Source organism: Kribbella sp. CA-294648 (assembly GCF_050943845.1).
In the GTDB taxonomy this organism is placed as follows: Bacteria; Actinomycetota; Actinomycetes; order Propionibacteriales; family Kribbellaceae; genus Kribbella.
The window spans coordinates 5,493,303-5,549,038 of the sequence record NZ_CP191981.1 but is presented as its reverse complement, the minus strand read 5'-3'; the positions used below and the strand labels follow the sequence as shown (position 1 = coordinate 5,549,038).

The following is a 55,736-nucleotide window of genomic DNA, read 5'->3' as shown; positions in this document are numbered from 1 at the left end:
AGCGGTGGCCGAGGCCGTCATCTTCCTGGAGGCCTACGGGGTGGACACCAAGGCCGCGCTGGAGGTGCTCGGTGGGGGCCTAGCCGGTTCGGCGGTGCTCAACCAGAAGAAGGAGAACATGCTGTCCCGCTCCTTCCAGCCCGGCTTCCGGATCGATCTGCACCACAAGGACATGGGCATCGTGACCGCGGCCGCTCGCGAAGCGGGTGTCGCAGTACCGCTGGGTGCTCTGGTTGCGCAACTGGTGGCTTCGGCTCGCGCGAACGGCGACGGTGGTCTCGACCACTCCGCGTTGCTGCGGGGCGTGGAGCGTCTGTCCGGGAAGGCGACGGCCTGATGGCCCGCATGCGCGCGGTCGACGCCGCGGTCCTGATCCTGGAGAAGGAAGGTGCCACCCAGGCGTTCGGCCTGCCCGGTGCCGCGATCAACCCCTTCTACAGTGCGATGAAGAAGCACGGCGGGATCAAGCACGTCCTGGCCCGCCACGTCGAGGCCGCCTCCCACATGGCCGAGGGCTACACCCGGGCCACGGCGGGCAACATCGGCATCTGCGTCGGTACGTCGGGCCCCGCGGGCACCGACATGATCACCGGCCTGTACTCCGCTTCGGCCGACTCGATCCCCATCCTCTGCATCACCGGGCAGGCGCCGGTGGCCAAGTTGCAGAAGGAGGACTTCCAGGCAGTCGACATCGCCTCGATCGCCAAGCCGGTCTCGAAGTGGGCCGTCACGGTGATGGAAGCGGCTCAGGTACCGGGGACCTTCCAGAAGGCCTTCCACCTGATGCGCGAGGGACGGCCCGGACCGGTGCTCGTCGATCTGCCGATCGATGTGCAGCTGGCGGAGATCGAGTTCGACATCGACACCTACGAGCCGCTGCGGGTGACCAAGCCGGCCGCGACGCGCGCGCAGGCCGAGAAGGCGCTCGCGATGCTCAACGAGGCTGAGCGGCCGCTCATCGTTTCCGGAGGCGGCGTGATCAACGCCGATGGGGCCGAGTTGCTGGTCGAGTTCGCCGAATTGGTCGGCGTGCCCGTCGTACCGACGCTGATGGGGTGGGGGAGCATCCCGGACGACCATCCGCTGGCCGCCGGGATGGTGGGGTTGCAGACCTCGCACCGGTACGGCAACGCGACGTTGCTGGCGTCCGACTTCGTGCTCGGGATCGGGAACCGCTGGGCGAACCGGCACACCGGTTCGGTGGCGAAGTACACCGAGGGACGCAAGATCGTGCACGTCGACATCGAGCCGACGCAGCTCGGGCGGGTGCTGGCACCGGACTACGGGATCGTGTCCGATGCCCGGGCGGCGTTGGAGGTCTTCGTCGAGGTGGCGCGGGAGTGGGCTGCCTCGGGTCGGCTCGCTGATCGGTCCGCGTGGGCTGAGGAGTGCCGGCAGCGGAAGGCGACGTTGCTGCGGAAGACGGATTTCGCGAACGTGCCGATCAAGCCGCAGCGCGTCTACGCGGAGATGAACAAGGCTTTCGGGCCGGAGACGCGGTACGTCTCCACGATCGGGTTGTCGCAGATCCAGGCCGCGCAGATGCTGCATGTCTATCGGCCGCGGCACTGGATCAACGCTGGGCAGGCCGGGCCGCTCGGCTGGACGGTGCCGGCGACGCTCGGTGTTGCGGTGGCGGATCCGGACAGTACTGTCGTGGCGCTGTCGGGGGACTACGACTTCCAGTTCCTGATCGAGGAACTCGCGGTCGGTGCGCAGTTCAACATTCCGTACATCCACGTGGTGGTGAACAACTCCTACCTCGGGCTCATCCGGCAGGCGCAGCGCGGTCTGGAGATGGACTACTGCGTGCAGCTGTCGTTCGAGAACATCAACAGCCCGGAACTTCAGGGCTATGGTGTCGACCATCTGAAGGTCGCCGAAGGCCTCGGGTGCAAGGCGCTGCGGGTGACCGAGCCGGACGAGATTCTGCCGGCGCTGGAACAGGCGAAGAAGCTGATGATCGAGTTCCGCGTGCCGGTGGTCGTCGAGGTCATCCTGGAACGCGTCACGAACGTCTCCATGGGAACTGAGCTCGACGCGGTCACAGAGTTCGAGCCCGTCGCCTGATGGGGGATCGCTCTTCCGCGCGGCGGGTGGTCGTTGCCTCTGACAAGTTCAAGGGGACGTTGGGGAGTGCCCAGGTGGCTGCTTTGGTGGGGGAGGGCGTGCGGCGGGTGCTGCCTGATGCTGAGGTCGGTTGTGTGCCGGTGGCCGACGGGGGTGACGGGACGCTCGCCGCGGTTGCGGCTGCTGGTTTCGAGTTGGTCCCGGTGGTGGCCAGCGGGCCTACGGGTGAGCCGGTTTCTAGTGGGTTTGCTCGGCATGGCCGGACTGCTGTGGTGGAGTTGGCTGATGTTTGTGGGCTGGTTCGGTTGGCTGGGGGTGAGCCGGCTCCGATGGTTGCTTCCTCGCGCGGTGTGGGTGAGGTGATGGCCGCGGCGATCGACAGTGGTTGCCGGCGGGTGATCCTCGGGATCGGGGGGAGTGCTTCTACCGACGGTGGCGCCGGTTTGGTCCGGGCGCTCGGAGCCAGGGTGCTCGATGCTCAGGGCAAGGAAGTTGCCGAGGGTGGCGCGGGTTTGGCGGCAGCGGCGGTTCTCGAGCTGACTGCGCTCCACGCCAGGTTGCAGGAGGTCGAGGTCGTGGTCGCCTGCGACGTGGACAATCCGCTGACCGGGCCGGCCGGCGCCGCAGCGACGTACGGGCCTCAGAAGGGCGCCGGCGACGCCGAGGTCGAGCAGCTTGACGCCGCGCTTGGGCACTGGGCCGACCTGGTTGCCCGGACGACCGGTCGCGACCTTCGGGAGGTGCCGGGGGCTGGGGCTGCCGGGGGAGTGGGGTTTGCGGCGGTTGCGCTGCTCGGGGCTGAGTTGCGGTCGGGTATCGAGCTGGTGCTGGAACTGGTGGGGTTCGACCAGCGGGTGCTGGGTGCGGACCTCGTGGTGACCGGCGAAGGCGCGCTCGACGAGCAGACGCTGCACGGGAAGGCCGTGGCGGGTGTGGCTGCCGCCGCGCGAGCGGCCGGAGTACCGGTGGTTGCTGTTTGTGGCACCAATCGGCTCGAGCCTGAGCAGCTGCGGTCGGCAGGGATCGGCGCGGCGTACGCGCTCACCGATGTGGAGCCCGACGTACGGCGTTGTATCGCCGATCCCGCGCCGTTGCTGCGAGAGCTCGGTGAGCGGATCGCGGCGGATCTACGATGAGGACAACTGAGAGGGGGACCGCATGACCGTGCTGGACCTCGTCATCCGGGCCCGCCGGATGGTCAGTACTACGGGTACCGGGGCTACGGATATCGGGCCGGGCGTGATCGGAGTCGCGGACGGCCGGTTCGTTGCCGTCGAGCCTGGTGACACCGGTCGCGAGGAGCTCGAACTGGCCGATGACGAAGTGCTGATGCCCGGGCTCGTCGACTCGCACGTGCACGTCAACGATCCCGGCCGGACCGACTGGGAGGGCTTCACCAGCGCGACCAGGGCAGCCGCGGCGGGCGGTGTCACCACGATCATCGACATGCCGCTGAACAGCATACCGCCGACCTGCGACGTACCGGCGCTGGACGTGAAGCGGAAGACCGCGGAGAGCCAGGCGTACGTCGATGTCGGGTTCTGGGGCGGTGCGATCCCGGGCAATTCAGGTTGGTTGCGGCCGCTGCACGAGGCGGGGGTTTTCGGGTTCAAGTGTTTCCTGCTGCACTCGGGCGTCGACGAGTTTCCGCCGCTCGACCTTGGTGCGGTCGAGCAGGCGATGCGTGAGCTGGCCTCCTTCGACGGGTTGCTGATCGTGCACGCCGAGGACGCTCACGGGATCGACAGCGCGCCCGCTCCGGAGGGTGCGAGTTATCAGCGCTTCCTGGGCTCCCGGCCGCGCGAGGCGGAGAACGTCGCGGTGGCTCAGGTGATCGAGCTTGCCCGGCGAACTGGTTGCCGAGTGCACATACTTCATGTGTCGAGCGCTGAGGTTCTGCCGTTGCTGGCCGCCGCTCGGAGCGAGGGTGTGCGGATCACGGCTGAGACTTGTCCGCACTACTTGACCTTCGCCGCCGAGGAGATCCCGGACGGCGCCACGCAGTACAAGTGCTGTCCGCCGATCCGGGAGGCCGCGAACCGCTCGTTGCTGTGGGAGGGGTTGCGTGAGGGGCTGATCGATCTGGTCGTCTCCGATCACTCACCGTCGACCGTTGAGCTCAAGCGGCTGGACACTGGTGACTTCGGCGCTGCTTGGGGTGGCATCGCGTCACTTCAGGTCGGCCTTTCGGTGGTGTGGACCGGGGCACGGGAGCGCGGCTTCACTTTGAGCGATGTCGCTCGTTGGATGTGTGAGGCGCCGGCTCGGCAGGCGGGTCTGGCGCGCAAGGGTCGGCTTGAGCCCGGGTACGACGCCGACTTCTGCGTTTTCGCGCCCGACGCGACCTTTGTTGTCGACGTCGACACACTTCACCACAAGAACGCCATCACGCCGTACGCCGGACGCTCGCTCGCCGGCGTGGTTCGCAGTACCTGGCTGCGCGGCCGGCCCATCGACATCTACGCCGAGCCCAGAGGCCGGCTACTTTCCCGAGGAGACGACGCATGACCTACTACTCGCCAAAGGGCGGGCTGCCCGCGCAGACCGAGCTGACGACCGACCGGGCCGTCTTCACGGAGTCGTACGCCGTACTGCCGCGCGGCACGATGCGGGACATCGTCACGAGCCAGCTGCCGTTCTGGGAGTCGACGAGACTTTGGGTGCTGGCCAGGCCGTTGTCTGGGTTTGCGGAGACGTTCTCGCAGTACCTGGTGGAGGTTTCGCCGGGTGGTGGGAGTGATCGGCCGGAGACGGACCCTGGGGCGGAGGCGGTGCTGTTTGTTGTCGACGGCAACTTGGTGCTGACTGTTGCCGGGGACAAGCATGAGCTGGCGCCGGGCGGGTACGCGTTCCTGCCGCCGGGGGTTGACTGGGCGCTTCGGAACACCAGCGACCGGGTCGCGTCGTTCCACTTCTTCCGGAAGGCGTACGAGCGGGTGGAGGGGGTCTCCATACCCGAGGCTTTCGTGACGAACGAGGTCGAGGTTGAGGCTGTTGAGATGCCGGACACGGAGGGACGGTGGCGGACGCAGCGGTTCGTGGATCCGCTCGACGTGCGGCACGACATGCACGTCAACATCGTCACCTTCGAACCCGGCGGCGTGATCCCGTTCCCGGAGACACACGTGATGGAACACGGCATCTACATCCTCGAAGGCAAGGCTGTGTACTTGCTCAACAAGGACTGGGTTGAAGTCCAAGAAGGCGACTTCCTCTGGCTCCGAGCCTTCTGCCCCCAAGCTTGCTACGCCGGCGGCCCGGGGCGCTTCCGCTACCTCCTCTACAAAGACGTAAACCGCCACGCCAAGCTGTAACCCACGTACTACGCCCACGCACCCGCCGCCGCTCGCTCCTACGTCGCTCCCCGCTCTGGGTGCTCCCACCCACCCGGCTTTGCCGCGCCTGCGTCGCGGTGACCCCGATGCGAGCCGGTGTCTTGCCTTCGGTCGGCCGGGGTGGGTGGTTCCTGCGCACTAGCCGCCGGTCGCTCCTACCTCTCTCCGAGTTCTGGGTGCTCGCACTCGCCCACGCTTGCCGCTCCGGCGTCGCGGTGACACCGATGTGTGGCGGGCGTTCTGCCGAGTGGCGTGGCTGGTCGGGCGATTGCCCGCGCCTCCGGCTCCGCTCGCCAGTTGGCCAGTTGGCCGGTCGTCGGTGCCGGGTAGTCCGCTGGTCGCATGGGGGACCGCGGCCCGTTGAGGACTCCCGGCATGACAAGGCGGCCAGTCGATGCCTGGGCGACCTCTCCTGAGGTGCTTGCTAGAGCGGTAGGCGGACTCGTCTGGTGTCCCGAGCGACAGGACATAGTCGGTGGGCAAGCGCCTACGCCCGCTCAGCGAGTGAGCCACTGGCCAGGAATCCGGGACTACCTCCTGTCGGTCGGGACGAAGCCCGGGCCACTGCTGAGCCAGCGCGCCCGCTGTGTCGCGTGAGACTGACGCAGGTCCGTTGCTTGCCTTCTGTGGGGCGGGTAGCTCCGGCCCGCTTGTTGCTCCCACGTCGCGGTGACCCCGATGCGGGCGTGCGGCCCGGTGAATCTTCTGGCAAGGTGTCGGATCCGGGTTGCAGCGTTCGTGGTGTAGGTGAATGGCGGCCGCTGGGGACGCCAGGACAAGGAGTCAGGTCATGACGGGTTCACGGTTGGTCGTCCGCGCGAATTCGACTCGGGAGGCGTTGTGAAGCTCCTTCTCACTTCCGGGGGTATCACCAACGAGAGCATCCGCGGCGCGCTGGTTGAGCTGCTGGGTAAGCCGATCTCCGAGTGCCGGGCGCTCTGCGTCCCCACGGCTCAGTGGGGTCACCCGATGTTGGGGCCTGCCTCGGTGCGGCGCTTCGTTGCCGGCGAGCCTCCGTGGCACGGGATGACCAGCCTGGGTTGGGCTTCCTTGGGCGTCCTCGAGCTCACCGCACTGCCCAGCATCGGCGAGGAGCGTTGGGTGCCGTGGGTTCGAGAGGCCGACGTGCTGCTGGTGGACGGCGGCGACGCGACGTACCTGTACCACTGGATGCGGGAATCAGGGCTGTCCGACCTCATCTCGTCGCTACCCGAGATGGTCTGGGTAGGGCTGAGTGCCGGCAGCATGGTGATGACCCCGCGGATCGGCGCCGACTTCGTCTCGTGGGCTTCCGCGCCGGATGACCGCACGCTCGGGGTCGTCGACTTCTCGATCTTCCCGCACCTGGACCACGAGCAGATGCCGGAGAACACCCTGGTCGAGGCGGAGAAATGGGCTGCCGGCATCGCAGGTCCGTCGTACGCCATCGACGACCAGACCGCCATCAAGGTGACCGACGGCACCGTCGAGGTCATCTCCGAAGGCCACTGGAAGGCTTTCCCCGGATAGCTGCCCGGACTCGGCTGGAACAAACTCCTCGGTCCGGGCGTCTATCACGCACAGGAACAACAACTCTTCCCCAGGAGTACGCGATGACGGATGCCACGCCGGCCACCCCGGAAGAGATCGAACCCGCCGACACTGAGCATCGCCTCGCGGTCGGAGACTTCAAGCACCTGCCACCACCGGTCAAGCTCGAAGACACCATCGCCACCCACGACCCGAACGCCCCGGCCGACCCCACCTTCGGCCGAGACCCTCAAACCGACTTCCTCCTCCGCAATGCGGGCTGAGGTTCCCCGCTCCAGGCACCGGCCGCTTGCGGTCGACGTCGGGGTTCTCGGCACCACCGGCTGACTGTCGGTCCCTGACTCTAGTGTCTTGGGGATGGCGAGACTGGCGGTGAAGTTGTTGTTGGTGGATGAAGGTGACTGCCTGCTTCTCATTCGGGCCGCGGATCCTCGGACACGGGCCGAGTGCTGGTATCCGGTGGGTGGGGGTGTCGAGGTTGGGGAGACCTTGCAGGAGGCTGCGGCGCGGGAGGCCTACGAAGAGACTGGCCTGGTCGATCTGTCGCCGGGGCGTCTGGTGTGGCAGCGCGATCACACCTACGAGTTCGGTGGTCGTGTCGTCGACGTCCACGAGGAGTGGCTGCTGCACGCAGTCGAGCGGTTCGATCCCAGGCCGACGAGTCTGTCCGAGGACGAAGCCAGGAGCATCTTGGGCTTCCGGTGGTGGAGTGTGGGGGAGTTGATCGAAGCGCCCGACACGATCTTTCCGCCGCAGCTCGGTCATTTACTCCAGAGAGTCCTCGCTGACGGCTGACCCGGTCCTCGCGACTCTGGTGTTTTGTCGGGGTGGGGCGGGTTGTGCGCAGTACGCTGCGCGGGTGGTGGTCAATCGGAGCCGTCGGGCCAGGGCGGCCCGGAAGCGTAAGCGGCGGATGGACAGTGTTGAGCATGATCTGACCGACGAGCAGTGGGTGGCGCTCAAGGCGGCTTGGGTTGGTTGTGCGTACTGCGGTGCGGTGGACCGGCCGTTGCAGCGGGATTGCGTCCTGCCGTTGTCCCGTGGTGGTCGGTACACGTTGGCCAATATTGCGCCGGCCTGCGATTCCTGCAATGCCAGTAAATGTAATGACGAGGTCACCGGGTGGCTCAGGCGTAAGCGCCTGGACGAGCGTGCCTTTCTTGAGCAGCACTACAAGGTGCAAAGCTCCCTCGCCCTGCAGTTTCCCGCTGAAGAAGCCCGTTGACACTTGCTGAATTCGGCGGTTTTGTTTAGGGATTTGCGTTGCGGGCACTGATGGTGGCCGTTCTGTTGAGCTGTCTCATCGATCGTCTCGGTCCGTGGATGGGTTTCGCGCCTGAGTGGTGACAAACAAACGCTTCGTACCTAGCCAAGATCCTCGGATCGATGATCCGGTGAAGTAGCGGTTCGATCACTCAGGGGAACCGCGATTCGCTATCGAGAGGAAATCGTGAGGCTAGCGAAACGCTTTGCTGCCATTGGCGCCGTCGGAGTACTGACTGCCGTCGCGCTCACCACCAGCAGTAACGCCCAGCCAGCAGAACCGGTCGCGGCTCCCGCCGCCGCGGCGACGGACTCCGATCACGACACGGTCTACGTCACCGGCAAAGACCGGGCGGGCAATCTGACGGTGACCATCTACGACCCCGCCAAAGGGGTGACGCCGGATCAGTTGCGCGACAAGCTTCGCCGCAGCGGAGTGACCGGAGTACTGGACAAAGGACAGGCGCCGCCGTCCAGTCAGCCCAATCAATCCACGCAGCCGAAAGCCCTGGCCTGCTTGAGCTCGGGGACGGCTCGGCAATGGTGTGATCATCAGTGGGACTACGGCAGCTATAACGACCCGCAGATCTATTTCCTGGATTCCTCGTCCTCCGCCTGGCCCGTCGTGGCTTCGGTGACCGAATGGAATCGGTCCACCGGCATCGATTCCTACTGGAAGTCCGGATCCTCAGCCTGCCCGACCGGCGTCCATTGCGTGACGGTCAACAACGGCGCGTACGGCGCCACCGGCTGGCTCGGCCTGACCTCGTGGACCCCGAACACCCAGGGCCCGGTCTCGGTCAAACTCAACGACAGCTATTCGCTGACCGCCGCCGAGCGCCGCACCATCGCCTGCCACGAACTCGGCCACGCGCTGTCGCTCAACCACAACACCTCAACGTCCAGCTGCCTGTACTCCGGTACGTACATCTCGCTGGTCCCGAACGCCGACGACTACAAGCTCCTCCCGCTGATCTACCCCCGCGCCGGCACCTGAGCGGGCGGAAGCATCGAGGCGCCATCCACGTCGTGGGTGGCGCCTCGGCCTGATCGTGAGCGGCGTCGGGGGTCAGCTCACCGGGGCGTTGGGAGCTGCGGATTCCGCGAGGAGGTGGACGATGCCGGCTGGGTTTTTGATCCAGTGGGTTCTGGAGTCGAGGTTCTGCAGGGGTTCGACCTCGTCGCAGGGGTGGATGCCGGTGGCGGCGAGCTTGCTGGTTGCGGCGTCCAGGTCGTCGGTGTGGAGTTGTAGCCAGAGGTCGGGCCGGCTGTAGTTGTCGACGCGGTCGAGCCACAGGGTGTTGGGGCCGAACTGCACCGAGTGGGTTTTCGAGACGGTCGGCGCGTAGGAGACGTCTTCTTCCTTGACGTCGAAGCCCAGGGTGTCGCGGTAGAAGGCGACGGTTTCGTCGTACTGGGCCTTGGGGATCTTCATGGCGAGGTTGAGGCCGGCGGTGAACTCAGGCTTGCTCATCGTGGAGTGACTCCTTGTCTGTGTCGGCGTCGAGTGCGCGTTCGAGCGCGGACAGCCGGTCGTCCCATCTGTTGGCGAGCCTGGCCAGCCACACTTGGGCCGGGCGGATCGCGGCTGGTTCCAACCGGTAGGGGTGGCGGCGGCCAGTTGGCTCGCCGGCGGTGATGAGGCCGGCTTCGGCGAGGTGGCCGAGGTGTTTGGCGACTGCTTGGCGGCTGATCGGTAGCCGGCGCGCCAGATCGGTGACGGTGGCGGGGCCTGCGCGGGCGAGTTCCTCCAGCAGCGCGCGGCGAGTTGGATCGGTGAGCGCTACGAAGACCGCAACGGCCTGCTCTTCTGGGTCAGGCGGCATCGAGGTAGTTCTCCAGGTCGGCGAGCTCGACGGTCCATCCGAGGCTGTTGGCCTTGTGAGCAGCCTCCGCCACGTCGTCGGCAGCCTGGGCGAACCCGCTCTCCACGAGACGCAGACGAGTGCCCTCCGGTACCGGCTCGAGGGTGAACTCCACCAGCGTCTGAGGAGCGTCATCCGCCGGTACGCCGTACATCCCCCACCGGAAGGAGAACCGGTGTGGTGGGTCAACCATCACGACCGTGGCGACGGATTCGTCGTCGAGCTCGTCCCACCGGAAGAACGCGCGCCCACCGGGCCGCAGCTCAACCTCCGCGACCGACCCGAACCACCGCGAGAGCCCTTCCGCAGTAGTCAAAGCCGCCCACACCCGCTCGACCGGATGCCGCAGCACCACAACCCGCTCGATCACATCCGAAACCATCTCCGCCTCCTTCGCAACCCTTCGGTTGCTATGCATAGCAACTTATCGGTTGCCATAGCCGTCCGCAAGCCCGACTTGGTGTGCGTTCGGAGTCGAGAGCGACGAGGGGCGAGCGGCGGAGGGGGCGTGGGGCGTAGTACAGGGGTGTCTTGACGCATGGGGGTGGACATCGTGGGTAACCTGGCGGGCGCCGCCTGACAGGTGGTGGAGCTGATAGGAGACGATGGCCATCGTGACGCCACCACGTGCCCAAGGCAAAGGCCAGGGCGAGGCCCAGGGTGAGGCCCAGGACTCGCAGCCTCGGCTGCCTGAGGTCGAACCGGCCGTTGCGGGGTTGACGGTGGGGTTGGGCGGTCCGGCGGGGCGGTTTGCCCGGCTCAGTTCGTCCTGGTGGACTCCGTTGCGGATCGCGCTCGCGGTGTGTACGTTCACGTTCGCGCTCGGGGTGCTGCAGAAGGCGCCGTGTATGGATGCCGGCTGGGATCGGCAGAACTGGCGGCCGTTCAAGGCGCTGTGCTACTCCGATATCGGGTATCTGTACCAGGAGCGCGGCTTCGCCGAGGGTAACCGGCCGTTCCTCGACACCGGGAACTATCCGGTGCTGGAGTACCCGGTGCTGACCGGCGCCTTCATGGAGGCCGCGGCGCAGATCACCTGGGTGTTCACCGGCGACCCGAAGCAGGATCTGACCGAGGCGCAGAAGCGCGACACGGCTGGTGTCTTCTTCGTCGTCAACGTCGCGATGCTGTTCCTCTGCGCGCTACTCCTCGTCGGGCTGACCATGGCCACCGCGCGAGGCGTCGCCAGACGGCCCGGCGGAGCGCGTGGGCAGCCGATGGTTGCCCTGTACGTCGCTGCCGCGCCGGTGCTGGCCTTCACTTCCACCATCAACTGGGACCTGTTCGCCGTCGTGCTGACCGCGGGGGCGATGTACGCCTGGTCGCGAGGCAAACCGATCTGGTTCGGTCTGCTGCTCGGGCTCGGCACGGCCGCGAAGTTCTACCCGTTCCTGCTGCTCGGGCCTCTACTGATCGTCTGCTTGCGAGGCCGCAAGTTGTGGCAGTGGTTCTTGGCCGCGGTGGCAACGGCGTTCAGTTGGGGTTTGGTGAACGCGCCGATCTACCTGCTGGCCAAGAACGAGTGGATGTCGTTCTGGGTCTTCAACGACGAACGCGAGAGCGACTACGGCTCGATCTGGTACGTGCTCAAGCTCGCCAAGCGCGAGGTCGCCGACGTCAACCAGCTGAACATCGTGATCTTCGCCGGATTGTGTCTGTCGATCGCGATTCTCGGGCTGATGGCGCCGAGGCCGCCGCGCTTCGCTCAACTGGCGTTCCTGGTGGTCGCGGCGTTCCTGCTGGTCAACAAGGTGTACTCGCCGCAGTACGTGCTGTGGCTGCTGCCGCTGGTCGCGCTGGCCCGGCCGAAGCTGCGGGACTGGCTGATCTGGCAGGCCTGCGAATGCTTCTACTGGATGATGGTCTGGCTGCATCTGGCCCAGTTCCTGGTGCCGGGGGCGCCGGAGGAGCCGGACCGGATCTACTGGCTGTCCGTCGTCCTCCGGATGGCCGGGACGTTGTGGCTGATGCTGGTCGTCGCGCGGGACATCCTGCTGCCGGAGAAAGATCCGGTCCGGCAGGGCGACCTGGTGGACGACCCGAGTGACGGCGTCACCTCAGACCTGCCTCCACGAAAGCTGGATCCAGCACACGCCTAGCTCACAGGGCGAGCTTGGCGACGTCCAGGTTGCCGCCGCTGACCACAGCGGCAGTCAGGCCGTCGCCCAGCTCGAGCTTGTGTTCCAGGAGGGCGGCGAAGGTCGCTGCCGCGGCTGGTTCCAGGGCCAGCTTGGTGCGGGACATGACGAGCTTGGTGGCTTCGACCAGCGCGTTCTCGCTCACGGTCACCAGTTGATCGACGTACTCCGCGATGATCGCGTAGTTGTGGGTGCCGCAGACGGGCGCGGCCAGGCCGTCGGCGACGCTCTTGGCGGTGGGCAGTTTCTGCGGTGAGCCCGCGGCCAGGCTGCGGCTGACCACGTCGGCGTTCTCCGGCTCGATGCCGATCACGCGGATGCCGGGGCTGATGAGCTTGACCGCGAGCGCGACGCCCGAGATGAGCCCGCCGCCGCCGACCGGGACCAGCACGGTGCCGATGTCCGGGCGGTCCTCGAGCAGCTCCAGGCCGAGGCTGGCGTGCCCGGTGATCACCGCGAGGTCGTCGAACGGGTGTACGCCGGTCAGCTTCCGCTCGTCCCGGATCGACTCGTAGGCACCCATCAGGTCACCCTCGACCAACTCGACCCGAGCTCCATAAGCGCGAGCAGCCGCTATCTTGGCCGGTACTGCGGTAGTCGCCATCACCACGGTCGCCGGTACGCCGGCGTCGCGAGCAGCCCAGGCCAACGCGCCCGCCGCATTGCCGGCCGAAACGGTGATGACGCCGCGCTCGCGTTCTTCCGGCGACAACGCGACCACCCTGTTGAGCAAGCCCCGGACCTTGAAGCTCCCGGTCTTCTGGAACAGCTCCGCCTTGAGCGTGAGCCGGCCGCCGAAGAGTTCGTCCAACGCCGAGGACTCGACCATCGGCGTGCGGTGGATCCGTCCCCGCAGTCCGGCGGCGGCGCTGCGAACATCCTCGAGGCTCGGCATACCCCAGACATTAATGCCCTGCGTGACGAAACCGGACAGCCAGCGCGCTCGTCTCATGCGATAGCCCAGGGCGTGGCTTTCGAGGCCCGGCCTGACACAGTGGAGGTGTGGAGTTGGGGTTCGGAGGTGAGGTGGCCGGGTTCTACCAGCGTTATCGGCGCGGGTACCCGGCTGAGGTGATCGACGGCCTGGTGGAGGCCTTCGAGCTGACCCCGGACGATCTCGTGCTCGACCTGGGCTGCGGCACCGGTCAGCTGGCCCTGCCGCTCGCGGAGCGGGTGCGGGCCGTCATCGGCATGGACCCGGAGCCTGACATGCTCGCCGAGGCCCGCCGGGTCGCAGCCGACCGCACCACGACCAACCTCAGCTGGATCGTCGGCTCCGACGCGGACGTCCCGAGCCTCGCCACGCTGCTCGGCAAGAACTGCCTTGCAGCGGTCACGATCGGCCAGGCGCTGCACTGGATGGACCACGACACCCTGTTCCACGCGCTCCAGCCCCTGCTCCGCACCGGCGGCGGGGTCGCCGTGGTCACCAACGGCACACCGCTCTGGCTGCAGGACAGCGACTGGTCGCGGGCACTCCGCCGCCACCTCGAGCTCTGGCTGGACTCCGAAGTCACCGCGACCTGCGGCACGGACGAGGAGAGCCGCAGCCGGTACGCCGCAAGCCTCGCCGCAGCCGGCTTCACCGTGAGCGAGACCCGCTACCAGTACTCCGACGTGCTGGATCTCGACCGCATCATCGGCGGCGTCTACTCCGCCTTGCCGGTCAACCTGCTGCCCCCACTCGAGCAGCGCTCGTACTTCGCCAAGCAGGTCGGCCGCGCACTGGAGGGCCACGCCCCGTACGCCGAGCAGATCGACGTAACCCTCCTGATCGGCACCAGCCACCCCCGCTGAAGCGGCTCAGCTCAAGCGGTTGGCAACTGCAGTGGCGAAGCGGGTGTTGGCCTCCGGTGCCTCCGGGAGGAACAGGTACGGCTCGATCAGTTCCAGCTCCATGAGCAGGTAGCGGCCACCGGCCACGATGCCGTCGACGCGGGCGTAGACCGGCGGGCGGCGAGTGTTCGCGGCAGCCAGCGCCTCGGTCGATCCGGCCAGTACTGCGGCCGGCGGGTCGAGCAGTTCCGCAGTACCGCCGAAGTCGTCCTGGACCCGGTAGTCACCAGCTGCCGGGCGCTTCAGGACCGCGTGGCTGAACTCGCCGCCGAAGAAGATCAGCGACCACTCACCCTCGGTCTGGATCTCCGGCTGGAACGGCTGCACGAGGTAGACGTCCTCGGGCAGCTCCTCCATCGCGCGGCTGAGCTCCTCGGAGCCCGCAGTACCGCGGACGGTGTTGTGGGCCGTGGCGCTGACCGTCGGCTTGATGACGATCTCCTGGCCGTCCAGCCCGGCGACGACCTCGCGCAGGCACGCACCGGCCGCCACCTGCGACGGCACGATCGCGACACCCCGCTCGCGCAGCTCCAGCAGGTAGCGCTTGTCGGAGTTCCGGCGGACCAGGTCGCTGTCGTTGAGCAGCTTGACGCCGGCCTTGTCCAGTTGGTCCAGCCACGCGGTGAACTCGAGGTAGCGCCGGTGGTAGTCCCAGACGGAACGCAGCAGCACCGCGTCGTACGAGGACCAGTCGACCGACGGGTCGCTCCAGGTCTCGGCGACCGGGTCGAGCCCGGCGGCCTCCAGTGCGGCCTTGAGCGGCAGGTCGTGCGGGTGCAGCTCCGCGTACTCGGCGGAGTTGGCCAATGCGATTCTCACGCCGCTCAGTGTTGGCGGGCCCCAACCAGTTCGTCAAACCGGTTCCGCAGGACGGGTCGGTGACGGAGAGTGCTCACGCTGAGGACGACAGCAGCGGCGGCGAGGTAGATCAGGCCTTGGCGGTGGTCGTGCCCGAAGCTGCCGTAGGCGAGGTAAGCGGCGGCCGGTACGACGAGCCACTCGAAGCGGTTGGCCAAGACCGCGAGCGCGATCAAGGGCAATCCGTACCACGGGTAGGTGGGCGTGGTGAGCAGCAGCGCGGCGCCGTACAGCCAGCAGCACGTGACGGCGATCGGTTCGCGGTCGTGGCGGTGGAGGGCGAGGACGGCCAGCGTGAGTGCTAGTAGTCCGGCGGCGAGCTGGCGGGCCTCAGGAGGCAACACCAGCGCGAGAATCGCCGAGCGGGAGCTGCCGTCGGAGAAGCCTTCCTGGGTCAGGTAGCCGGGCAGGAAGCCGATCACCAGGGCCCCGGCCGCGAGGACGTGCGGCAGGTAGCTGGCGGCCAAGGTGCCGACGGCAACCAACGGCGTACGGACGTCGCGACGTCGTAAAGCGGTGAAGGCAGGGAGCAGCAGCAGAGGCAGGAGCTTGGTCGCGGCGGCGGCTCCCAGAAGGAGGCCGGCGAGGACTGGCCGGCGGCGGGTGGCGAGGTTGACAGCGGCGACGATGAAGACTGCGGCTAGGACATCCACATGGGCGGCGCTGCTGGCCTCCAAGGCCACTATCGGTGACCAACCCCACAGCACAGCCCAGCGTGGATCGCGGCCGCGGCGGCGCAGTTGAAGGGCTAATAACGCTGTCAGGGCCACGGCGAGTGCTGCGGCGGCTACCTGGAGTCCGAAGGTGCCTGCAGACCAAGGGGTGACCAGTGCGACCGCTGCGAAGTACGCCTGGGCGACAGGCGGGTAGATGGTGGGGACGGCAGGGCGGTTGATCTTGGTACGTGGGTCGTCGGCCGACAGAGCAGCGACGGCCGCAGGGTCATGCGGGACCGTCGGCGGCCCCGTCACTCCAGTGCGATCGGCAGGGGAGAGCCCCGGGAACAGCACAGGGTCGCGCAGCCGTGCCAGCTCATCAGCAAGCGGCACATGCGAGTACGGCGAACTACCCGAGAGCTGTACCCGCCCGTCCCAGACATACCGATAGGCATCGGTACTGGTGATAGGAGCACTCAGCAGCCCCGGCACCTGACACAGAGCAGCAACAGCCACCACACCTAGCACTACGTGCGCCCCGGCCGGCCGCCGCACGAGCAGCCAGCCGACACCGCCGACAATCAGACAGCCGACGACCAGCACCAGATTCGGCCACCACCCAACGGCCGCTGCGGCAATCACTCCCGCCGAGACAGCGACGGCGACGAGACCGCCCGCAAGGCCTCTCATCGGTACGCCGCCTGGCGACTCGCCGCGGCGGGGGAGCGGCGGAAGGCGAGGAAGGCCCGGTTGGCAGCGCGCCAGTCCTCGGTGGCCAACAGGTCGGCGGACAGCGCGTGCCGCAGTACAGCGCGGCTGCCAACCCTTGCCCAAGGCAACGGCATCGACCGGCGACCGCCGTCGCTGTGCAGGACGATCGGCGCGGTGTCGTCCAGGTCGTCATCAGGATCAACCTCGACCAGAACCATGCCGTCCGGGCGGACCAACTCGGCGCAGCGGCGGAGTAGTTGCTCGGGCGCGCCCCCAATGCCGATGTTGCCGTCCATCAACAGAACGCTGCCCCAGCGGCCCTCGCCCGGCAGCGGTTCCTGCACTGGCCGCCGCAGAGCGGGAGCGCCACGGTTGGTCGTGAGCAGGACAGCCTCGGCGGAGATGTCCACGCCCAGCGCCGGGATACCGCGCTCGGCCAGTGCCGTCACGATCCGTCCCGGTCCGCAGCCGATGTCGAGCACCGGACCCTCGCACCGGCTCAGCGCCAGCCGATCCACCTCGTCAGCCGGAGCCTGCCAGCGGTCCACCTCGCACAACGCCGGTACCGTGCGCCCATCGGTGCCGGTAGCAACGACCCGCGCCCCGGCCAGCGCCTTCTCGAACAACAGGGCCGGTGAGGCCGAGTGCTGCAACCGCCGATGCAACCGTGAGACCCGCAAGCCCGGGAAGCGCGCAGCGAGAGCCGCGGCGTCCGCTGGCGTGTCCATGTCTCGCAGCTTGGGCAGCAGCAGGACCCTATAGCCGAGCAACCGCAGCCGGGTCAGCTGGTCGGCGCCGGTGTGATCAGTGGACATCGGTACGCCGACCAGCGCGCGACGGTCCGGCTCACGCAACCCGAGACACCAGTAGCCGCCGTCCTCGGTCAGGCCCAGTACTGCGTCGTGCTCACCCCAGTCGACCGACAGGAGCTCGCTGGTCAGCTGCGGCGTGTCCATCCCGACCAGCAGCATGGGCGCACCGGCGTACGCGTCCTCGAACGCACTTGCGAGCCGCTCTGCCAGGCCCTCGCCGCGTTGCGCCACCACCTGGAAGCCGGTGGGCAACCAGGGTCCGGGCCGGCCGTCCAGCGCGAGGACGTGTCGGCGCACCGCAGTGGAGCGGACGGCTGCGAGGGTGTCAGAGAGGGAGGCACGGGCAAGGGCGGCAGCCTCCGCCGGGGTGAACTCGGTCTGGAGTCGCGTCTTCACCCGGCCGGCGACCGGCTCCTTCGCGATCACGATGATCGTGTCCGCGATCACGCCGACAGCACCTTCGACATGTCCAGCACGGCCCGCGCGGCGCCCAGCGGCGTACCGGTGACTTTGGAGCGGCCGGAGCGGGGCAGGTAGTCGACGTCGACCTCAGCGATCCGCCAGCCCGCGTCAGCAGCCTTCACCACCGTCTCCAGCGGGTAGCCGGACCGCCGGTCGCGCAGGTCCAAGCCCAGCAAGGCCTCTCGCCGCGCAGCCCGCATCGGACCCAGATCACGAAGCTGTACGCCGGTACGCCGCCGTATGCGCCGCGACAACTCGGCATTGGCCAGCCGCAGGTGCCAAGGCCACACACTGCGCGACACGGGCCGACGCCTGCCGAGCATGAGGTCGATCTGGCCGCCCAGGACCGGTGCAGTTACCCGTACGAGCTGCCGCGGGTCCAGAGAGGCATCCGCATCGAGGAAGGCGACCCCTGGCGCAGTACTGGCTTCGAGGCCCGCATGGCACGCGGCGCCGTACCCGCGAACAGCGCAAGGCACCACTAGTGCGCCCAGGCCGGCAGCGATCTCGGCAGAGCCGTCTGTGGAGCCGTTGTCCGCGACAACGCCCCGTACGCCGTCCGGGAGCCGGGCGAGCACCCAGGGCAGCGCGGCCGCCTCGTTGAGGCAGGGGAGGATCAGATCGACGTCAGCCACTCTTCGACGGTAGGGACGATCGGGACGGTTCCGGGGCCGCGGGCGAATACCGCTCGCTTACGTCCCACTCCAGACGGCGTCAGGTCGCGCAGTACGGCGGACGGAAGATCTACGCTCGACCCGTGGCTACTCGTGTGCTCGTGGTGGACGACGACCCGACCGTGTCGAACGTCGTCTCGGCGTACCTGACCAAGGCCGGGTACGACGCCCGCGTGGTTGCCGACGGCGTCCTGGCGGTCGAGGTGTGGCAGCAGTGGAAGCCGTCGGTCGTCGTACTGGACGTGATGCTGCCCGGCCTGTCCGGTCTGGACGTACTGCGCCGGATGCGCGCCGCCGATGACGGCGCGGCCGTGATCATGCTGTCGGCCCGGGGTGAGGAAGAGGATCGCCTGGTCGGGCTGGAGTTCGGCGCGGACGACTACGTGGTCAAGCCGTTCAGCCCGCGTGAGCTGACCCTGCGGGTGCAGGCGATGCTGCGGCGCGAGGAGCGCCTGGCCGGGCTCGACCTGACCCCGACCAAGCTGAGCGCCGGTCCGATCTTGGTCGACACGGCGGCCCGGATCGCCACCCTGGACGGTAGCGAGCTGGCGTTGACGCACCGCGAGTTCGACCTGCTGGCCTTCCTGGTGGCGCATCCCGGCAAGGCCTACACGAAGGCGGAGTTGCTCCGGCGGGTCTGGGGCTGGGACTTCGGGGACTCGTCGACCGTCACCGTGCACGTCCGCCGGCTGCGGGAGAAGATCGAGACCGATCCGTCCGATCCGCGGCTGGTGCTGACCGTGCCGCGGACCGGCTACCGCTTCGCGGGTGAGGCCGAATGAACCGCGACCAGCTCACGATCTTCGCGATCACGGCCGGCTGGACGCTCGTGGTCGGGTTGGTCGGTGGCGCGATCCTGTGGCGGTTCCGCCGCAAGTCGCTGCGGATCACGATGATCGTGGCCGGCCTGATCCCGATGCTCGCCGCGCTGGCAGCGGTGACCCAGAGCGTCCAGCTGATGTTCATCTCCGCCCACGACTCGCTCGTCGTGCTGTGGACGCTGGTGTTCTCCGGGCTGCTGGGCCTGGCCATGTCCGTGCTGCTCGGGCACTGGGTCAGCACTGGCTCCCGCGATGTCGGGCGACGCCTGCGGCAGCTCGGCACGTCGTACGAGCCGGTTGAAGGCCATACCGTCGTACCCGCGGAGCTGGCCGCGATCACCGACGAACTGGAGCTGACCCGCCAACGACTGGCCGCCTCCCGCGAACGCGAGCGAGCCCTCGAAGCAAGCAGACGCGAGCTCGTCGCCTTCATGTCCCACGACCTCCGTACTCCGCTCGCCGGGCTGCGGGCCGTCTCCGAAGGCCTGGAGGACGGTGTCGTCGACGACGTACCGGGCGCGCTGCGGCAGATGCGGACGACGGTCGACCGGATGACGGGACTGGTGGACGACCTGTTCGAGCTGTCGCGGCTGTCCACGGCGCCACCACCACGCCGACGGTCGGCCGTCAGCCTGCGCGAGCTGGCCGAGGACGTGGTGGGGGAGACCTGCGAGCACGCCCGCTCCGAAGGTGTGGCGCTGTCGGTGTCGACACCTGCCGACGACGATCGGCTGGCGGTGCACGGCGATGCGGACGAACTGACCCGCGCGGTCACGAACCTGGTCGGCAACGCGATCCGGCACACCGAGCGGGGCGGCGCGGTCAAACTCACGGTCGATCGAGCCGACGACGGCCGGGTGCGGCTTGCCGTGACGGACGGCTGCGGCGGCATCCCGGCCGACGACCTGGAACGAGTCTTCGACATCGGCTGGCGCGGTGACCAACAGCGCACCCCGTCGGCCGGCAGCACCGGAGGCGGCGGCCTGGGCCTGGCGATCGCCCGCGGCGTCGTCGAATCCCATGCCGGCAGCATCGCGGTGGCCAACGTCGAAGGCGGCTGCGCCTTCGAAATCGACCTCCCCGCAATCCCGACCTCTCCATGATCCACCTCTCCAGGCCGACCTTGTGCATGGCGTGAGCGGATCTGCACGACGAATCCGCTCAGCTGGTGCACAAAGTCGGCTGGGGACTGGTCAGTCGTGGTGCAGGAGGTCGGCGAGGCCGGAGCGGAGGTCGTAGTCGGGCTTCCAGCCGAGTTGGTCGCGAAGGCGGGTTGAGGACGCGGTGATGTGCCGGACGTCGCCGAGGCGGTAGGCGCCGGTGATGACGGGCTCCGGTCCGCCGTACAGACGGGCGAGCTCGGTGGCGAGGTCGCCGATGGTGTGGACGGTTCCGCTGCCGACGTTGTACGCCGTGAACTGCTGCGCGGGGTCGGCCGTCGTGGCGGCCGCGACGGCGGAGGCGATGTCGGTGACGTGGATGAAGTCGCGGCGCTGACCGCCGTCCTCGTAGACCTTCGGGGGTTCGCCGCGGTCGAGCATGGAGCGGAAGATCGCGGCCACACCGGCGTACGGGGTGTTGCGGGGCATTCCCGGGCCGTAGACATTGTGGAACCTGAGCGCCGCGACCTGGCCGCCGGTCTCGCGGGCCCAGGTGGCGGCGAGGTGCTCGCCGTGGAGCTTGGTGGCGGCGTACGTGTTGCGTGGGTCAGTGGCCGCGTCCTCGGAGACCAGGCCGGGGCGTAGAGGTGCGAAGCACAGAGGGCAAGGCGGCTCGAACTGGCCCGCTTCCAGGTCTTCCACCCGGCGAGGACCAGGTGTCACCACGCCGTGCCGGTCGCATTCGTAGTGGCCTTCGCCGTAGACGACCATCGAGCTGGCGTACACCAGCCGCCGGACCTTCCGTCGGCCGAGGGCTCTCAGGAGGACGGCCGTACCGAGGCTGTTGGTGCTGACGTAGTCGTCCATGTCGTCCAGATCGACGCCCAGCCCGACCTTCGCCGCCAGATGCACGACGGCGTCCACACCGTGCAGTGCCTGGTCCACAGCCTTGGCATCACGGATGTCGGCGACGATCAGGTTGTCGATGACCGGCTTCACCTGATGGACGTCCGGTCGCAGCGAGTCGAGCACGCGAACCTCATGGTCGTCCGCCACCAACGCGGCCTGCACGTGGCGCCCGATGAAGCCGGCACCGCCGGTGAGCAGGATCTTCACCAGAGGTCCTCTCCGGCGGTGCCGTCCAGCGCATGCCGGCAGGTGCAGTCCTGGTCCGCTTTGGGCAGCCGGCCGATCACCTCGGTGAGCAAGGACTTCAGCCGTTCGATACTGCGGCCGAACACCTCGAACACCTCCGCCTGGGTGACGCCGGCACCCGCCTCGACGCCGGCATCGTGATCGGTGACGACGGCGACCGACGTGTAGCAGAGCGCGAGTTCCCGGGCGATCGATGCCTCGGGGGCGCCGGTCATGCCGACCACCGACCAACCCTGTGCCGCGTGCCAGCGCGACTCCGCCCGAGTCGAGAACCGCGGTCCGTTGATCACCACCATGGTGCCCTCGGCAACCACTTCACCGTTGCCCGAGGCAATCACAGCGGCGCGGCCGGCGGCGCAGTACGGGTCGGCGACGGAGACGTGGACGACCGGCGTTTCGTCGTACACGGTGTGCGCCCGGCCCCAGGTGCGGTCGACGTACTGGTCGGGCACGACCATCGTCCCGGGGGTGAGCGAGGCGCGGAGTGAGCCGACCGCGCACGGGCCGAGCACCTGGCGGACGCCGAGGTGGCGCAGCGCCCAGAGATTGGCGCGATAGTTGACCCGATGCGGTGGGAAGCGATGGTCCGCGCCGTGCCGTGGGATGAAGGCGACCTCCCGTCCGTTCACCTCGCCGACGACCGGCGGCTCGCTCGGCGGCCCGAACGGCGTCTCGATCTCGACCGGCCGTGCGCCCGACAAGAACGAGTAGAAACCTGACCCGCCGATCACACCGATTTCCGCCATGCCATCGACCCTAGAAGCAGCCGAGCCGCCGGCTACCGGATCTGCCCGGTCCGTCAGCGCTTCGTAATCGATGGTCGAATGACCCTGTGACGGTCACAGGTGCGCTAATTCTGGTGGGAGCTCTGCTGCTCCTGCTCGGCGCGTACTGCAGCTGGACCGCGGGACGTCTCGACCGCCTCCATCACCGCGTCGCCACCGCGCGTGCGTCCCTCGAAACCGAGCTGGCTCGTCGTGCCGCCCTGGTCGTCGAGCTGGCCGGCAGCGGCGTACTGGACCCTGCTTCATCCCTCCTGCTGCTCGACGCGGCCCACCGAGCCCGTACTGCGGACTGCGACGAGCGCGAGCGAGCCGAGTCCGCATTGACCCGCGCGATCGGGGCGACCGTGACGGACGTCGAGCCGTGGGCAACAGAACTCGGTACTGCGACGCGACGGGTCCAGCTGGCCAGGCGCTTCCACAACGACATCGTCGGGTCGGCCCGCGACCTGCGCCGCCGCCGGATCGTCACCTGGTTCCACCTGGCCGGCCATGCCCCGATGCCCACCACCATCGAGCTGGAAGACGGAAGCTAGCGGGCGGGGGAGCGGCGGCGGGGCTCGGTCTGGGCTCGCAGCAGGGCGATGTCAGCGCCACGCAGCACCTCGTCCGCGTCCTGGAACCGCTTGATACTCGGCACCACCCCGACGGCCAAGCCAATGCCGGACCACGACTGCATCGACTCGACCAGCTCCTCGGTCCGTACTGCGCGGCCGCCCACGTCGTCGAGCAGGATCGCGAACTCGTCCTGCCGCAACCGCGCCGCGGAATCCCCTTCGGCCAGCACCATCCGCAGCCGGCGGACCACCTCCCGCCGTACGCCGGACTCGGCAGCGGCTGGGTCGTCACGGACAGACTGCTCCTCGGCGTCCGCGACGACGCGGAGCAGGACGACGGCGCAGTCGTAGTCCTCCGATCGCCGGGTCCGGGCGATAGCCGCGCCGAGCCGGTCGAGGAAAAGCATCCGGTTGACCAGGCCGGTCTCGGGATCGCGCAACGCGTTGCGGCGCAGGGCGAGCTCCTGCTCCTTCCGCTCGGTCATGTCGACCAGGGCACCGACGAGCCGGGCAGGACAGCTGGCGTCGTCCAGTACGGTCACGGCGCGACACAGCATCCAGCGGTAGTCGCCGGACGAGGTGCGCACCCGGTGCTCGAGCTCCAGTGGAGTACGGGCGCCGCCGAGCTGGGCAGCGATCGCTGCCGAGAGTTCGCGCCGGTCTTCCGGGTGCACGCGGTCGAGCCACTCGGTGGGCGACGAGCCGATCTCGTCCTCGGCGTAGCCGAGTGTCTGCTTCCACCGCGGCGAGTAGTAGACCGTGCCGGCCGAGACGTCCCAGTCCCAGGTGCCGTCCTGGGCTGCCATCGAGGCGAGGGCGTACCGCTCTTCGCTGGCCCGGATGGTGTCGGCGAGTGCCCGCTCCCGCGCTGCGGCCTCCTCCAGCGCCAGGCGCTGGTCGCGCAGGGACGACATCAGTTGCTCCTGGTCCAACGCCACCGCCAGCAGTGCCGCCCAGTGGTTGTACTTGTCCCGGCCGCTCGTCATCCGGGTGTCGACGGTGCCGTCGATCGCCAGCAGCCCCCAGTCGCTCCCGCGGAACGTCACGGGGAGAACCAAGGTGAGATCGCTGCTGCCGATGCTGCCCGGGCGGGTCAGCGCCGTGGGCGGGAACTGACTGGCCGGCGTCCGCGTGCCGACCAGGCGCGACAGCATCCCGGACGTGTCGTTGACGCCGACGATCTCGATCTCCCGATCGCCAGGTGAGCGGGTGCGCCACAACCCCAGGCAGGCAGCGCCGCGCCCAGTGCGTGGAAGCCAGGTGAGCGCGCGCGGGCTCACCTGGCTGCCACGCAGGAGATCCATGTCGACCTCGTACTGGTCGGCGATGGTCCGCTCCAGGTAGCCGCTGCGGGCGAGCAGCGGCCGGGTACAGCCCTGGGTCAGCGCGAGCAGGACGTCGGTGGTGACCCGGCGCAAGATCGGCAGCCGGTCGGAATCCGGTGGCAGCGTGCTCATCAGTTCGGTTTCCAGATCGCGCACTGCCGCGACGAACTGTTCGAGCGCCTCCGGGTACGGACGTCGTACGGAGGTCAGATCGGCGAGCCTGCCGAGGGACACCGCGGCGGGAACGGAGCCGCGCTCGGCGGCGGCGGTGATCGGGGCGACGACGGCATGCAGCCAACTCCTGCGCGCCTCCTGGTCGCCCGGGCGGAAGTCGCCGGTCGCGGCCGAGCGGCCGCTGAAGCCCGTGTCGGACAGCCGGCGCAGCCGCGACCGCGCCGGGGTCGAGCCGTAGGTCTCGAACAGCGGATCGTCGGTGTCGGGGTCAGGCTCGGCGGTCGATTCGCCACACCCACAGGACTCGCGGATCACCAGCGTCGACGGCGCCCGGTACTCCCCGGCCGCGACTTCCTCCCCGCGCAGCCGGGCCAGCAGCAACTTCAGCGCGAGCCCGCCGACCCGATCGTTGTGCGGATCCACAGTCGACAACCGCGGTACCAGCCGAGCGCCGGTCTCGGTCCGGTCGAAGCCGATGACGGCCTGATCGCGTGGCAGCACGAGCCCGGCCGCGCGGAGTGCCCGGATGAAGCCGACCGCGTTCCGGTCCGTCGCCGCGATCGTGGCGGTCGTGGGTACGCCGTCGGCCAGCAGCCGCGCCGCCGCCTCGGAGCCGCCTTGCTCGTGGTTGTCGGTGGTCTCGAAGAACCAGCGGGGGTCCGCCTTGATCCCGTGCTCGGCCAGCCCGGTCCGGTAGGCGTCGTACCGCTCGCGGATGTCGCGCTGCAACGGGCTGCCGATGAAGCCGATTCGGGTGTGCCCGTGATCGAGCAGATGCCGCAGTGCGGCGTACACCCCGCCGGCGTTGTCCGGAACCACCACGGGGGTGGGGACGCTGGTCTGGTCCTCGCTGATCATTACGACCGGGCGGCCCCACTCCTGCACGCTGGGGAGCCGGTCGTGCCGGACCGCCTTGACGATGACGATGATGCCGTCGACGGCATCGAGCGCGACCGGGACCTGGAGCAGCGGCTCATCCGGATACCGCTCCCGATCCAGCCCGGCCGGATAGGTCTGTACTGCGACCACGCTGTGCCCGGCCTGGCGTGCCGCGCGCGAGACCCCGGCGATCAGCGCACCGAAGTAGAACCCCCCGACCACCGGCGACAGTACGCCGATGGTCTTTCGTGCGGTTGCCCCACCGCGCCGGCTCCCACCCATGCACACCCCTCGATCAAGAGAGCGCGAGCCGATGCGCTAGCTCACATCGGCCGACACACTAGGTAATTGTGGTACCACTACCCGCAGACAGTCCTGGGCCGCCCGCGCGCCGTCCCACGATCACCGATGTCGCGAGGGCGGCCGGGGTGTCGATCGCGGTCGTCTCGTACGCGCTCAACGGCCGGCCCGGAGTGTCGGCGGCGACCCGGGAGCGGGTGCTGCGGATCGCCGACGAGTTCGGCTGGCGGCCCAACGCGGCGGCGCGTTCGCTGCGGACCGGTCCGCGCGCGGCGGGTCTGGTGCTCACCCGGGAGGCCGGTGTCGCGGCCCATGCGACCTCCTTCCTCGACTTCGTCTCCGCCGTCCAGGACGTGGTGGCCGAGCGCGACATCGCCCTGCTGCTGAAGATCGTGGACTCCACCGAGGCCGCGGTCGCGACGTACCGCAAGTGGTGGGCCGAGCGCCGCTTCGACGTGATGATCGTGACCGACGCGCTGACCCAGGATCCCCGGGTGGACGCCCTGCGGCAGATGCGCGCGCCCGCCGTCGTCCTGGCTCCGGAGGAGTTCTGCCAAGGGCTGGCGTCGGTCTGGCTCGACGAGGACGCGGCGTACTCCAGCGTCGGTACGTATCTGGTGGAGCTCGGTCATCGAGACGTCGCGGCCGTGACTGCTCCAGGCGGGCTGCACCGCACTCGCTTGCGGCTGGAAGTGCTGGCCCGGGTCCTCGATGCGGCCGGTGGCACGCTGATCCATGAAGCCACCGACGCGACTGCCGAGGAGGCCGCCGCGACCGCCCGGCGGCTGCTGACCGGGCCGACCCCGCCGTCGGTCCTCGTGCTCGACTCCGACCAGATGGCCGTGGCCGCACTCGACGTCGCCCGCCGGCTCGGGCTGCAGGTGCCGTGGGATCTGTCGATCGTGGCCGGCAGCGATTCGGCGCTCTGCCGGCTCGCGACCCCGTCGATCACCGCGCTGCCCCTGCCGTCCGGCCGGCTCGGAACCGCGGTCGGCCGGGCCGTGCTGGCGGTGCTCGACGGCGAACCGGAGTACCGGTGGGTGGAACCGATCGGCGGCGTCGCGGTGCGCGGCAGCACCGCGCCCCGGTCGCGCTGACGCCATCCGGCGGTCACGAAACGGTAACGCGCCGTTGGCCTAAACGTTTCACCCCATCCCGGACGCGGGCCGCCACATGTGACGTTCACGGGAGTCGCCGCGGATTGTGCGCGGCGGCTCGTGCCTGGACCTCCCTGGAGGACCGGCACGCCGACCACACCTGGAGGCAGTGTGCTCAAGATCCCCCAACGGCTGTTGGCCGCCACCACAGCCTTAGCAGTCGCCCTTCCCCTGACCCTGATGGGCGTGACCGGTACGGCGAACGCCGCCGAGCCGCACGTCGACAACCCGTACGCCGGTGCGACGCAGTACGTCAACCCGACCTGGGCGGCCGCCGTCGAGGGCGCCGCCACCCGGGTGTCCGATCCGGCCCTGGCCGCGAAGATGCGGCTGGTCAAGACCAACCCGACCGCCGTCTGGATGGACCGGATCAGCGCCATCACCGGTAACGCCGACGGCAAAGGCCTGCGCTTCCACCTCGACAACGCCCTGACCCAGAAGCAGTCCGGTACGCCGCTGGTCGTGAACCTGGTGATCTACGACCTGCCCGGCCGGGACTGCTACGCGCTCGCCTCGAACGGTGAACTGCCGGCCACCGCGGCCGGGCTGACCCGCTACAAGACCGAGTACATCGACCCGATCGCGGCCATCCTGGCCGACCCGAAGTACCAGGGGCTGCGGATCGCGGCGACGATCGAGCCGGACTCGCTGCCGAACCTGATCACGAACATCTCGCACCCCGAGTGCCAGACGGCCGCGCCTTTCTACCGCGAGGGCGTGAAATACGCGCTGGACAAGCTGCACGCGATCCCGAACGTCTACAACTACATCGACGCGGCTCACTCCGGCTGGCTCGGCTGGGACAACAACGCCACACCGGCGGCCAAGCTGTTCGCGGACGTGGCCCGGACCACCCAGGCCGGCCTGGCCTCGGTCGACGGCTTCGTCACCAACACCGCCAACACCACCCCGCTGGAGGAGCCGTACCTGCCGAACTCGTCGCTGACGGTGGGCGGCGCGCCGATTCGTTCGGCCTCGTACTACGAGTGGAACTTCGACTTCGACGAGCTCGACTGGACCGCGCACCTGCACAGCCTGCTCGTCGCCGAGGGATTCCCGGCCAGCACCGGCATGCTGATCGACACCTCCCGCAACGGCTGGGGCGGGGCCGCACGGCCGACCGCGACCTCGACCAGCACGGATCTCAACACCTACGTCAACCAGTCGAAGGTCGATCGCCGCAACCACCGCGGTGCCTGGTGCAACCCGCTCGGTGCCGGCATCGGTGAGCGGCCGCGGGCGACTCCGCCGGCCCCCGCGGCGTCCCACCTCGACGCGTTCGTCTGGATCAAGCCGCCGGGTGAGTCCGACGGCGCGTCCACCGACATCCCGAACGACGAGGGCAAGCGGTTCGACCGGATGTGCGACCCGACCTTCGTGTCGCCGAAACTGGGCAACCAGCTCACCGGTGCCTCACCCGACGCTCCGCTCGCTGGCCGCTGGTTCGAGTCGCAGTTCATCGAACTGGTCCGCAACGCCTACCCGGTGATCGGTGGCGGCAACCCGCCCACGGACATCGTCGCGCCGTCGGCACCGACCGGTCTGCAGGCCGGGTCGGTCACCAACACCTCGGTCGCGCTGACCTGGACTCCGTCGACGGACAACGTCGGAGTGACCGGCTACGACATCTACCGTGGTACGACGCTCGCCGGCACCTCCAGTACTGCGAGCTTCACGGCTACCGGGCTCACGGCCAGTACGGCGTACTCGTTCACCGTGCGGGCCAAGGACGCGGCGGGCAACGTGTCCGCGAGTTCTGCGGCCTTGGCGGTGACGACCAGCGGCACCCAGTCGCCGGGCGGCTGCAAGGTGGCCTACTCCGCGAACAGCTGGAACACCGGCTTCACGGCGTCGATCAAGCTGACCAACACGGGGACGACTCCATTGGCCGACTGGCGGCTGACCTTCGACTTCGCCAACGGGCAGACGGTCCAGCAGGGCTGGAACGCGGTGTGGAGCCAGGCTGGGGCCACGGTGACCGGCACCGGTACGCCGGGTTCGTGGAACGCGACGATCGCACCGGGAGCGACCGTCGACATCGGCTTCAACGGCTCCCACTCCGGCACCAACACCAACCCGACCGCGTTCGCGGTCAGCGGCAAGACCTGCACGATCGGCTGACCTTTCCCGTCACCGCCGCCGCCTTCCCCTGGGCGGCCTGAGACGCCGGTCGTGGCTCCGCCCCTGCCCCTCAGGGAAGAGCCACGGCCGGCTCCCGCCCCAAGTACCAGGAGGTTCTCGTGATCTTCCGACCACGGTCATCGGTCGTGCGCGTGGTGCTATCCGTTGTTGCGGCTGCAGCACTGTTCACCGGCGTACTCGCGCTTCATCCGTCCCCTTCGTCGGCCAAGCTGGGAGCTGCCGCGGCGGCGCCGGCGCAGGACTGGTTGCATGTGCAGGGCAACAAGATCGTCGACGAGGCCGGTAAGGAGGTCTGGCTGACCGGCACCAACTGGTTCGGGTTCAACACCAGCGAGCGGGTCTTCCACGGTCTGTGGTCGGGCAGCCTGCAGCAGATCACCAAGTCGATGGCCGACCGCGGGATCAACGTGGTCCGCATCCCCGTCTCGGCACAGCTGCTGCTCGAATGGTCCGCCGGCCAGACGATCACGCCGAACGTCAACCTGTTCGTCAACCCCGACCTGACCGGGATGAACAACCTGCAGGTGTTCGACCGCTTCCTCGCGCTCTGCGAGCAGTACGGGCTGAAGGTCTTCCTCGACCTGCACAGCGCCGAGGCCGACAACGCCGGGCACGTCTATCCCCTCTGGTACAAGGGATCCATCACCACCGAGCACGTCTACCAGGCCTGGTCGTGGGTCACCAACCGGTACAAGACCAACGACACGATCATCGGTGCCGACCTGAAGAACGAGCCGCACGGGCAGTGGTCCGAGACCGCCTTCGCCAAGTGGGACAACTCGACCGACCTGACCAACTTCAAGCACTTCGCCGAGACCGCGGCGCAGCGGATCCTCGCCATCAACCCGAACCTGCTGATCTTCGTCGAGGGCACCGAGGTCTATCCCAAGGACGGTGTCTCCTGGACCTCGAAGAACAAGGACGACTGGCACAGCACCTGGTGGGGCGGTCAGCTCCGCGGTGTCGCGCAACGTCCGATCAACCTCGGCCAGCACCAGGACCAGCTGGTCTACTCGCCCCATGACTACGGACCGCTCGTCTACGAGCAGCCCTGGTTCACCGGCGACTGGAACCGCGCGACTCTCGAGCGGGACGTCTGGGACCCGAACTGGCTCTACATCCACAAGCAGAACATCGCTCCGCTGCTGATCGGCGAGTGGGGCGGCTTCCTGGACGGTGGCCGGAACGAGAAGTGGATGACGGCCCTGCGCGACCTGATCAAGGAGCACCGCCTGCACCAGACGTTCTGGGTGCTGAACCCGAACTCCGGCGACACCGGCGGTCTGCTCAACCATGACTGGGCGACCTGGGACGAGGCGAAGTACGCGCTGCTCAAGCCGGCCTTGTGGACGCACGGCACCAAGTTCGTCAGCCTGGACCACCAGGTGCGGCTCGGGGGAGCGGGCAGCACGACGGGCATCTCGTTGTCAGAGGCAACTAGCGGCCCGGTCGACACGACCGCACCCAGTACGCCGGCAGCGCTGCGCGCCGGGACCGTCACCTCGACGTCGATCCCGCTGGCCTGGACGGCGTCGACCGACAACACCGGAGTTGCCGGCTACGACATCTACCGCGGTACGACGCTCGTCGGCACCTCGACCACCACGAGCTACACGGCAACGGGACTGACTCCCTCCACGGCGTACTCCTTCACCGTCCGAGCGCGCGATCTGGCGGGCAACGTCTCGGCGGCCTCTGCCGCCGTTACCGCGACGACGGCCGCCGGCCAATCGACCGGCGCGTGCTCGGTCAAGTACCGGGCGAATGGCTGGAGCGGCGGATTCACCGGCACGGTCCAGATCACCAACACCGGTACGACGGCACTGGCCGGCTGGACGCTCGGCTTCACCTTCCCGTCGGGTCAAACCGTGTCGAACGGCTGGAATGCCACCTGGACCCAGACCGGCTCAGCCGTCACCGCGGCCGCCTTGTCCCACAACAGTGCTCTGGCTGCCGGAGCCACGGTCGAGATCGGTTTCAACGGCACGGGCGCCAGCACTGCTCCGACCACCTTCACCCTCAACGACAGCACCTGCAGTACGACCTAACCCCCGAGCGCAGGTGCGGTAGGGCTGCCGACCCCGCCCCGCCGCACCTGCATCCACTTGGTCATTTGGCGTCGGCGTAGCACTCCACGATCGCGGTGGTGAAGGGGAAGCGGGTCGGCGTCTCGCCGAACGTGATCCGGCCGGCCAGGTCGCCGGCCGCCTGAATCGCCGTCGCGACCTGCTCGGCCTCTTCGGCTGGGCAGTGCACGATCACCTCGTCGTGCTGGAAGAAGACCAGCTCGGCCTTGAGGTCGGTGATCGACTGCCGGAGCGCAGCCATCATCAGCAACGCCCAGTCAGCCGCGCTGCCCTGGACGACGAAGTTCCTGGTGAAACGTCCGCGGGCCCGAGCGTGCTTCGAGTCGGTCTGCCGCTCCTCGGACGGCCCTTCCAGCATCGCGTCGTCGATCGGCGACCCGGACGGTGGGCAGGTCCGGCCGAGCCAGGTGCGGACCAGTCGCCCTTCCTCACCGGCCCGCGCCGCGTCGTCGACGTACGCGACGGCCTTCGGAAATCTTTTGCGCAACGCGGCCAGGTTCTTCAGCCCGTCACCCGAGGTCTGGCCGTAGACAGCACCCAGTACGGCGAGCTTCGCTGTCGCGCGATCACCCGAGAACGCCTTGTCCGAAACGGCTTTGTACAGATCGCCCGCATCTCCGGCGACCTCCATCAGCCCCGGATCGCGCGAGATCGCGGCCAGCACCCGCGGCTCGAGCTGTGACGCATCGGCGACCACCAGCCGCCATCCGGGGTCGGCGATCACCGCGCGGCGGATCACCTTCGGAATCTGCAGACCGCCACCACCATTGGTCACCCATCTGCCGGACACCGTGCCGCCGGGAATGAAGCCCGGCCGGAACCGCCCGTCGTGAATCCAGTCGCTCAGCCACGACCAGCCGTTCGCCGTGTAGATCCGGTAGAGCGTCTTGTACTCCAACAGCGGCGCCACCGCCGGATGGTCGATCCGCTCCAGCTCCCACTTCCGCGTCGAGGTGACCTGGAAGCCCGCCTGCTTGAAAGCCTTCAGTACGTCGGCCGGCAACTCCGGCCGGACCCGTCGCCCGAACACCTCCGAGATCTGCTCGGCCAGCTCGGTCAGTCGCCGCGGCTCGCCTCCACCCGCGAACCGCTCCCCGAGCAGTTCGGTCAGCAGCGCCCGGTGCGTCTCCGCACTCCACGGCAATCCGGCCCGATCCATCTCGGCGGCAACGAGCATCCCGGACGACTCGGAGGCCGTCAGCAGCCGCATCCGATCTGGATGCTCCGCCAGTTGATGCCGGCGAAGTTGGTCGGCGTAGACCCGGAGCAGCGCCTCGAAGGCGATCGGCTCCTCCTGGATCTCGAACAACGACGACTGCTCGCCCGGCGTCGTGGCCCTCAGCGGCGGATCGGGAGGCACCGGCTTGCCGGTCAGCCGCGCCCAAGCGGCCGCCGCCGACCGAGGCTCGCCGAGCCGCCCCTCATGCCCGAGCAGCAGCACCTCCGCGCACTCGACGTCATAACACCGCTCCACCCGTACGCCGGACGCCAGCAACCTCGGGTAGATCTCCGGCGTCGACCGCCACACCCACCGAGTCACCTGCGGGCGTGACCCGACAGCGGCGGCCAGGTCGGGCTCGCGTAGTACCGGACCGGTGGGCTGGCCGTCGGGATGCAGGGCAACCAGCAGCGCCCCACCACCCTCCGCCGGCGCGATCGCCCACCGCTCGTCCATAGGCTGATCCTCACATCCCCCACCGACATTCCCGGACCGCCGCCACTCACAAACGTTGTCCGAGCGGCGCCGGCCAGGCGGGGGAGGGCGTGGCTCCGGCCGGATACGGCGGGTTTGTGAGTGGGGGCGGTCCGGGCATCCCGTGTGAGGCCAATCGTGGGAGACTGGACTTATGTGGCGGGGGAGTGATCTGGATCCGGCGGACGGGACCAAGACCGAGCAGGTCGAGGCACTGGTGCTGCGCCGGATCGAACGGGGTGAGCTGTCGATCGGTTCGCGGCTCCCGTCGGAACGCGTGCTGTCCGAGCGACTCGGGCTCAGCCGCGTGACCGTAGTACGGGCGCTGGATCAGTTGCGGGCGGACGGCGTACTGGAGACGAAGCGTGGGTCGGGCACTCACGTCAGGCCGCTCGACCGGCTCCTGGATCCCATTGCTCCTGCTTCGACGGTTTCTGCGGGCGACCAGCCCTTGTTGGACCTGCGCTTCGCCACTACTGCCGCTCCGCATGACGTAGCCGAGGTTGCAGCGCAGATAGTGGCCGAAGGGCTCCCGCAGGCGATGGGTGGCGACGGCCCGCCATCAGGCGGCTCACTAGACCTCCGCACTGCGCTCGCGGAGCGCCTCACGCTGGAGGGGGTCCCGACCGAGCCTGGCCAGTTGACCCTGACAGTAGGCGCGGCAGCCGGGCTGAACGCGGCTCTGGCCGGGTTGGACCTGGGGCAGGGGGTAGCGATCACCGAGTCGCCGACGTACCCGGCGGCCTTCGACCTGCTGCGTCGGCACCGGCTGGACGTCGTCGGCTGGCCGGCCGGCGTCTGGGACACGGATCAGCTCGCGCACCTGTGCAGGCGGCACAAGCCGAAGGTGATCTACCTCCAGGCGGACAACCACAACCCGACCGGGCTCAGCCTGCCAGCGGACCGGCGTACGGCCGTGGTGGAGATCGCCCGGCGGTACGACGCTGCACTGATCAGTGACGAGACCATGCGGCCGCTCTGGTTGGCCAGTGGCGAGCAGGCTGATCCGTTGAGCCGCTATCCGCGCACTGTCAGCGTCGGATCGCTCAGCAAGACCGTGTGGGGCGGGCTGCGCGTCGGCTGGGTGCGGACCGGGCGGCAGTTGCGGCGGCGGATCAATACGTCGGCGCAGCTCAGTGTGACGTCGCCGAGTGCACTGGACGACCTGCTGGCGCAGGCGATCCTCGGCCGGCTCGACCGGGTGATCTCCCGGCGCAAGACGCGGCTCAGGACCAACCTGGCCGCGCTGGAGAGCGGGCTGAAGACACTGGACGGGGTGGCGTGGGCCACGCCGACCGGTGGGATGACGTTGTGGCTCGAACTCACCGAAGTACGGGCGCGGCGGGTGCTGGAGGCTGCCCGAGAGCAGGGGTTGCTGCTGGGCGCCGGCGACCTGTTCACCCCGGACGGGACCGACCGGCGGCACATCCGGATCCCGTTCACCGCTCCACCGGCCACACTGCGGCTGGTCGTGGCGCGACTGGGAACGGCGCTGGCTCAGTCGAAGTGAGGCTCAGTCCAGTTGATTCGAGGTGGACTGATTCCGGGCAGTCCACTCGTCCTACGCTGGACTCGTGCCAGACCGCGACCAGGAGGACCCAGTGACCCAGACCGTGACTCAGCCCCAGAACAGCCCGCAGACCGGTACCGCGAAGGTCAAGCGCGGCATGGCCGAGATGCTCAAGGGCGGCGTGATCATGGACGTCGTCACCGCCGAGCAGGCCAAGATCGCCGAGGACGCCGGTGCCGTCGCGGTGATGGCGCTCGAGCGGGTCCCGGCCGACATCCGCGCCCAGGGCGGCGTCTCCCGGATGAGCGACCCGGACATGATCGAGTCGATCATCAACACCGTGTCGATCCCGGTGATGGCGAAGGCCCGGATCGGTCACTTCGTCGAGGCGCAGATCCTGCAGAGCCTGGGCGTCGACTACATCGACGAGTCCGAGGTGCTCACCCCGGCCGACTACGCCAACCACATCGACAAGTGGAACTTCACCGTGCCGTTCGTCTGTGGCGCGACCAACCTGGGCGAGGCGCTGCGCCGGATCACCGAGGGCGCGGCGATGATCCGCTCCAAGGGCGAGGCCGGCACCGGTGACGTCTCCAACGCGACCACCCACATGCGCCAGATCCGCCAGGAGCTGCGCAAGCTGCAGAACCTGCCCGAGGACGAGCTGTACGTCGCGGCCAAGGAGCTGCAGGCGCCGTACGAGCTGGTCAAGGAGGTCGCGACCGCCGGCAAGCTCCCGGTCGTGCTCTTCACCGCGGGCGGTATCGCCACCCCGGCCGATGCGGCGATGATGATGCAGCTCGGCGCCGAGGGTGTGTTCGTCGGCTCCGGCATCTTCAAGTCCGGCAACCCGGCCCAGCGCGCCGAGGCGATCGTCAAGGCCACCACCTTCTACGACGACCCGGACGTGCTCGCCAAGGTCTCCCGCGGCCTGGGCGAAGCGATGGTCGGCATCAACGTCGACGAGATCCCGCAGCCGCACCGGCTCGCCGAGCGCGGCTGGTAAGTCTTTGTGGCAGAGCAGGTGATCGGTGAGCGGACCGCGCGCGAGTTGCGCGGTCTCGCTCGGGTGCTGGTCCGTTCCGGGTACGCCGACCGCGGCGCTGTGGCCGCTGCGTTGACTGAGGCCGTGCAGGAGGATGCGCCGTCGGCTGACCCGGCAGTGCTCGTGCCGGAGCTGGTCGACGAGGCGCTGACCGAGTTGCAGGCAGAGGCGGCTACCTGGCCGGAGGAGACCGAGCCGGACCGGCTGGACGCAGTACTGGCCGAGCTGGAGTCGCTGGGCCTCGTGGTCGTGCGCTACACGTCGGATCATCACGCCGCACGGGAGGCGCTCGAGGCTGTTGAGGATCCGAAGGGGCTGGTGTTCTTCACCGACACCGACATCTGGCACGCGGTGGACTTCGGCATGCTCGAGCTGAAGGTCTGGCACCCCGACACGGCCAACGTCGCGCCGGGGGAGCCGCTGCTGGACGACGTACTGGCCCTGCTGCACGAGCGCAACCTCCCGGCCACCTTCGACGAGGGCCGCATCGAAGTAACCATCAACTGGCAACGGAGGACCCAGCTGTGACCGTGATCGGCGTGTTCGCGTTGCAGGGGAACGTGCGGGAGCATCTGGCGATGTTGGCGGCGGTCGGGGTCGAGGCGCGGCCGGTACGGCGGCCGGTGGAGCTGGATGCGGTGGACGGGTTGGTGCTGCCCGGGGGTGAGTCGACCACGATGGACAAGCTGGCGCGGTCGTTCGAGCTGTTCGAGCCGTTGCAGAAGCGGATCGCGGACGGGATGCCGACGTTCGGGACCTGCGCCGGGATGATCATGCTGGCGAACGAGATCACCGGCGGGATCGAGGGGCAGGAGACGGTCGGCGGGCTGGACGTGACGGTCCGGCGGAACGCGTTCGGGCGGCAGGTCGACTCGTTCGAGGCCGACCTCGACTTCGCCGCGTTCGACGCGCCGTACCACGCCGTGTTCATCCGGGCACCGTGGGTGGAACGGGTCGGCCGGGATGTGGAGGTACTGTCGACAGTGAGGTCGGGCCCCGCCACGGGTAGGATCGTCGCGGTTCGCCATGATCGGCTGCTGGCCACGTCGTTCCATCCGGAGATGACCGGGGACGCCAGGCTGCACGGCTACTTCGCCGATCTGGTGCGCGGCCTCTAAGTCAGTTCGGCGGTAGAAGGGTTGGGTTCGCGATGTCAGGCCACTCCAAATGGGCCACCACCAAGCACAAGAAAGCGGTCATCGACTCGAGGCGCGCCAAGCTCTTCGCGAAGTTGATCAAGAACATCGAGGTGGCCGCCCGCACGGGCGGTGGTGACCTCGCGGGCAACCCGACCCTGTACGACGCGGTCCAGAAGGCGAAGAAGTCGTCGGTCCCGAACGACAACATCGACCGCGCGGTCAAGCGCGGCTCCGGTGCCGAGGCCGGTGGCGCCGACTGGCAGTCCATCACCTACGAGGGCTACGGCCCGAACGGTGTCGCGATGCTGATCGAGTGCCTGACCGACAACCGCAACCGCGCCGCGGCCGACGTCCGGACCGCGATGACCCGCAACGGCGGCTCGCTGGCCGACCCGGGCAGCGTCGCGTACCTGTTCAACCGCAAGGGCGTCATCGTGGTGAACAAGGAGCAGGACGGCAAGTCCTACTCCGAGGACGACGTGATGGAGGCCGTGCTCGAGGCCGGCGCCGACGAGGTGAACGACCTCGGCGAGTCCTTCGAGGTGATCAGCGAGGCCAGCGACCTGGTCAAGGTCCGGACCGCGCTGCAGGACGCCGGGATCGACTACGAGTCGGCCGACGCCTCCTTCGTCCCGTCGATGACGGTCGAGCTGGACGCCGAGGGCGCGAACAAGATCTTCCGGCTGATCGACGCCCTCGAGGACAGCGACGACGTCCAGAACGTCTACGCCAACTTCGACGTCTCCGACGAGGTCATGGCCGAGGTCGGCTGACGCTCAACTGAGCTTCACCGGTTGAGGCCGGCCGGCCCTCGGCTCAGCCTCACCGGTCGAGGTTCTTGCCGTCGACCACCTGGGCCGGCGGCGGGGCCTTGGGCTGCCTGACCTGGTCGTACTCACTGAAGCTGAAGCCGCCGGTGCCCTCGCTCCCGCCGAGCTCGAGCCGGACGGGGCGGGCATCGGCGGCATCGACCCAGAAGGTGCCGTCAGCATCGCGGAGGCCGATGCAGCGGACGCCGTCGACGGTCTTCGCCGCGGTCTTGCGGAGATTTCCGCCAGCGGTGAACATGCCGTCGAACATGCCGGCCTTGCTGGCGAAGGCCGCCATTTCGCCGAAGTCCTTGTCGTCCAGGGCAACCTTGAGCCATTTGCCGCGCAGGAGCTGGATCATCAGTTCGGCGTCCTTCGGCTTGCTCTGCCGGCGCCAGAACGTGTCGCTGACCTGCAGGAACGCAGTGCGGCCGAGCACCACGACCGACAGGCCGGCGCCGTCGAACGCGATGGTGCCGGAGCCGCCCGACCCGGTCAGACGGACATCGATTTTCAGCGATTCGCCGTCCATCGCCATCGTGCCGCGGACCCGCACGCCGGTGGCTGCCTTCGCCGTCGCCTCTGCCTTCGTGAGGATCTGCCGGGCCGGCAGCCCGGCGATGCTCGCGGTCGGCGTCGGAGTCGGTGTCGGCGTGGGCTTCGCGGTCGGTGTTGAGATCGGTGACGGAGCAGTAGTGGGCGGGACGACTGGCGTCGAGCTGGGCCCGGCGGTCGGCCCGGAACTTCCGCATCCTGCGACCAGGACGGTCCCGAAGGCCGCGGTGGCGATCAATCGTCGGTGTTTCAGCAACATGGCTTGTCCCCCTTGGTGAGGCACGTGGGCAGTGCCTCACCAAGCCAGATGGGCCTGAAACTGAAATTGTTGCGGTCAGTCGGCCGCCCAGTACCGGTCGGGGATCAGGCCGAGTTCCTTCAGCCCGGTCGCGACCAGGCCCGCGTAGACGCTCGCCCCGTACTCCGAGGTGTGGGTGTCGTCCCGCTTCTCACGAGTCAGGTAAAGCGCCTTGGCCTGCTCCGGTCCGAGCCCTTCGACCACTGCCTGGCTGCGGGCGGTGAGGTCGATCAGCGGCACCGACTCCGCCGCCGCGACCGAGCGCATCTCGGCCGGAAGGTCGACACCGAGCCCGTTGACGATCAGCCCGGTCGAGTTGAGCGTGCTCCCCGTGAACCACCGCCGGACCACCGGCGTGACGAGCACAGGCTGAGCTCCGGTCGCACGGATGCCCCGCACGATCTCGGTCAGGTTGGCGCGAAACACCTCCGCAGTACTCTGCTTGTCGTTGTGGCCGAACTGGACCAGTGCAACGTCCCCCGGCCGGAGCTGTGGCTGGAGGGCCGCCCACATCTCCGGCTTGGCCAGGAACGAGACAGAGCTTTCGCCTGAGCCGGAGTGGTTGACGACTGAAAGCCCACGCCGGTACGAGATCGGTAGCCGCTGTCCCCAGCCGGTGTACGGCACGGCGTCCTGATCGGTGACGGTCGAGTCGCCGGCCAGGAAGAGTCGCTGGGTCTCGCAACCGGCGGGTGCCAGGCCGATCCCGCTGACCTTGGGTGCCGATCCGGCGAAGGTCAGCGTGAGTCCCGGCGTACCCGGTCCGCTGAAGCCGTTCTGCTGCGCTTCAGGGTTCCGTACGTTGACGGTGAAGGTACGCCGTACCAGCCCGCCGGCCGCGGTGTCGGTGGCGCCGACCATCAGCCGGCGCGCCTCGGCGAACACCTCGGTCTGGGCCGCCACCCGCCGATCGCCGAGTTGGACCGTCACGTCGTAGTGCCCGGGTGGTACGTCGAACGTGCAGGTGATCGGCGCGGTCCCGGTGCACTGCGCGAGCAGTGCGGGATCCGGCTTCGGGGCAGGGCCGAGCCCACCCGCAGCAGCAGTGGCTGGGGACAGCACCAGGCCGGCGCAGCTGACCAGGGCGCCCGCGACGATCAGCGTCCTCACGGGTTCACGATCTGGTCGCCGACGAGCGCGAGGGTCTGGATCGCGGCCATCCCGTAGAGCGCCGTGGCGTTGGTCGAGACCCACGGGGCCACTTCGGTTGGGTTGAGCGTCTTGGTGACCGGCTGCGAGGCCCACGGCAGGTTCGGTGCGTAGCCGTCGCCGGTGTAGAACTCCTTCCACGCCCGGGCGGCCAGATCGTCTCGATCCAGCCGGGCCGCCGCATACGCGGTGAGCCGGGCGTGCCCTTGGCGGAGGGTGCGGTTGCCGAAGTGCGCGCCGCACTCTGCCGCCTGCTCGGCCCGGCTGGCGTTGTAGAGCCGGCAGTACTGCAACCACGCCTGCTCGAAGGCCGGTAGGTCGACCAGGTCGAGCAGCTCGGCGCAGATCTCCACCTGGCCGAACATCGCGGACAGGTGCGAGACACTCACCGTCTTCGCGGTGACCGGCGCGAACCGGCCGGTGTCCAGGTCGTAGAGCCCGCCGCCGGTGACGAAGCCGTTCGGCATCGCACCGATGGTCTCCATCGTGGCGAGCAACTTGGACTTCGCGATCGTTGCCTTGGGCCCGTTTCGCTCCCACTCGGTGAGCCAGGCCGCGGCCAGCCCGCTCCAGTCGGTACCGAGCCCGATCGCCAAGGCGTGCGGATCTGGTGTGTACGGCTCGGTGCGGATCTTCCGCAACGGGTCGAGCACCAGGAAGGTCCGGTCGGAATCGACCAGCTCGGACAGCAGGTCGCCGGTCCGCTCGTCGGCCGTGAGGTAGTAGTAGAACCGCCGGTAGATCGCCGTACTGATGCGCTGCTGCTTGGCGCTGTCCGCCCAGTGCTGTACGCCGTGCCGGGTACCGAGCCCGGCCCACTGCCCGAGGTGGTAGACGTCGACCTCGCCGGTGTGCCGCGTCATCGCCTCGGCGAACCGGAAGATGTCCGCGCGTCCCGAGCGCAGGAACGCGTACCAGAGCCAGAGATCCGGCGACAGCTCGGAGTTGTCCCAGGCGTACCCGCCGACGTCGTACCGCCAGACCGAGCGATCCTCGTCGAAGGAGTGCATGACGTCGCCGTAGTCCCAGAAGCCGTACCAGTGCCGCTGCTCCACCTGGCCGCGGTAGAAGTCGAAGAGGAAGTCCAGGTGGTCCTCGATCGCCTTCTTGGCCGGATGCGACCGGTCCACCGGCGAGACGAGCCCGCCGAACACCTTCGTGGTGATCAGGTGCTCGACCGGGTTGATCAGCTGCGCCGGCGTGCGCACCTGATCAGCCATTGCGCCGAGCCGTTCGGCCGTCGGGGTCGCGGCCAGCGCCCAGAAGGTGAGCTCACTCGTCCTGGCGACCCCGTACGGCGTACCGAAGCCCGGTTCGTAGTCCTCATAGGTGATGTTGAGGCCTTCGATCTGCTTCGGGTACGTGTCCTGGCCCATGCCGTCGTGGTAGAAGCGCATGTCCATCGGCTCGGCCTCAGGCGACCAGAGCCACACGGTGACCTCGGCCTCTTCGGTGTGCGCGCCGCGGATGTCGAGCTGGGTCGGATGCCGCTGCCAGAAGTCGCGCAGCCCGAACGCGAGACCGCCGCTGACCCCGCCGACGTACCCGAGCCCCGACGCACGCTCGCCCTGGTCGACCGGGACCCAGCCGTAGCCCTTCTTGGTCCGCTTCTTCACCGTGAAGCCGTCTGCCGACAACTGGCTGAGCGAGTAGTCACCCCAGTCCGGGATGTACTGCAGCCGAGTGGTCACCCGCTGGTCCCAGGTCGCCGGATCAGGCAGCTTCGTCCCCGCGACCTGCGCAGCCCGTACTGCGGCCCCTGGATCCCGCCGCAACCCGGTGATTCCCTTGACCGCCTCGGCTAGCATCCCGTGCTCCGCGCCGACGAACCGCACGTGCCGGTCGTACGTCGCATCGCGCAGCGGCACGCGGAACCGGACCCCCAGCCCGGCGATGTAGTCGCGCTGCCCGTCCCGGTCGTAGACGAACGTGTGCACCAGCCGGAAGTTCTCCGCGCCGGCGTAGAAGTACAGCCGCACGGTGAACGGCAGCCAGGACTTGCCCTTGGCGTTGGTGTGCTTCCCGTCGATCCGGACGACCGCCCGCACTGGCCCGGTCTGCTCGACCTTCACCGAGCTGATCGCACTCTCGAACCGCTCCCGGGCGACCGTGGCTTCCTCGTCCTCGGCGATCTTGTCCTGCTTGAGGTTGACCAGCCGGCCCTTGCGGGCGATCTCGACGCCACCGCGCCAGACCTGGCTGATCAGGTCGGTACCGGACTTCCGGATCCGGGCCTTGAGCACCCCGGTGTCGATGTCGACGTACTGCTTCTCGTCCTTGACGGTGACGGCCGTCGCGGGAGCGGTCGCAGTACCGGCTTTCAGTGTGTATGAGTGAGCCGGTGCCTCCGCGGCGATCGTGTGCGCACTCCACTTGAGCGAACCGTCCGGCCAGTACGCCGTCGGCCAGCTCTGCACCGGTACTGCGCTGCCGTCCGCGGCGGTGAGCGCGAACGTCTGGTCCGGGCTCACCGAGCCTTTGGGCCAGGGCGTTCCCCAGGTCGTCACGGTTGCCGTGTTCGGCTTGCCTTCCAGCCAGCTCAGTTTCACTTCGGGGACCGCGGCGGGTCGGGCGACCGCGGTCTGGGGGTCGAGCAGTGACGCCACCGGGGCGGCGGCCAGTCCGGCTAGGACTTGGCGTCGGGAGATCTCCATGCCGTTTCACCTTTGCTGGTTCGGTGTTCGGGGATCAGGGCGAGATTCTGGATGGCGGCCAATCCGTACTGCGCCGCGTCGTTGGTGCTCACGAAGGTCGCTTCGTCGACAGGCATCAGCGCGTCGTGGATCGGGGTGGTTCGCCAGACGGGTTCGCGTTGCAGGGCGTTGCGGTTGAGCTGGTCGCCCTCGTCGAGGAAGAACTTCCGCCAGGCCAGCCGGGCCAGTCCGACATCACCGGTCCGCGCGGCGGCGTACGCGGCGAGCCGGCTGTGGGCCTGGACCAGCGAGATGCCCTGGAGCGGCTGCCCAACTTCTGCTGCCTGCTGGTCGGCAGGAGCGAGGTAGAGCCGGCAGTAGTCCAGCCACGCCTTCTCGAACCCTGGTACGTCGAGGTCTAGGTCGATCAGCTCGGAGCAGATCTCCGGGAGGCCGAAGACCGCCGACAGGTGCGAGACCGAGACGCCGGAGCGGCTGGAGTCGAACCGCCCGGTGGACAGGTCGAACAGGGCCTGTCCAGTGAGGAAGCCATACGGCAAGGCGGCGATGTCGGCCATCGTCCCCATCAGACGTGCCCGTGCCTGCTCGTCGCCGTACCGCTCCCAGCGGGTGAGCCAGGCGGCGGCCAGCGCGCCCCAGTCGACTCCCAGGCCGACTGACAGCGCGTGCGGGTCGGGAGAGTAGACATCCGTGCGGACCTTGCGCAGGGGATCCAGTGCCAGGAAGGTCTCTTCAGCAGTGGTCAGTTCGTCCAGCAGGTCGCCGGTGCGCTCGTCGGCCGTCAGGTAGTAGAAGAAGCGGCGGTAGATCGCGCTAGAGATCCGCAGTTGCTTGCAGCTGCATCCCCAGTGCTGCACGTTGTGCCGCGAGCCCAGGCCCTTCCATGGCCCGAGGTGATGCACGTCGACCTCGCCGGTATGCCGGGTCATCGCTTCGGCGAAGCGGAAGACGTCGGCCCGGCCGGTCCGGAGGTACTGGTACCAGAGCCAGAGGTCTGGCGAGAGCTCGGAGTTGTCCCAGGCATAGCCGCCCACGTCGTACCGCCAGGTGTGGCGGTCCGCGTCGTAGGAGTGCATGACGTCGCCGTAGTCCCAGAACCCGTACCAGCGGCGTTGCTCGCGCTGGCCGACGTAGTACTGGAAGAGGAAGTTCAGCCGGCCCTCGATGTCCTGGTGGTCGGAGTCGGGGAGTGCCCAGCTGCCGAAGACTCCGGCTTCGAGCATCCGGGCCGGCGAAACAGTCAGCAGGCGTGGGGAGTTGAGGAGATCGACGTACTCGGCCAGCTCGTCGGCTGTCGGTGTCTGGTCGTGCACCCGCAGCGTCAGCTCATGGGTTCGGGCGATGCCGTGGGCGTTGCCGAAGCCGGGTTCGTAGTCCTCGTAGGTGATCTCGAGGCCTTCGAGCTGTTCGGCGTAGCTGTCCTGGTCCAACCCGTCGTGCCAGAACCGCAGGTCCATCGCGGGCGCGCTGGGCGACCACATCCACACGGTGGCGGTGGCCAGCTCGCTTGCTGCCGCGCGGATGTCGAGGCGAGTGGGGTGCAGCTTCCAGAAGTCGCGCAGACCGAACCCGAGACCGCCGCTGGCTCCACCGAGGTAGCCGTAGCCAGGTGCCCTGGTCCCGGCCGGGATCGTCACCCAGGCTTGGCCGGGTCCGGTCCGTTTGCGGAGGGTGAATCCGTCGGCGCTGCTCTGGTCGAGCGTGTAGTCGTTCCACTGGGGGATCAGGTGCAGCCGCTCCGAGACCTCCGGATTGGGGATGTCGCCGACGGGACGGCCGGCCACCTGCGCCCGGCGTACCGGCTCGCCCGGGTCGCGGCGCAGACCGGTCAGGCCACGGACGGCCTCGGTGAGAAACCCGGATGGGCCAGCCAGGCGGACGTGCCGGTCGTGCGGCTCGTCGCGCATGGGCACGTCCGCGCTGAGCCCCAGGCCGGCCAGGAAGTCGCGGTCGGGGTCGCCGTCCCAGACGAAGGTGTGCACGATCCGTAAGTCGGTCGCGCCGGCGTAGAAGTACAGGCGGACGCTGAAAGGCAGCCAGTCGCCGTGCTTGCCCTCCACCCTGACCACTGCCCGCACCGGGCCGTCCTGCTCGACCACGATCCGCTCGACCGCCGCGGTCGTCTCTTGCCGGGTACGGCTGCCGTCCTCGTCAGGCGCGCCCTGCCGAAGACTGACCAGCCGGACGTTCCGGGTCACCTCCCGGTCGCCGTACCTGACCGACTCGATCAGCTGCTGCCGAGTGAGCACCCAGCTGACCTCACCGGTCCGCACCTCGACCCGGTCGTCGTCTTGCGTGACGACCACCGGCTCGGCCGGTACGTCAGGCGCCCCGCCTGGCACGAGGTCGTACGACGAGGCCGGCTCGTCGGCCGGTCCGATCGCGTGGGCGGACCACTTGACCGAACCGTCCGGCCAGGTCGCCGTGGTCCAGCTCTGCACCGGCGTACCGTCGGCGAGCGCGAAGGGGCTGCCCCCGGCGACGGCACCCCGCGGCCAGGGGACACCCCACGTCACGCCTTGCCTGCCAGGGGTTTCCAGCCAGTGCAGGGCGGTCATTCCTTCACCGAGCCGATCATCACGCCCTTGGCGAAGTGCTTCTGCAGGAACGGGTAGAAGAACAGGATCGGCAGCGTCGCGACCACGACGACCGCGAACTTCAGGCCCTGCTCGGGGAATGCGACGCTCTCCAGTTGCTGCAGGACGTTGGCGGAGTCGGCGTTCGCCGCGGTGAGCTGGCGCACGATCATCTGCAGCGTCCACTTCTTGCTGTCGTCGATGTAGAGCAACGGCGACATGTAGTCGTTCCAGATCGCCACCGCGTAGAACAGCGAGAAGGTCGCGATGATCGGTTTCGACAACGGCAGCACGATCCGCAGGAACACGTTCAGCTCATTGCAGCCGTCGATCCGGGCGGCCTCCTCCAGGGCCTCGGGAAGCTCCTGGAAGAAGCTCTTCACGACGATCAGGTAGAACGGGTTGATCGCCAGCGGCAGGATCAGCGCCCAGTAGCTGTTCAGCAGCCCCAGATCACGCACCACCAGGTACGTCGGGATCATGCCGCCGCTGAACACCAGCGTGAACAGCACCAGGTTGAGCACGAGGGCACGACCCGGCAGATGCCGCTTGGCCAGCGGATACGCCATCGTCAGGGTGAGGAACAGCTGGACCACCGTGCCGACGGCCGTCACGGCGATCGTCGTCAGCAGCGCCCGGACGAAGGTGTCGGTGGAGAAGATGTACTTGTAGGTGTCGGTGACGAACTTCTCCGGCCACAGGAAGAACGGCCGGGAGCTGATCTCGGACTCGGTCGCGAACGATCCGGCCAGGACGTAGAGCATCGGCAGCACGGTGACGATGGCCAGGCCGGTCAGCAGCACCACGTTGAACACGTCGAAGGCACGGCTGCCGGGGGAGTCGAAGTACCGGACGGAACGACTTCTTGCCATGGGTCCCAACTCCTTTCAGAACAGTCCGCGCTGGCCGAGGCGCTTGGCCAGCAGGTTGGAGCCGAAGATCAGCACGACACCGACCAGGCCCTTGAACAGGCCGACCGCGGTGGCGTAGCTGAACGAGCCCTGGGTGATGCCGACGTAGTAGACGAAGGTGTCGAACACGTCGGCCACGTCGCGGTTGAGCGAAGTGGTCATCAGCCAGATCTGCTCGAAGCCGGAGTCCATCAGGTTGCCGGAGGTGAGGATGGCCATCACGACGATGGTCGGCTGGATCGACGGCAGCGTGATGTGCCAGAACTGCCGCCACCGCCCGGCGCCGTCCACCCGGGCCGCTTCGTACAACTGCGTGTCGACGCTGGCCAGCGCGGCCAGGTAGATGATCGTGCCCCAGCCGGTCTGCTTCCACAGCAACTGCAGCACGATCAGCGGGCGGAACCAGTCGGCCTGGGCGACATAGTCGACTCGCTGCCCACCGACGATGCTGTGCAGCCAGCCCGCGATCACGCCGAAGTCCACCGAGAACAGCAAGTAGGTCAGCGAGGCGACGATCGTCCAGGACAGGAAGTGCGGAATGTAGATCAGCGACTGGATCGACCGCTTCAGCACCCGGATGCGCAGCTCGTTCAGCAGCAGCGCGACCACGATCGGGGCCGGGAAGACGAACACGATCGTCAGCAGGGCGAGGATCAGCGTGTTGATCATCAGCCGGCCGAAGTCCGGCCCGCTGAACAGGGCCTCGAAGTGCTCGAGCCCGACCCACTGGCTGCCGGAGTACCCGAGGAAGGGCACGTAGTCCTTGAACGCGATGGTCAGGCCGTACATCGGCAGGTACTTGAAGATGATGAAGTAGGCCAGGCCTGGCAGCAGCAGGACGTACAGCCAGCGGTAACGCAGCAGATCCCGCCACAGCGGCCGCTGCCGGCCTCCCCGCCGCTTGCGCCGTGGGGATGATTCCGTCATCGGCAAGGCGGGGGGCACCACCTGGTTCGGCGCCAGCTCGGTGGCCATGGCGCCCTCCCTTCGCTAGAAGGGGCCCGGAACGTGCCCGGGCCCCTGCGTGGACCGGTGGATCAGCCGCCGACCTTGGCGGCCAGGTCGTTGGTCTCCTGGGCGATCTGGGTGCCGCCGCTGTCGTACCAGCGCTTGATCTCAGCCTTCAGCTGGTCCTCGGTGATCGCACCGGACAGGTACTTGATCCGGGCGTCGGAGATGATGTTCTGCAGCGACTGACCCTTCGAGACCGTGGTCGGCGCGAGGATGCCGAGCACCGGGTTGAACACTGCGGTCTTCAGGTCCTCGTTCATCAGCACGTCGAACTTCTCCCGCATCACCCGGCTCGGCGCGTCGTTCGGCCGCAGCGGGTAGGCACCCATCCCGACGCTGGCCCGGGTCCCGAGCTGGATGAAGGCCTTGTCCACGTCGTTCTGGATCGCCTTCACCTTCGGGTCTTCCTGGTTGATCGGTACGGCGTACTTGCCCTCGACCTTGAAGTTGCGGCCCTCGATGCCGTTGGTCAGCAGGACCGAGCCTTCCTTCGACTGCAGCTTGTCCAGCGTCTTCAGGGTCTCGTCCAGCTGCTCCTCGGTCCGGATGCGCTGCTTGGAGATCGCCATCACCGAGTGGTAGCCGGTGAACGGGTAGGAGAACTTCTTCCCGTCGTCCCGCTTCAGGTTCCCGACCAGGGTGACCTTGTCGAAGTCCTTCGGGCTCTTCTCCTTGAACATGTCGAGCAGTTGGGTGGCCCGCACGTTCACGTCGATGATCATGCCGCCCTTGCCCTGCACGAACGGGTCGTTCCAGTTCGCGGTGTCCAGGGTGGCGAAGTCCTTGTTGATCAGGCCTTCGTTCACCCACTTCTTCAGCCAGCGGTTGGCCTCCAGGAACTCCGGCGTGTCGAAGCCCGGAACCAGTTTGCCGTCGCGCTCGCCCCAGCCGTTCGGCGCGCCGAACCACGTCTCGATCACGTCGAACGGGCTGGCGCTGCTGTAGCCACCGGGCCACTTCGGGATGATCAGGCCGTAGGTGTCCTTCTTGCCGTTGCCGTCGGGGTCCCGCTCGGTGAAGGCCTTCGCGACCGCGTAGAGGTCGCCGACGGTCTGCGGCTCCTTCAGCCCGAGTTTGGCCAGCCAGTCCTTGCGGATCACGATGCCGGAGCGCAGCGCCGGCCGGACCCGGTAGATGCCGTACGTCTTGCCGTTGACCATCGAGTTCTTGGCGGTCTGCTCATCGGCCGGCTTGAGGTTCGGGTACTTGTCCAGCTTCCCGGTCAGGTCCCAGAAGGCACCCGCCTCGGCCGCCTTGACGAACGACGGGCTCTTCTCGTTGACCACCATCACGTCGGGGATGTTGGACGAGGCCAGCGTGACGTTCGCCTTGTCGCCGTACTCGGCGTTCGGCACCCAGGTGACCTTGAGTTTCTTGCCGATCAGCTTCTCGACGGCCTGGTGCATCTCGCCGTTCGGATCCGGTGCGGTACCGAACAGGTGTGCCATCACCGTCAGTTCGTTGCTCGAGGCCGGCTGTTCCTCGCTGCCGGAACAGGCAGTGGCGAGCAGTGCCGTCGACAGCGCGACGGCGACGGCGAGACGCCGGCGGGAGAAGATGGTCATGAGTTCCCTTTCAGGTGCAGGCGCGCCTCGTTCTCTTCGAAGAAGCGCAGGCAGAGCCACGTGTTCAGCTGGATCCAGCCGCCGCCCGCCAGTACCAGCCCGAGGACCGGGAAAGTGCTGGACAGGTAGGCGATCGTGACGAAAACGAAGAGCAGGACGACAGACGAGGCGGGCCGCGCGATCGCGACCAGCGATGCCTTGGGCAATAGTTCGCGCAACCGGAGGTCGTAGTGCACGGCCATCGGCAGCAGGTAGGCGGCGATCACGGCCAGCACGGCGAGGGCCACGAAACAGGCCAGCCGGGGGATCGACGCCTTCGCTCCCAGGGAAGCGAAGTACAGGTAGTTGCCGACCAGGGCGACGGTGACTGCCAGCAGCGGCAGCACCAGCAGCGAACCGCGGGCGAATTCCCGGCGGAAGCCGGCCCGGAAGGCGGGCAGAGCGTGAAACGATTCACCAAAAGACCTGCGTCTGGCCAGGTCATATGCTGTCAGCGTGGCGGGGCCGATACCGAGAGCGACCCCGCCCAGGAGGGTGAAAAGGATGCACAGGGCGTTCAGTTTGATCGCCCACAGCAGCTCGTCGGCCGCGTAGTACAGCCGGATCGACCAACCGGACACGCTCATGGCCGGCCGCCGGCCAAGCGGTGCGGCGAACTGGTGGGGCAGTGTTTCACGAGAGTCCCTGCCTTGTGACGGATGCGTTACGGGGGAAAAGTGATGTGACCATATGGTTGAATCGTCTCAATGTCAACGCTCTGGAAAGCGTTTGTCAGGAGTCGGTCAGGTCGAATGGCGTGGCGCGACGGGGTCGCTGGGCAAGCGGTTGCCCGTAACCGCGCTCAAGCCCGACGAAATCCGCAGCTTCGCGCGGAACGAGGGCTGGCCGGTCATCGCCGGCGTCAGAGCGTCAGAGCGTCAGAGCGGCGGGGCGTCGGCGCTGGTCGGGGCGGGGGCGGGCTGGCGCGGGGTGGGTCGGGTGTCAGGGAGTCGAGATGCGCAGGTTGGCGTAGTCGCCGATCATCGGGGCCATCTGGCGGAAGCCGAGCTTGCCGCCGGTCAGCGGCTGCTCGTCACGCCAGCTGAACGAGACCAGACCGTCGATCGAGAACGTGATCTCGCCGTCCTGGACCGACAGCCGCAGCGAGTACGGTCCTTGCGCGTCCAGCACCGCCGGCAACGGGTCCGGCCCTTGCGCGACGAGGTGGAAGCCGTAGCTCTTCCGCAGATTGCAGGTGTGTAGCGCGCGCTCAGTCGGCCAGCGGCGCCGGAAGTACGAGACGTGGTACGCATCCAGGTCGCCGTGGTGGTACTGCTCATAGGCGCCGGTCCTGGGCGCGAGGTCGAAGAGATCCTCGCCCTCCCGTCCCTTGGCGTGGAAGAACAGGATGCACAGGCCGGGTTCACGGATCGGCCAGAAGTCCCACTCGACAGTGATGTTCGGCCCGAAGTCCTCCGGGCACCACAGCACGACGTTGGGATCCTTCGTCTCGTCCTCCTGCGGTTTGCTCTCGAGCCGCAGCCGGCCGAGCGGGAAGGAGACGGCACCGTCGCCCTCCAGCCGGAATCCGTCCAGATCGGCCGCGGAGGCCAGGGCGTTCTCGTAGAGCATGCGCGGAGCCTTCCTGAGGATCTGAATGGGCGGCAGATCAGCCGCGGGTGAGGTCACTGGACTGACGAACCATGAGTTCAGGCTGGAAGATGACCTGTCGATGCGCGTGCCGCTCGCCGGCCTCGACCTCCTCCTGGAGGAGCTCCATCGCCGTCCGCCCGAGCAACGCGGCAGGCTGCCGCACCGACGACAGCGGTACTGCGGCCGCCGCGGCGAACCCGATGTCGTCGTACCCGACGATCGCCATGTCCTGTGGAACCCGCAGCTGGGTCGCGGCCATGGCCTGCAGCAATCCCAATGCCAGCAGGTCGTTCGCGCAGAACGCCGCCGTGGGACGGGACGCCGGTGGCAGGGCTGCCAGCTGTTCACCGACCGCTCGGCCGTGCTGGACGCCCATCACCTCGACCTCGAAGATCTGCAGGTCGACGTCGGTCGCGTCAGCCGCCACGGTGGTGATGCCGGCCAGCCGGTCAGCGACCTGCTGCATGCCGAGAGGCCCGCCGATGAAGGCGATCCGGCGATGCCCGGACTCGATCAGATGCGTTCCGGCCAGCCGTCCGCCGAGCTTGTCGTCGACCGAGACCGAACACATCCCGCCGTGATCCGCGGCGCGATCGACCAGGACCACCGGCGTACCGCGGGCCACGAGTGCGCGCAACTGTGGGTCGGCGCTGTCGAACGGGGTGATCAGTACGCCGTACACGCGTTGCTGCTCGAGCTGGTCGAGGTGATGGCCTTCGCGGACCGGGTCGGTCTTGCTGTTGCAGACCATCACCACGGTGTCGTTCTCGTAGGCGAGCTCTTCGGCGCCCTCGGCGAGGTCGGTGAAGAACGGGTTCGCGACGTCGAGCACCACCAGGCCGACGGTCCGGCTGCGGCCGGCGCGCAGATGGCGGGCGGCCTCGTTGCGGACGAAACCGAGGGCCTTGATGCTGTCCTGCACGCGTTTGCGGGTGGCGGGCGCGACGATCGAGGGCCGGTTGAGAACGTTGCTGACCGTACCGACCGAGACTCCGGCGCGGTGCGCGACCTCCTTGATGCTGGGAGTAGCCATCGCCCCTCTGAACCGTCTGTGGCGGACCTGCTCAGTGCTCGGCGGCAGTCTATCCGGGGTGAATTGAATCGTCTAAATCCTCGGTCCGGCGGGCACTCGACGACTAAGTGACTCCCGAGTAACATCCTCTCCATGACAAGTCAGGTGCTCGGGATGTGGGAGAAGCTGCGCGGCGTACCGGGTGGCTCGCGGCTGTTCTCGGTGGCGTTCGCGTGGAAGGCGCCGTACTTCCGGTCGGTCCGGCCGCGGTTCGTCCAGGTGAGCCCGAACTTCGCGTCGCTGGTGCTGCCGAAGCGGCGGGCCGTGCAGAACCACATCGGCACCGTGCACGCCATCGCGGTCTGCAACGGCCTGGAGGCGGCAATGGGCGCACTGGCCGAGGCAACCGTCCCGGCAGGCAAGCGCTGGCTGCCCAAGGGCATGGAGGTCGCCTACCTCGCCAAGTCCACCACAGACCTGACCTGCTCGGCCGAAACCGACCCAGCCGCCTGGACAGCCGGCCCCGAGGTCCCCGTCCAAGTCAAGGCAACCCGCACCGACGGCACCGTCGTAGTGCAGGGCACCATCAACCTCTGGGTCACCGACAAGAAGTAGACCTTTCGGCCGACAACGACAACACCCAGCCGATGTGGGAGCGATGGATACCCGTTGCCGTCGGCATGCTTCTGGTCCGGGTATTTCCCTGGCGGCTCGAGCGGAGCCCTGGTGGGCCACCGGACCGTCGGCAGGCCTGGGTGCTGCTGGGCTCGGCGGCGCTGTTCGCAGTACTGCTCAAACTGCTCGGTCTCGGGCTCTTCGAAGTACTGAAGGTCCTGCTCCTGCTGGCGCTGCCACTGGCTCTGTTCCGCTGGCGGGGCGGGAAGCCGACGGCTAACTGGCCGACCGACGTCCGCTGGGCACCGGCGCTGCCAGTAAGGCCGGCGTGAGCTGGGTGTCGACCTGGCGTCGGTGCTGGTGAACCAGGGTGTGCTGGGGTTGTTCCTGGGCTACCTGTGGAGCCGGTACCGGCGGATGTGGCCGTTGATCACCGTGCACGGCGCTATCAACTCGGTCGGGCTATTCCTGTCGCTGATGTGAAGGGTCGCGTCGTAGGGTCTGGGCGTGGCTGATGACTTGCGGTTGGTAGATGTCCGGAGCGAGCAGTTGGATGACGTACTCCGGGTGCGGTCGAGGTCCTTCGGGCTGCTGGATGCCGGTAGCCGGGAAGGCTGGAAGGCGGACGCGGAGGTGTTCATCGCCGACGGCCGGATGGTCGGGGTGGTGGATGGCGACGAGCTGATCGCGGCGGCCCGGTTCTGGCCGTTCCAGCAGTGGTGGGGTGGACGCAAGGTGCCGATGGCCGGGGTTGCCGGGGTGGTTGTCGCACCGGAGTACCGGGGGCGTGGTGTCGGCAGCAAGCTGATGCGCGGTGTGCTGGCCCGGAGCGTGGAGCAGGGCTACCCGCTGTCGGCTCTGTATCCGGCGACGACTGTGATCTACCGGCACCTGGGGTACGAGTTCGGTGGCGGCCGCTACCGGTACACCTTCCCTGCCGCAGAGCTGCGTTCGCTTGGTGGCAAGGAGGTTGAGGTCCGCCGTGCCGGTCCTGCCGACGCCAGCCGCTTCCTGGAGGTAGTGGCGCAACTGCACGCGGCTGGGCGGATCAGTGGGCCGCTGGTGTGGCCGGAGGACAAGGTGGCCGAGTGGCTGGGGGAGGACAACAGCTTCTGCTACCTGGCTGAGGACGGGTTCGTCGTCTACGGCTGGGCAAGCGGCAAGCTGCGGGTCGAGGAGTTGGTAGCCGGCTCCGAACCCACCGCCCGCGCACTCTGGTCGGTCGTCGGTTCCGGTTCGTCCATCGCGGCGGATGTGGACGCCTACCTCTCGCCGGACGACCCGGCGCATCTCCTGATCGCCAAGGAAGCCGCCAAGCACGCAGAGATCGAGCGCTGGATGCTGCGGGTCTTGGACGCGCCTGCAGCGATCGCTGCCCGCGGCTTCGCGCCAGGCGCATCGCTGGAGGTCGACCTGGAGGTGGACGACTCCGAGGTCGCCGCCAACACCGGCCGCTGGCACCTGTCCGTCTCCGACGGCTCCGGCTCACTCACACCGTCCACTGCCACCAGCGACTCCCTACGCCTCGGCTCCCGCGGCCTAGCCGCCCTGTACGCCGGTACGCCGCTCGCCTCGCTGCGCAAAGCCGGACTGGCGTGGGGCCCGGCCGACGCCGACGGGGCGATCGAGACAGCCTTCCGGGGCGCCACGCCGTACATGCTCGACTACTTCTGAGATCGCTGGCGCGTCGGATTTCGCTGGGCCCTGTCGGCGCGTCTAGGGTTGTCGAACAAACGTTCGGAGGTGATCCAGTGCGCGTGCTCGGTGTCGACCCGGGACTGACCCGGTGTGGGCTCGGCGTCGTCGAGGGCACCGCCGGACGGCCTCCGGCGCTGGTCGCGGTCGGCGTGATCCGGACCCCGGCCGACCTGGACGTCGCCAAACGGCTGGTGATGATCGAGGCGCAGCTGGACGAGTGGATCACCGAGCACCGGCCCGATGCGGTCGCGGTCGAGCGGGTGTTCGCCCAGCAGAACGTTCGGACGGTGATGGGCACAGCGCAGGCTTCCGGCGTGGCGATGGTGGTGGCCGCGCGGCGTGGGCTACCGGTCGCTCTGCACACTCCCAGTGAAGTGAAGGCTGCCGTCACCGGCTCCGGCCGGGCGGGCAAGGAGCAGGTGACCACGATGGTGACCCGGATCCTGAAGCTGGACGAGCGACCGACACCGGCCGACGCCGCGGACGCGCTCGCGCTCGCAATCTGCCATGTGTGGCGGGGCGGTGTAACTGGGCGGCTGCAGGAGGCCGCCGGGAGCCGGGCCAACCTGGAGGCGCTCGCCAAGGCGCAGTCCCGGCTGCAGGTAGCAAGACTGAAAGCCGCCGTCGCTGCCCAGGAAGGTCGGCGATGACCGCGGGCCGCGTGCGCGACCACGGAGCGTCGGCGATCAACGCCGGCGGTGGGAGTGGTGCGGGACGGGCGACGGTGACCGAGGGCTGTGACCGTGCAGCGCGAGGTGGAGCGATGATCGTGGCCAGGCATGCCCTGGCCGGGGTGCGAGGAGGAGAGCGATGATCGCGTTCGTGCGTGGCCCGGTGGCTGCGATCGGGCTGGACAGCTGCGTGATCGAGGTCGGGGGAGTCGGGCTGCAGTTGTACTGCCACCCCGGCACGCTGGCCACGTTGCGGCCCGGGCAGGAGTTCAAGCTGGCCACCTCGATGGTGGTGAGGGAGGACTCACTGACTCTCTACGGCTTCACGGATGCCGACGAGAAGGAGCTGTTCGAGCTGCTGCAGACCGCCTCGGGTGTCGGTCCGAAGCTGGCGCAGGCGGCGCTCGCAGTACTGAGTCCGGATCAGCTCAGGCAGGCCGTCGCCGCCGAAGACCTCGCGATGCTGGTGAAGATCCCCGGCGTCGGCAAGAAGGTGGCCCAGCGACTCGTGCTGGAGCTCAAGGACAAGATCGGTGCGCCGTCGCGAATGGTCTCCGGGCGTCCGTTGCAGGCGGGCGGCGCTTGGCGCGAGCAGGTGCACGCTGGTCTGGTCGGGCTCGGCTGGTCAGCGCGCGATGCCGACGACGCAGTGATCGCGGTGTCACCACTGGCCGCGGACACCGACGAGCCGTCGGTGCCTGATCTGCTCAGGGCCGCGCTCCGCGCGCTCTCGAAGGCGTAGCCGGCGATGGAAGACAACGTCAGGCCGCTGGTCTCCGCGGACTCCCTCGACATCGAGGAGCGCAAGATCGAGTCCGCGCTGCGGCCTCGCACGCTCGCCGAGTTCGGCGGGCAGCGCCGGGTCAGCGAGCAGCTGGAGCTGGTCCTGCACGCGGCACGCGGCCGCAACCGGGCACCGGATCACGTGCTGCTGTCCGGTCCGCCCGGGCTGGGCAAGACCACGCTCGCGATGATCATCGCGAGTGAGCTGGCGGCACCGCTGCGGATCACCAGCGGTCCGGCGATCCAGCACGCCGGCGACCTGGCGGCGATCCTGTCCGGCCTGAACGAGGGCGAAGTGCTGTTCCTCGACGAGATCCACCGGATGTCCCGGCCGGCCGAAGAGCTGCTGTACATGGCGATGGAGGACTTCCGGGTCGACGTGATCGTCGGCAAAGGGCCGGGCGCGACAGCGATCCCGCTGGAGATCCCGCCGTTCACCCTGGTCGGCGCGACCACCAGGGCGGGGCTGCTGCCCGGACCGCTGCGAGACAGGTTCGGTTTCACCGGGCACCTCGAGTTCTACGAGGCCACCGAGTTGGAGAAGATCGTCAACCGCTCGGCGGCGCTGCTGGAGGTCGATATCACCGCCGAGGCCGCCGCCGAGATCGCGTCCCGGTCCCGCGGCACACCCCGGATCGCGAACCGGCTGCTGCGCCGGGTTCGCGACTACGCCGAAGTACGGGCCGACGGCATCGTCACGCTCGCGCTGTCCAAGTCCGCCTTGGAGCTCTACGAAGTGGACCGGATGGGGCTGGACCGGCTGGACCGGTCGGTCCTGGACGCGCTCTGCCGGCGGTTCGGTGGGGGACCGGTCGGTCTTTCCACACTCGCCGTCGCCGTCGGTGAGGAGCGCGAGACCGTGGAGGAGGTGGCCGAGCCATTCCTGGTCCGGTCGGGTTACCTGGCCCGGACGCCGCGTGGCCGCGTCGCCACCCCGGCGGCCTGGCGGCACCTCGGACTGGCCGTTCCCAAGGGCGCGACCTTCGCCGACACGCTTTTCGACACGGAGGACGACTGACCTCGGGCACGAACCGGCCCGCCGGGACGTTGAAGGGGTGACGAGTAACTCAAACGTGACCCCCTGTTATGCGGCACTTGTTGCCGCCCAGGGTTAGACTCCCCGGTGGCCCGTACCCCCTGGCCATCCCGTTGCGACCCTGCGCGCTATGAGCAGAGCGTGCCGGGCACCCGTTCTCTCGACGAAGGATTCTGAGTCCCGATGGTTTTGATCGCCGCACCGATGGCCTCCTCCGGCGGTGGGGGCATCACGCTCCTGCTCCCGCTGATCCTGATCGTCGGGATGATTTGGTTCATGAGCCGTACCCAGCGCAAGCAGCGCCAGCGGCAGGCCGACACGGTCGCCGCCCTGCAGCCCGGGACGAAGGTGATCACCACCAGCGGCCAGGTCGGCATCGTCGAGGAGGTCGACGACGAGTACGTGACGCTGGAGATCTCCGACGGCGTCCTGGTCCAGTTCGTGAAGGCCGCGATCGGCCGGGTGATCCCGGAGGAGACCGAGGACGCCACGGCGACCGACGAAGCGGCGGACGACGCCGCCGACGAGACCGCGGCCGACGCCGAGGTCAAGACCGACGACGTCAAGGCCGAGGCCAAGGCTGATGTCAAGGACACCGTGGACGTGCCGGATGCCGGCGCCGAGAAGGCGCAGGACAAGTCCAAGTTGCCCCCCACGCACACCGAGAACTGATTTTCCGTCCTAT

At 68.3% G+C, this 55,736-nt stretch carries 53 protein-coding genes (1 of these 53 only partly in view); 31 read left to right on the top strand and 22 right to left on the bottom strand.

Translation table 11 applies throughout. The annotated features are described in order from the left end of the window. The 10 genes from ACQPYM_RS26205 to ACQPYM_RS26160 form a co-directional block, all read left to right on the top strand. Positions 1–337, top strand: the end of a protein-coding gene (locus tag ACQPYM_RS26205; RefSeq protein ID WP_433005090.1) for a 2-hydroxy-3-oxopropionate reductase. It extends 548 nt beyond the left edge of the window; only the last 337 of its 885 coding nucleotides appear in the window; its start codon lies off the left edge, out of view; its stop codon occupies positions 335–337. Beyond that, a complete protein-coding gene (gcl, locus tag ACQPYM_RS26200) occupies positions 337–2,070 on the top strand; it encodes a glyoxylate carboligase (protein ID WP_433005087.1) in 1,734 nt (577 codons plus the stop codon). The genes ACQPYM_RS26205 and gcl overlap by 1 nt, the downstream gene beginning before the upstream one ends. 74 nt (positions 2,071–2,144) lie before the next feature. After that, on the top strand, positions 2,145–3,206 hold the full coding sequence (locus ACQPYM_RS26195; protein ID WP_433005084.1) for a glycerate kinase: 1,062 nt from the start codon (positions 2,145–2,147) through the stop codon (positions 3,204–3,206). 22 nt (positions 3,207–3,228) lie between these two features. Beyond that, complete coding sequence (gene allB, locus ACQPYM_RS26190) at positions 3,229–4,578, top strand: allantoinase AllB (RefSeq protein ID WP_433005081.1); 1,350 nt, start codon at positions 3,229–3,231, stop codon at positions 4,576–4,578. Beyond that, positions 4,575–5,384, top strand: a complete 810-nt coding sequence (locus tag ACQPYM_RS26185; protein ID WP_433005078.1) for a bifunctional allantoicase/(S)-ureidoglycine aminohydrolase — start codon at positions 4,575–4,577, stop codon at positions 5,382–5,384. Before allB ends, ACQPYM_RS26185 begins: the two co-directional genes overlap by 4 nt. 861 nt (positions 5,385–6,245) lie before the next feature. Continuing rightward, positions 6,246–6,914, top strand: a complete 669-nt coding sequence (locus ACQPYM_RS26180) for a Type 1 glutamine amidotransferase-like domain-containing protein (RefSeq protein ID WP_433005075.1) — start codon at positions 6,246–6,248, stop codon at positions 6,912–6,914. An 83-nt stretch (positions 6,915–6,997) separates the two neighbouring features. Beyond that, the gene (locus ACQPYM_RS26175) at positions 6,998–7,198 is read left to right on the top strand and encodes a hypothetical protein (RefSeq protein WP_433005072.1); all 201 of its coding nucleotides are present in this window, start codon (positions 6,998–7,000) and stop codon (positions 7,196–7,198) included. 94 nt (positions 7,199–7,292) lie between these two features. Continuing rightward, complete coding sequence (locus ACQPYM_RS26170) at positions 7,293–7,730, top strand: NUDIX domain-containing protein (RefSeq protein WP_433005069.1); 438 nt, start codon at positions 7,293–7,295, stop codon at positions 7,728–7,730. A gap of 118 nt (positions 7,731–7,848) precedes the next feature. Further along, entirely contained in the window at positions 7,849–8,160 is a 312-nt protein-coding gene (locus tag ACQPYM_RS26165) for an HNH endonuclease (protein ID WP_433005066.1), read from the top strand. 225 nt (positions 8,161–8,385) lie between these two features. Beyond that, complete coding sequence (locus ACQPYM_RS26160) at positions 8,386–9,195, top strand: hypothetical protein (RefSeq protein ID WP_433005063.1); 810 nt, start codon at positions 8,386–8,388, stop codon at positions 9,193–9,195. Positions 9,196–9,267: 72 nt separating this feature from the next. Here the strand turns inward: ACQPYM_RS26160 and ACQPYM_RS26155 are convergent, their stop codons facing one another. Genes ACQPYM_RS26155 through ACQPYM_RS26145 form a run of 3 tightly spaced genes read right to left on the bottom strand, consistent with a single transcriptional unit; the run spans position 9,268 to position 10,445 of the window. Beyond that, complete coding sequence (locus ACQPYM_RS26155) at positions 9,268–9,672, bottom strand: VOC family protein (RefSeq protein ID WP_433005060.1); 405 nt, start codon at positions 9,670–9,672, stop codon at positions 9,268–9,270. Then, positions 9,659–10,024, bottom strand: coding sequence for a metalloregulator ArsR/SmtB family transcription factor (locus ACQPYM_RS26150; protein WP_433005057.1), 366 nt, complete (start codon positions 10,022–10,024; stop codon positions 9,659–9,661). Before ACQPYM_RS26150 ends, ACQPYM_RS26155 begins: the two co-directional genes overlap by 14 nt. Then, positions 10,014–10,445 carry an SRPBCC domain-containing protein gene (locus ACQPYM_RS26145; RefSeq protein WP_433005054.1) on the bottom strand — a complete coding sequence of 144 codons (432 nt, stop codon included), beginning with the start codon at positions 10,443–10,445 and terminating at the stop codon, positions 10,014–10,016. Before ACQPYM_RS26145 ends, ACQPYM_RS26150 begins: the two co-directional genes overlap by 11 nt. Positions 10,446–10,668: 223 nt before the next feature. Here ACQPYM_RS26145 and ACQPYM_RS26140 point away from each other — a divergent pair, with 223 nt between their 5' ends. After that, on the top strand, positions 10,669–12,162 hold the full coding sequence (locus ACQPYM_RS26140) for a glycosyltransferase family 87 protein (protein WP_433005051.1): 1,494 nt from the start codon (positions 10,669–10,671) through the stop codon (positions 12,160–12,162). Position 12,163: 1 nt separating this feature from the next. Here ACQPYM_RS26140 and ACQPYM_RS26135 read toward each other — a convergent pair whose 3' ends face one another. Next, positions 12,164–13,096, bottom strand: a complete 933-nt coding sequence (locus ACQPYM_RS26135) for a threonine ammonia-lyase (protein WP_433005048.1) — start codon at positions 13,094–13,096, stop codon at positions 12,164–12,166. A gap of 107 nt (positions 13,097–13,203) precedes the next feature. Between ACQPYM_RS26135 and ACQPYM_RS26130 the strand changes: the two genes are divergently transcribed. After that, positions 13,204–13,998 (top strand): class I SAM-dependent methyltransferase, encoded by a 795-nt coding sequence (locus ACQPYM_RS26130; RefSeq protein ID WP_433005045.1) that lies wholly within the window; start codon positions 13,204–13,206, stop codon positions 13,996–13,998. 6 nt (positions 13,999–14,004) lie between these two features. Here ACQPYM_RS26130 and ACQPYM_RS26125 read toward each other — a convergent pair whose 3' ends face one another. Genes ACQPYM_RS26125 through ACQPYM_RS26110 form a run of 4 tightly spaced genes read right to left on the bottom strand, consistent with a single transcriptional unit; the run spans position 14,005 to position 18,171 of the window. Continuing rightward, positions 14,005–14,856 (bottom strand): ATP-grasp domain-containing protein, encoded by an 852-nt coding sequence (locus ACQPYM_RS26125; RefSeq protein ID WP_433005042.1) that lies wholly within the window; start codon positions 14,854–14,856, stop codon positions 14,005–14,007. Between the two features lie 5 nt (positions 14,857–14,861). Continuing rightward, positions 14,862–16,241, bottom strand: coding sequence for a glycosyltransferase 87 family protein (locus ACQPYM_RS26120; RefSeq protein ID WP_433005039.1), 1,380 nt, complete (start codon positions 16,239–16,241; stop codon positions 14,862–14,864). Further along, positions 16,238–17,521 (bottom strand): DUF2064 domain-containing protein, encoded by a 1,284-nt coding sequence (locus tag ACQPYM_RS26115; RefSeq protein ID WP_433005037.1) that lies wholly within the window; start codon positions 17,519–17,521, stop codon positions 16,238–16,240. Before ACQPYM_RS26115 ends, ACQPYM_RS26120 begins: the two co-directional genes overlap by 4 nt. After that, positions 17,518–18,171 (bottom strand): glycosyltransferase family 2 protein, encoded by a 654-nt coding sequence (locus ACQPYM_RS26110; RefSeq protein WP_433005034.1) that lies wholly within the window; start codon positions 18,169–18,171, stop codon positions 17,518–17,520. The genes ACQPYM_RS26115 and ACQPYM_RS26110 overlap by 4 nt, the downstream gene beginning before the upstream one ends. A gap of 122 nt (positions 18,172–18,293) precedes the next feature. On the opposite strand from ACQPYM_RS26110, the gene ACQPYM_RS26105 reads away from it, so the two are divergent. Beyond that, entirely contained in the window at positions 18,294–18,992 is a 699-nt protein-coding gene (locus ACQPYM_RS26105) for a response regulator transcription factor (RefSeq protein ID WP_433005031.1), read from the top strand. Further along, on the top strand, positions 18,989–20,134 hold the full coding sequence (locus ACQPYM_RS26100; protein WP_433005028.1) for a sensor histidine kinase: 1,146 nt from the start codon (positions 18,989–18,991) through the stop codon (positions 20,132–20,134). The genes ACQPYM_RS26105 and ACQPYM_RS26100 overlap by 4 nt, the downstream gene beginning before the upstream one ends. Positions 20,135–20,224: 90 nt before the next feature. Here the strand turns inward: ACQPYM_RS26100 and ACQPYM_RS26095 are convergent, their stop codons facing one another. Together ACQPYM_RS26095 and ACQPYM_RS26090 are read right to left on the bottom strand one after the other, a co-directional pair. Further along, positions 20,225–21,247, bottom strand: coding sequence for an NAD-dependent epimerase/dehydratase family protein (locus ACQPYM_RS26095; protein WP_433005025.1), 1,023 nt, complete (start codon positions 21,245–21,247; stop codon positions 20,225–20,227). Next, the gene (locus tag ACQPYM_RS26090) at positions 21,244–22,032 is read right to left on the bottom strand and encodes an S-methyl-5'-thioadenosine phosphorylase (RefSeq protein ID WP_433005022.1); all 789 of its coding nucleotides are present in this window, start codon (positions 22,030–22,032) and stop codon (positions 21,244–21,246) included. The genes ACQPYM_RS26095 and ACQPYM_RS26090 overlap by 4 nt, the downstream gene beginning before the upstream one ends. Before the next feature lie 113 nt (positions 22,033–22,145). Here ACQPYM_RS26090 and ACQPYM_RS26085 point away from each other — a divergent pair, with 113 nt between their 5' ends. Then, positions 22,146–22,604, top strand: coding sequence for a hypothetical protein (locus ACQPYM_RS26085; RefSeq protein WP_433005020.1), 459 nt, complete (start codon positions 22,146–22,148; stop codon positions 22,602–22,604). On the opposite strand, the gene ACQPYM_RS26080 is transcribed toward ACQPYM_RS26085, so the two are convergent. Beyond that, on the bottom strand, positions 22,601–25,285 hold the full coding sequence (locus ACQPYM_RS26080; RefSeq protein ID WP_433005017.1) for a substrate-binding domain-containing protein: 2,685 nt from the start codon (positions 25,283–25,285) through the stop codon (positions 22,601–22,603). The two genes, ACQPYM_RS26085 and ACQPYM_RS26080, sit on opposite strands and share 4 nt — an antisense overlap. A 146-nt stretch (positions 25,286–25,431) precedes the next feature. On the opposite strand from ACQPYM_RS26080, the gene ACQPYM_RS26075 reads away from it, so the two are divergent. From ACQPYM_RS26075 to ACQPYM_RS26065, 3 genes are all read left to right on the top strand, one after another. Further along, complete coding sequence (locus ACQPYM_RS26075; RefSeq protein ID WP_433005014.1) at positions 25,432–26,400, top strand: LacI family DNA-binding transcriptional regulator; 969 nt, start codon at positions 25,432–25,434, stop codon at positions 26,398–26,400. A gap of 171 nt (positions 26,401–26,571) precedes the next feature. Beyond that, positions 26,572–28,581: a glycoside hydrolase family 6 protein gene (locus ACQPYM_RS26070; RefSeq protein ID WP_433005012.1), complete on the top strand. Its 2,010-nt coding sequence runs from the start codon at positions 26,572–26,574 to the stop codon at positions 28,579–28,581. A 146-nt stretch (positions 28,582–28,727) separates the two neighbouring features. Beyond that, positions 28,728–30,650, top strand: coding sequence for a cellulase family glycosylhydrolase (locus ACQPYM_RS26065; RefSeq protein WP_433005009.1), 1,923 nt, complete (start codon positions 28,728–28,730; stop codon positions 30,648–30,650). A 61-nt stretch (positions 30,651–30,711) separates the two neighbouring features. On the opposite strand, the gene ACQPYM_RS26060 is transcribed toward ACQPYM_RS26065, so the two are convergent. Beyond that, entirely contained in the window at positions 30,712–32,364 is a 1,653-nt protein-coding gene (locus ACQPYM_RS26060) for a bifunctional 3'-5' exonuclease/DNA polymerase (protein ID WP_433005006.1), read from the bottom strand. A 172-nt stretch (positions 32,365–32,536) separates the two neighbouring features. On the opposite strand from ACQPYM_RS26060, the gene ACQPYM_RS26055 reads away from it, so the two are divergent. The 5 genes from ACQPYM_RS26055 to ACQPYM_RS26035 all read left to right on the top strand — a co-directional run bounded on the left by ACQPYM_RS26055 (position 32,537) and on the right by ACQPYM_RS26035 (position 36,849). After that, the gene (locus ACQPYM_RS26055) at positions 32,537–33,892 is read left to right on the top strand and encodes a PLP-dependent aminotransferase family protein (protein WP_433005003.1); all 1,356 of its coding nucleotides are present in this window, start codon (positions 32,537–32,539) and stop codon (positions 33,890–33,892) included. A 157-nt stretch (positions 33,893–34,049) separates the two neighbouring features. After that, complete coding sequence (gene pdxS / locus ACQPYM_RS26050; protein ID WP_433023391.1) at positions 34,050–34,898, top strand: pyridoxal 5'-phosphate synthase lyase subunit PdxS; 849 nt, start codon at positions 34,050–34,052, stop codon at positions 34,896–34,898. A 6-nt stretch (positions 34,899–34,904) separates the two neighbouring features. Continuing rightward, positions 34,905–35,465 carry a DUF6891 domain-containing protein gene (locus tag ACQPYM_RS26045; protein ID WP_433005000.1) on the top strand — a complete coding sequence of 187 codons (561 nt, stop codon included), beginning with the start codon at positions 34,905–34,907 and terminating at the stop codon, positions 35,463–35,465. Between the two features lie 50 nt (positions 35,466–35,515). Next, positions 35,516–36,055 carry a pyridoxal 5'-phosphate synthase glutaminase subunit PdxT gene (gene pdxT / locus ACQPYM_RS26040; RefSeq protein ID WP_433023389.1) on the top strand — a complete coding sequence of 180 codons (540 nt, stop codon included), beginning with the start codon at positions 35,516–35,518 and terminating at the stop codon, positions 36,053–36,055. A 32-nt stretch (positions 36,056–36,087) separates the two neighbouring features. Then, the gene (locus ACQPYM_RS26035; protein ID WP_360280324.1) at positions 36,088–36,849 is read left to right on the top strand and encodes a YebC/PmpR family DNA-binding transcriptional regulator; all 762 of its coding nucleotides are present in this window, start codon (positions 36,088–36,090) and stop codon (positions 36,847–36,849) included. Between the two features lie 49 nt (positions 36,850–36,898). Here ACQPYM_RS26035 and ACQPYM_RS26030 read toward each other — a convergent pair whose 3' ends face one another. The 10 genes from ACQPYM_RS26030 to ACQPYM_RS25985 all read right to left on the bottom strand — a co-directional run bounded on the left by ACQPYM_RS26030 (position 36,899) and on the right by ACQPYM_RS25985 (position 50,269). Next, the gene (locus tag ACQPYM_RS26030; RefSeq protein WP_433004997.1) at positions 36,899–37,699 is read right to left on the bottom strand and encodes a hypothetical protein; all 801 of its coding nucleotides are present in this window, start codon (positions 37,697–37,699) and stop codon (positions 36,899–36,901) included. Between the two features lie 75 nt (positions 37,700–37,774). After that, on the bottom strand, positions 37,775–38,848 hold the full coding sequence (locus tag ACQPYM_RS26025; RefSeq protein ID WP_433004994.1) for a rhamnogalacturonan acetylesterase: 1,074 nt from the start codon (positions 38,846–38,848) through the stop codon (positions 37,775–37,777). Beyond that, on the bottom strand, positions 38,845–41,541 hold the full coding sequence (locus ACQPYM_RS26020; RefSeq protein WP_433004991.1) for a Tat pathway signal sequence domain protein: 2,697 nt from the start codon (positions 41,539–41,541) through the stop codon (positions 38,845–38,847). Before ACQPYM_RS26020 ends, ACQPYM_RS26025 begins: the two co-directional genes overlap by 4 nt. Then, on the bottom strand, positions 41,514–44,099 hold the full coding sequence (locus ACQPYM_RS26015) for a Tat pathway signal sequence domain protein (RefSeq protein WP_433004988.1): 2,586 nt from the start codon (positions 44,097–44,099) through the stop codon (positions 41,514–41,516). Before ACQPYM_RS26015 ends, ACQPYM_RS26020 begins: the two co-directional genes overlap by 28 nt. Further along, on the bottom strand, positions 44,096–44,989 hold the full coding sequence (locus ACQPYM_RS26010) for a carbohydrate ABC transporter permease (RefSeq protein ID WP_433004985.1): 894 nt from the start codon (positions 44,987–44,989) through the stop codon (positions 44,096–44,098). Before ACQPYM_RS26010 ends, ACQPYM_RS26015 begins: the two co-directional genes overlap by 4 nt. Positions 44,990–45,004: 15 nt before the next feature. Further along, complete coding sequence (locus tag ACQPYM_RS26005) at positions 45,005–46,003, bottom strand: ABC transporter permease (protein WP_433004982.1); 999 nt, start codon at positions 46,001–46,003, stop codon at positions 45,005–45,007. Positions 46,004–46,065: 62 nt separating this feature from the next. Continuing rightward, complete coding sequence (locus ACQPYM_RS26000) at positions 46,066–47,604, bottom strand: extracellular solute-binding protein (protein WP_433004980.1); 1,539 nt, start codon at positions 47,602–47,604, stop codon at positions 46,066–46,068. Next, positions 47,601–48,230, bottom strand: coding sequence for a YesL family protein (locus tag ACQPYM_RS25995; protein WP_433004977.1), 630 nt, complete (start codon positions 48,228–48,230; stop codon positions 47,601–47,603). The genes ACQPYM_RS26000 and ACQPYM_RS25995 overlap by 4 nt, the downstream gene beginning before the upstream one ends. A gap of 355 nt (positions 48,231–48,585) precedes the next feature. After that, on the bottom strand, positions 48,586–49,215 hold the full coding sequence (locus ACQPYM_RS25990) for a DUF1961 family protein (RefSeq protein WP_433004974.1): 630 nt from the start codon (positions 49,213–49,215) through the stop codon (positions 48,586–48,588). A gap of 37 nt (positions 49,216–49,252) precedes the next feature. Then, a complete protein-coding gene (locus ACQPYM_RS25985; protein WP_433004971.1) occupies positions 49,253–50,269 on the bottom strand; it encodes a LacI family DNA-binding transcriptional regulator in 1,017 nt (338 codons plus the stop codon). Positions 50,270–50,401: 132 nt separating this feature from the next. Between ACQPYM_RS25985 and ACQPYM_RS25980 the strand changes: the two genes are divergently transcribed. The 8 genes from ACQPYM_RS25980 to yajC all read left to right on the top strand — a co-directional run bounded on the left by ACQPYM_RS25980 (position 50,402) and on the right by yajC (position 55,723). After that, on the top strand, positions 50,402–50,863 hold the full coding sequence (locus ACQPYM_RS25980; protein ID WP_433004968.1) for a hotdog fold domain-containing protein: 462 nt from the start codon (positions 50,402–50,404) through the stop codon (positions 50,861–50,863). 32 nt (positions 50,864–50,895) lie between these two features. Beyond that, a complete protein-coding gene (locus ACQPYM_RS25975) occupies positions 50,896–51,195 on the top strand; it encodes a hypothetical protein (protein ID WP_433004965.1) in 300 nt (99 codons plus the stop codon). 22 nt (positions 51,196–51,217) lie between these two features. Beyond that, positions 51,218–51,346 (top strand): CPBP family glutamic-type intramembrane protease, encoded by a 129-nt coding sequence (locus tag ACQPYM_RS25970; protein ID WP_433004962.1) that lies wholly within the window; start codon positions 51,218–51,220, stop codon positions 51,344–51,346. Between the two features lie 24 nt (positions 51,347–51,370). Next, positions 51,371–52,537, top strand: coding sequence for a GNAT family N-acetyltransferase (locus tag ACQPYM_RS25965; protein WP_433004959.1), 1,167 nt, complete (start codon positions 51,371–51,373; stop codon positions 52,535–52,537). A 77-nt stretch (positions 52,538–52,614) separates the two neighbouring features. Further along, positions 52,615–53,211, top strand: a complete 597-nt coding sequence (gene ruvC, locus ACQPYM_RS25960) for a crossover junction endodeoxyribonuclease RuvC (protein ID WP_433004956.1) — start codon at positions 52,615–52,617, stop codon at positions 53,209–53,211. A gap of 160 nt (positions 53,212–53,371) precedes the next feature. Then, the gene (gene ruvA / locus ACQPYM_RS25955) at positions 53,372–53,974 is read left to right on the top strand and encodes a Holliday junction branch migration protein RuvA (RefSeq protein ID WP_433004953.1); all 603 of its coding nucleotides are present in this window, start codon (positions 53,372–53,374) and stop codon (positions 53,972–53,974) included. A gap of 6 nt (positions 53,975–53,980) precedes the next feature. After that, positions 53,981–55,033: a Holliday junction branch migration DNA helicase RuvB gene (ruvB, locus tag ACQPYM_RS25950; RefSeq protein ID WP_433004950.1), complete on the top strand. Its 1,053-nt coding sequence runs from the start codon at positions 53,981–53,983 to the stop codon at positions 55,031–55,033. A gap of 201 nt (positions 55,034–55,234) precedes the next feature. Further along, positions 55,235–55,723, top strand: a complete 489-nt coding sequence (gene yajC / locus ACQPYM_RS25945; RefSeq protein ID WP_433004947.1) for a preprotein translocase subunit YajC — start codon at positions 55,235–55,237, stop codon at positions 55,721–55,723. Positions 55,724–55,736 lie beyond the last annotated feature (13 nt).

What these genes read in the sequence shown, in the direction of transcription:
- ACQPYM_RS25990 (WP_433004974.1), bottom strand. Translation starts at nt 49,215, where the DNA reads ATGCTCTACGAGAACGCCCTGGCCTCCGCGGCCGATCTGGACGGATTC.
- ruvB (WP_433004950.1), top strand. Translation starts at nt 53,981, where the DNA reads ATGGAAGACAACGTCAGGCCGCTGGTCTCCGCGGACTCCCTCGACATC.
- gcl (WP_433005087.1), top strand. Translation starts at nt 337, where the DNA reads ATGGCCCGCATGCGCGCGGTCGACGCCGCGGTCCTGATCCTGGAGAAG.
- ACQPYM_RS26005 (WP_433004982.1), bottom strand. Translation starts at nt 46,003, where the DNA reads ATGGCCACCGAGCTGGCGCCGAACCAGGTGGTGCCCCCCGCCTTGCCG.
- ACQPYM_RS26055 (WP_433005003.1), top strand. Translation starts at nt 32,537, where the DNA reads ATGTGGCGGGGGAGTGATCTGGATCCGGCGGACGGGACCAAGACCGAG.
- ACQPYM_RS26010 (WP_433004985.1), bottom strand. Translation starts at nt 44,989, where the DNA reads ATGGCAAGAAGTCGTTCCGTCCGGTACTTCGACTCCCCCGGCAGCCGT.
- ACQPYM_RS25995 (WP_433004977.1), bottom strand. Translation starts at nt 48,230, where the DNA reads ATGAGCGTGTCCGGTTGGTCGATCCGGCTGTACTACGCGGCCGACGAG.
- allB (WP_433005081.1), top strand. Translation starts at nt 3,229, where the DNA reads ATGACCGTGCTGGACCTCGTCATCCGGGCCCGCCGGATGGTCAGTACT.
- ACQPYM_RS26150 (WP_433005057.1), bottom strand. Translation starts at nt 10,024, where the DNA reads ATGCCGCCTGACCCAGAAGAGCAGGCCGTTGCGGTCTTCGTAGCGCTC.
- ACQPYM_RS26060 (WP_433005006.1), bottom strand. Translation starts at nt 32,364, where the DNA reads ATGGACGAGCGGTGGGCGATCGCGCCGGCGGAGGGTGGTGGGGCGCTG.
- ACQPYM_RS26030 (WP_433004997.1), bottom strand. Translation starts at nt 37,699, where the DNA reads ATGTTGCTGAAACACCGACGATTGATCGCCACCGCGGCCTTCGGGACC.
- ACQPYM_RS25975 (WP_433004965.1), top strand. Translation starts at nt 50,896, where the DNA reads ATGTGGGAGCGATGGATACCCGTTGCCGTCGGCATGCTTCTGGTCCGG.
- ACQPYM_RS26020 (WP_433004991.1), bottom strand. Translation starts at nt 41,541, where the DNA reads ATGGAGATCTCCCGACGCCAAGTCCTAGCCGGACTGGCCGCCGCCCCG.
- ACQPYM_RS26090 (WP_433005022.1), bottom strand. Translation starts at nt 22,032, where the DNA reads ATGGCGGAAATCGGTGTGATCGGCGGGTCAGGTTTCTACTCGTTCTTG.
- ACQPYM_RS26170 (WP_433005069.1), top strand. Translation starts at nt 7,293, where the DNA reads ATGGCGAGACTGGCGGTGAAGTTGTTGTTGGTGGATGAAGGTGACTGC.
- ACQPYM_RS26000 (WP_433004980.1), bottom strand. Translation starts at nt 47,604, where the DNA reads ATGACCATCTTCTCCCGCCGGCGTCTCGCCGTCGCCGTCGCGCTGTCG.
- ACQPYM_RS26155 (WP_433005060.1), bottom strand. Translation starts at nt 9,672, where the DNA reads ATGAGCAAGCCTGAGTTCACCGCCGGCCTCAACCTCGCCATGAAGATC.
- pdxT (WP_433023389.1), top strand. Translation starts at nt 35,516, where the DNA reads ATGTTGGCGGCGGTCGGGGTCGAGGCGCGGCCGGTACGGCGGCCGGTG.
- ACQPYM_RS26080 (WP_433005017.1), bottom strand. Translation starts at nt 25,285, where the DNA reads ATGGGTGGGAGCCGGCGCGGTGGGGCAACCGCACGAAAGACCATCGGC.
- pdxS (WP_433023391.1), top strand. Translation starts at nt 34,050, where the DNA reads ATGGCCGAGATGCTCAAGGGCGGCGTGATCATGGACGTCGTCACCGCC.
- ACQPYM_RS26100 (WP_433005028.1), top strand. Translation starts at nt 18,989, where the DNA reads ATGAACCGCGACCAGCTCACGATCTTCGCGATCACGGCCGGCTGGACG.
- yajC (WP_433004947.1), top strand. Translation starts at nt 55,235, where the DNA reads ATGGTTTTGATCGCCGCACCGATGGCCTCCTCCGGCGGTGGGGGCATC.
- ACQPYM_RS26135 (WP_433005048.1), bottom strand. Translation starts at nt 13,096, where the DNA reads ATGCCGAGCCTCGAGGATGTTCGCAGCGCCGCCGCCGGACTGCGGGGA.
- ACQPYM_RS26035 (WP_360280324.1), top strand. Translation starts at nt 36,088, where the DNA reads ATGTCAGGCCACTCCAAATGGGCCACCACCAAGCACAAGAAAGCGGTC.
- ACQPYM_RS26145 (WP_433005054.1), bottom strand. Translation starts at nt 10,445, where the DNA reads ATGGTTTCGGATGTGATCGAGCGGGTTGTGGTGCTGCGGCATCCGGTC.
- ACQPYM_RS26165 (WP_433005066.1), top strand. Translation starts at nt 7,849, where the DNA reads ATGGACAGTGTTGAGCATGATCTGACCGACGAGCAGTGGGTGGCGCTC.
- ACQPYM_RS26140 (WP_433005051.1), top strand. Translation starts at nt 10,669, where the DNA reads ATGGCCATCGTGACGCCACCACGTGCCCAAGGCAAAGGCCAGGGCGAG.
- ACQPYM_RS25980 (WP_433004968.1), top strand. Translation starts at nt 50,402, where the DNA reads ATGACAAGTCAGGTGCTCGGGATGTGGGAGAAGCTGCGCGGCGTACCG.
- ruvA (WP_433004953.1), top strand. Translation starts at nt 53,372, where the DNA reads ATGATCGCGTTCGTGCGTGGCCCGGTGGCTGCGATCGGGCTGGACAGC.
- ACQPYM_RS26015 (WP_433004988.1), bottom strand. Translation starts at nt 44,099, where the DNA reads ATGACCGCCCTGCACTGGCTGGAAACCCCTGGCAGGCAAGGCGTGACG.
- ACQPYM_RS26120 (WP_433005039.1), bottom strand. Translation starts at nt 16,241, where the DNA reads ATGAGAGGCCTTGCGGGCGGTCTCGTCGCCGTCGCTGTCTCGGCGGGA.
- ACQPYM_RS26185 (WP_433005078.1), top strand. Translation starts at nt 4,575, where the DNA reads ATGACCTACTACTCGCCAAAGGGCGGGCTGCCCGCGCAGACCGAGCTG.
- ACQPYM_RS26175 (WP_433005072.1), top strand. Translation starts at nt 6,998, where the DNA reads ATGACGGATGCCACGCCGGCCACCCCGGAAGAGATCGAACCCGCCGAC.
- ACQPYM_RS25985 (WP_433004971.1), bottom strand. Translation starts at nt 50,269, where the DNA reads ATGGCTACTCCCAGCATCAAGGAGGTCGCGCACCGCGCCGGAGTCTCG.